This is a genomic window from Micrococcus sp. EYE_212 (assembly GCF_023147585.1).
GTDB lineage: Bacteria > Actinomycetota > Actinomycetes > Actinomycetales > Micrococcaceae > Micrococcus.
The window spans coordinates 1-49,252 of the sequence record NZ_JAHXOZ010000017.1 but is presented as its reverse complement, the minus strand read 5'-3'; the positions used below and the strand labels follow the sequence as shown (position 1 = coordinate 49,252).

Below are 49,252 nucleotides of genomic sequence, written 5' to 3'. Positions count from 1 at the left end.
CGCGACCCTCGGGTGGGTGTCCTGGCACAACACGCAACGCCTCCACGGCTACCTCGGCGACGTCCCACCCGCCGAGTTCGAGGACACGTTCTATGCTGTCGAAGCCGGCCGCGAACAGCTGGTCGGAATCAAATAGCGCGAGTCTCCATCAGACCCAGGGCGCTTCAGGGGACGCTTCGGACAGGGCTTCGCTCAGCAGGCCGGCAGGGTCGAGAATATGAGGAGCGGTCATCGTGATGACTCCATTCGAGGGTGCTGTGAGAGGTTCACTCGAAGGATCACACGGTGGCCGCGTCCACGTCTGAGACGACGTGCCCGACCACCGGGCGCTACACCACTATGCGGGACTCAACTCACGACTCACGAGCTTGGGTGTTCAGCTGGATCTGGGTCATCGAGCCACGGCCGCATCTTCGAACGCGAACAGGTCGCGCATCTGAACACCGAGGAAGTCAGCGACCAGCTCGAGCTCCGAGAAGGAAAAATCCCGGTGGCCATTCATGCGGGCGGACATTGCGGCGCGTCCGAGGCCGAGAGCCTCGCCCAGGTCGGACAGTGTCTTGTCGGCAAGGGCGAGGCGTGACCTGATCTGCAGGGTGAGTTGCTTCTGTTTCGTCATGGAACCAGTGTCGTCACAGTGGAACACCCCGTCAAGGCAGATGTTTCCGCGGCGGAACGATCTGTGCTCGTTTCGTGGACGTTCATGCCCCCCGCGGATACGCTGGGGACATGACGAACACAAGGGATACGAGTGCTGACGACCTCCGAGGAACCGTTGGGGGTGAGGTTCGCGCGTGGCTTGGCCGACGCAACCTGAGTCAGAGCGATCTGGCGCGACACCTGGGGATCGCGCGAGGGGCCGTGAACCTTCGGATCACTGGAAAGCGCGACTTCACGCTGGTGGAGTTGGCTGATACCGCGGCATGGCTAGGCATCACGCTCGCCGAGCTTCTCGGCCCGGAGATTCTCGAGACACGACGAAGCCCCCACACCGAACTGGTCGGTGCAGGGGCTTCTGATGGGCTCCTCCGGCTGGACTCGAACCAGCAACCCTTCGATTAACAGTCGAATGCTCTGCCAATTGAGCTACGGAGGAATGCGTCTCGGGCGATCCAGCCGCCCGAGCAACGGAGGAAACACTACCAGACCCGATGGGTCTGCACCACCCGAGCGCCGCCTCCGCCTCCTCGTCTGAGGCCGCCGGGCGCGACGCCGCCTTCGATGTGATCGACGCCGAGAGCAACGGGGTCGTCGAGATCGACTGAACGGCGCGCCACTGATCGGTACGCCACCGATCCGCGCCGTCGCCGCCACGGCGACCACGGGACCCCGTCACGCCTCGACGTGGCGGGGTCCCGCGCTGCCCGTGGCCCCTCAGTCGTCGGCGCGCAGGGCCCGTCGCCGGGCCTCGAGTTCCATGAGCTCGCTGTTGAGGCGCATGAACTCGGCCGGATCGCCCTGCGGGCCCAGACGCTGCAGCTGACCCAGCAGCTCCTCCTTGCGGTGCACGATCTGGAGGGCGAAGAGGCGGTTCATGATGTCCCGGCAGTAGCGGTCCACGTCCGCCTCGGTGCGGGCGGGCAGGTCCCGGACCGCCAGCTCGGAGACGACGCCGCCCACCTCCTCGGGGACCGCGTCCCGCACGGCGTCCACCCAGCGCGCGGGCGTGGCGCCGGAGGAGCCCGCCGCCATGACGCCCCGGTGCACGGCCGCGAACTGCGGCACGGTGAAGCGCGCCTCGTACAGCGCCGTCCACTGCTCGGCGGAGAGCAGTGTGGGGTGCTGCAGCACCACCTCGAGCGACTCGCGCTCGCGCCGGGCCACCGGATCGCGCGGGTCCACGCGCACGAGCAGCGGCTCCACGGGGACCTGCGGGGCCTCGCCCGACGCCGGGTCCGCCGACGTGGGGGTGGCCGAGGTGGGGTTCGCCGACATCGAGGCGGCGGGCGTCGCCTGCTCTCCCCGTTCGCCGCGCTCGGAGCGTGGGGTGGAGCGCGCCGCGGCGGCGACGGCCCGGTGCACCGCGTTCGGATCGAGCCCGAGCCAGCCCGCGAGCTCGCGCTCATACCCGGGGCGCAGCACGGAGTCCTTGATGCCGGCCACGATGGGCGCGGCATGGCGCAGGGCGCCGGCGCGGCCCTCCACGGTGTCCAGATCGTAGTCCTTCAGACCGGCGCGGATGGCGAACTCGAAGAGCGGGCGGCGGGAGGCGATGAGCGCGCGCACGGCCTCGTCGCCCTTCTGCTGACGCAGGTCGCAGGGGTCCATGCCGTTCGGCTCCACCGCCACGAAGGTCTTGGCGAGGAAGCGGTGGTCCTCGTCGAACGCCTTGAGCGCGGCCTTCTGTCCGGCCTCGTCCCCGTCGAAGGTGAAGATCACCTCGCCGCCCGTGCCATCGTCCGAGATCAGCCGGCGCGCCACCTTGATGTGGTCCGCGCCGAACGCGGTGCCGCACGTGGCCACGGCCGTCCCGACGCCCGCCAGGTGCGCGGCCATGACGTCCGTGTAGCCCTCCACGAGCACGAGCTGGCGCTCCTTCGCGATGGCCCGCTTCGCCAGGTCGATGCCGTAGAGCACCTGCGACTTCTTGTAGAGCTGCGTCTCCGGGGTGTTGAGGTACTTGGGGCCCTGGTCGTCCTCGTAGAGCTTGCGCGCGCCGAAGCCGATGGTCGCGCCCGTCATGTCCCGGATGGGCCACAGCAGGCGGCCACGGAAGCGGTCATAGAGGCCGCGCTGGCCCTCCGAGAACAGGCCAGTGGCCCGCAGCTCGTCGTCGCGGAAGCCGCGCTGGCGCAGGTGGTCCAGGAGCGTGGACCAGCCCTGGGGCGCGTAGCCGTTGGCGAAGCGCTCGGCGTGCTCCTGGGTGAAGCCGCGGCCGGTGAGGAAGTCCCGCGCGGTCTGGGCCTCCTTCGAGCCGAGGGCGCGCCGGTAGAACTCGTCCGCGATCTTGTTGGCCTCGAGCAGGCGCTGGCGTCTGCCCACCTCGGCGCGGTCAGGACCGGCGCCGTCCTCGTAGTGCAGCTCGACGCCCACCCGCGCGGCCAGGCGCTCGACCGTCTCGGTGAACGTGGTGTGCTCCTGCGCCATGAGGAACGCGATGACGTCCCCGTGCTCGCCGCACCCGAAGCAGTGGTAGGTCCCGACGCCGGGGCGCACGTGGAAGGACGGGGTCCGCTCGTCGTGGAACGGGCACAGGCCCTTGTAGGAGCCGACGCCTGCCGAGCGCAGCGTGACGAACTCCTCCACGACGGCCTTCAGATCGGCGCGCTCGCGGACGAGGTCGATGTCCTTGCGCACGATCAGTCCGGCCATGCGGACCATTCTAGGGAGGCGGCGACGCGCTCAGCCCCGGGCGGACGCGCGGGTGGGGACGGGAGACGAGGCCGCGCTGGCGGTGCAGGAGCCGCGTCGGCCTCAGGCGTCCGCCAGGCCGGCGCGCTGGGCGGCGGCGTCCAGGGAGGCGACGTCGGCCGGCACCACCATCGTGGTGTCCTGCGGCTGGAGCACGGCGGTGACGGGTCCGTCCGTGCCCGGGCCCAGGACGCCCGTCACGGTGGTGGCGTACCAGACGCCCTCGTCGTCGCCCGGGGTGAGGAACCAGAGGTAGTCCTCGTCCGGGGCCGCGAGGGCGTCCCCCGCCATCGTGCGCCCCACCCGCACGTGGACGTCCACGCGCACCTGGCCCGCGGCCGAGCCCTTGAGGACCTGCCCCACGTCCACCATCAGTGTCGTGGCACCCTCGAAGCCATCGGCGCGTTCGCGGACCGCGGCGACGGTCCCGCACACCACCAGCTCCGACCGTTCCGCCAGGTCCACGAGGGAGCCGGCGGGTTCGACCTCCTCGGCGATGACCAACTCCGCGGGCCGCCAGAACTCGAGCGCCGTCGCGGAGACCCCCGGGACGCTCTCCGCGGTCTCGCGCACGTCGGGCTCGCGCACCTCCGCGCCGCGCTCGGTGGGCAGCGCCGCCTCGGACGGGATGGGCTCCGCGGCACACCCGGCCCCGGCCAGCATGGCGACGGCCGCCAGCGCCGCGAAGCCGCTGCGGCGCTGCCGACGGAGAGGCGAGGAGTGCGAGAGGGCCATGCCCCACCCTAGGCAGACGCCACGCATGAGGTCGATCACGGCGAGGGCACGGTTCAGACACGATCGACGCGGGTGGGGCTCCTACAGTGGTCCCCATGCCCACCCCGCCTCGGCCCCCCGCGTCCGCGCCGCTGCACGTCGCCACCCGGGTCCTGGACGCGGGCGCCCTCACGGGGCTCGGGCACACCGCCGCGAGCGCGGCCGGCGCCGTCGCCGAGCACGCCGTCGTGCGCGGCGCCCCCTCGTTCTGGCTCGACTCCGCCCTGCCGGACGCGGGCGAGGCGCGCTGGAGCATCGTGGGCGACGCCGTCGACGTCCTGGGCGAGGACGCCGCCGACGGCTCCCCCGAGGCCGTCCCCTCGCCGGGGCCGCGCGTGCTCCGCCGGCCGGACCCCCGCGACGCCGAGGCAGCCTGGGCTGAGCTGGCCGCGGCGTCGGCCCCGCGCCCCGTGGTGGGCGGCGAGGGCCTCCCCCTGCGCGGCGGGCACGTCGGGTTCCTCGGCTACGAGCTCGGCCTGGCCGACCTGGGCGTCGCGCCCCCACCGCGCGCTCCGGCGGACCCGGCGCCGCTGCCCGCGCTGTTCTGGCTGCGTCCCAGCCGGTACGCGGTCGTGGACCATCACGACGGCTCGCTCACCTGCTGCGTCGTCTCCCTGGACGCGGCCGCGGCGGAGCGGGGCGTCGAGGCGTGGGCGGCCCGCGTGCGCGACGCCCTCACCGTCCCCCGGGCGCACGCGGCACCGGCCGGGGACGGCGGGCGCGCGCCGTCGTCGTCGGGGGTGGCGGGGGCAGCCGGAGGGGCCCAGGTGGCAGGGACCTGGCGCGCGGACCGTGCCGCCTACACCGCGCTCATGGAGCGGTGCCACCGTGCCCTGCGCGAGGGCGAGTCCTACGAGCTGTGCCTGACCACCCGCTTCGACGTGGACCCGGCCGTGCGCGTGGACCCGCTCGTCCTGTTCCGGGACCTCGCGGCGCACCACCCCACCCCGTACGCGGCGCTGATCGAGCACGGCGCCGGCCCGGACCGCTGGGCCGTGGTCTCCGCCTCCCCCGAGCGCTTCCTCTCCGGCCGGGACGGGAGGTACAGCACCAAGCCGATCAAGGGCACCGCGGCCCGGCACGCGGATCCGGCCGAGGACGCCGACGCGGCCCGCGCGCTCGCCGCCGACCCCAAGACGCGCGCCGAGAACCTCATGATCGTGGACCTGCTGCGCAACGACCTCACGCGTGTGTGCGTGCCCGGCTCCGTGCAGGTGCCCTCGCTCATGGCGGTCGAGTCGTACGCGTCCGTGCACCAGCTGGTCTCCACCGTCACGGGCCGTGCCCTCCCGGGGCTGACCGCCGTGGACGTGGCCCGCTCCCTCTTCCCCGGCGGGTCCATGACGGGCGCGCCGAAGCGGCGCACGGTCGAGCTGCTGGCGCAGTGGGAGGGGGCGCCGCGCGGGGTCTATTCGGGGGCGCTCGGGCTGCTCAGCGCGGACGGGGCGTGCGAGCTGAGCATCGTGATCCGCACGGCGGTCCTCGCCCCGGGAGCCGACGACGACGCGACCGGAGGCTCAGGCCGCTGGTCGATCGGCGCGGGCGGGGCGATCGTCGCCGACTCGGACGCCGACGCGGAGTACGACGAGGTGCTGCTCAAGGCGGGGGCGCTGCGCCGGGCGTTCGCACGGGTGACCGGCAGCGGGGACGCGCGCCCCTCGTAGGCTGGGCTCATGAGCGACCAGACCTCCGCCCCGCTCGACTCCCCCGACCTCGACGCCGTCCGCCGCCTGATCCGCGCCGCCGAGCGCCCCGTGGTGCTCACCGGCGCGGGCATGAGCGCCGAGTCCGGCGTGCCGACCTTCCGCGACGCGCAGACCGGCCTGTGGGAGCGCTTCTCCCCCGAGGCGCTCGCCACGGAGGAGGCGTTCCTCGCCGATCCCGCGCTGGTGTGGTCCTGGTACCGCTGGCGCGCCCGCATGGTCCGGGCCGTCGCCCCGAACGCGGGGCACGCGGCCGTCGCGGCCTGGCAGGAGCGGGTGCCTGCGCTCGAGGTCGTCACGCAGAACGTGGACGATCTCCATGAGCGCGCCGGCTCCCGCGTGCTCTCGCACCTGCACGGCTCCCTGTTCGCGTTCCGATGCGCGGAGTGCGGCGCGCCCGCGGACGTGGACCCCGGCGCCGCCGACGACGGCGCGGCGGGCTCCGAGGCCGACCTCGAGGCGATGCTGGGGCACCATCCGCCGCCGTGCACGGTGTGCGGCGATGGGCTCGTCCGGCCGGGGATCGTGTGGTTCGGCGAGATGCTCCCCGCCGACGCATGGGACCGCGCCTATGCCGCGCTCGAGGCGTGCGATCTGGCCGTCGTGATCGGCACCTCGGGCGTCGTGCAGCCGGCGGCGTCCCTGCCGTTCGTCGCGCTGGGGGCCGGCGCCGCCGTCGTGGAGATCAACCCGGACCTCACGGAGCTGTCCCCCGCGGTGACCCACCGCCTGGCCGGCCCGGCAGGGGTGATCCTGCCCGCGCTGCTCAGCTGATCGGGGCCTGCCCGAGCACGCCGGGCCGCAGCACACAGGGCCGCGTCCACAGGTAGCGCTGCCGGTGCAGCTCCCGCGCCGTCGCGGAGAACCGTCCCGCGCCCCGCAGCAGGGGGCCGGGCACGGCGAGCATCCCCCGCAGCGGCACACCGGCCGTCGTCGCCGCCTGGTGGGCCTCGGCGCGCAGGCTGCGCGCCGGCGGCGTCGGGGCGTGCAGCACCGCGTCCCCGGACGGGGCCAGGTCCTCGGCGTGCTCCGCGCAGCGCAGCAGGGCGGCGGCCAGGTCCGGCAGCCGTGTCAGCGAGTGCGGCTGGTCCGGGTCGCCGAACACCACCGCACGCCGGCCGGCGGCGGCGCGATCCAGGACGAGGGCCTGCACGCTGGTGGCGGCCGCGGTGGGCCCGATGAAGTCGGAGGCAACCACGGACAGGGTCCGGGCCGGGTGCTCTCGACGCGCGGCCAGCAGCTCGGCGCGCACCTGACCCAGCGGAGAGCACGGGCTGACCGCTCGGCCCTCATGGAGGTCCTCGGCCTGATGCCCCCAGGCGTAGACGGACTCCGGGAACACGACGGGGATCTCACGCTCGGCGGCCGCGTCCATGACGGCCCGCTCCCGCGGCGGAAGCTCGCGGCGCCACACCTCGGTGGAGTAGGCGGCATGGATCAGGTGGAAGACCACGTCGGCACCGTCCAATGCCTGCCGCAGCAGAGCCGGGTCGCCGACGTCGCCGGTGAGCAGGGTGAGCGCGCCGCGCTGACCGGCCGGAGACAGCCGTGCGGCGTCCTCGTCCGTCCAGGCGCGGCGGCGGACGATGCTGACGGAGTGGCCAGCGGAGAGCAACAGGGGGACGAGGGCGGAGCTGATCTGACCGGCACCGAAGACGGCGGCATGCATGGGGACTCCCGGGACGACGGCGAAGACGCGCACCCCACGAGCCGGGAGTGAGCACCGCTCACCAGTGAGTGAGCGGTGCTCACTCTATCGCCTCTGCACCCCGCGCCGGAGCCTCTGCGAGCGGATGCCATGATGGATCCATGTCCCGCCCCCGCCGCACCCGTGCCGAGATGGATGAGCTAGTGCTCGCTGTCGGGCGGCGGCAGCTGGCCGAGCACGGCGCCGCCGGACTGTCCCTGCGCGAGGTCGCCCGCGAACTCGGGGTGGTGCCCTCCGGCGTCTACCGGTACGTGGCCAGCCGCGACGAGCTGCTCACCCGGCTGCTGGAGGACGCCTTCTCTTCCCTGGCCGATGCGGTGGAACAGGACATCGCGGGAATCACCGAGCCGCGGACCCGGATGCGGACGCTCGCCCACGCCATGCGCACCTGGGCGCTGGCCCACCCGGCGCAGTGGGCGCTGATCTACGGCTCACCGGTTCCCGGCTACCACGCCCCGGCCGAACGCACCTCAGGCCCCGGGCTGCGGTTGACCCGGCACGGTCTGCAGGCCGCCGCCGACGGCGCCTTCCGAACCCCCGGCACCGAGGACGACGACGCCGCCCGGCTCAGCCCGCCGTTCGTGGCGCAGGCCGTCGAGGAGCTTCAGGTGGAGGCCACGGCGCCTCAGGTCACCGCGGCCACCCGTGCCTGGACGGCTCTGCTCGGTGCGGTCAGCGCCGAGGTCTTCGGCCACTTCGGGCCACTGTCCCCCGACGACGGCGCCGCGCTGCTGGAGGCGGCCCTTGAGATCCACCTGGACTGATCGTCACCGGGCCGCAGCCCGTCGGCTGCGCGTTCCAGCCCAGGCGCTCAGACCCAGACGCGGGTGAACGGCTCGCCGCGCACCAGGGTGTGGTGCCACTCGACGGCGGTCGAATCGGTGAGCGAGGCGATCTGGTCGATCAGCACGCGGCGCCGGGCTGCGTCGTCGGGGGCCTGCGCCCAGTCGAACGCGAACATCGGCTCGAGGTACCGGTCCCCCGTGGCGTCCAGCAGCGCCACGAGCTCCGCGAGCACCTCGCGCTGCCGCGCGTAGAGCGGCTGGCGCTGCTCCGCGGTCATCACGTAGGCCGCCGCGATGCCCTTCATCACGGCGATCTCGGTCTCCGTCTCCTCGGGCACCACGACGTCGGCGCCGTGGCGGGTCAGCGGCTCGTTGCCGAACACCTGGCGCGTGGCGTCGAAGGCGGCGCTGCAGAACCGGCCGATCAGCTGACTCGTCATGTCCTTCATCGCCGCGAGCGCCCGCCGGGAGCCGTCCATCTTGGAGACCCACACGTCGGTGGCCTCGAGGCGGGCCAGGGCCGCGTCGACCTCGGCCGGGTCCGTGTGCGGCAGGTACCACTGGCGGGTGGTCTCCACGACGCGCTCCCGGTGCTCCGGGATGGCCAGCCACTTGAGCTGGAACGCGGCGTTGACCACGCCGTCCTCGACGTCGTGCACGGAGTAGGAGATGTCGTCCGCGAGGTCCATGACCTGGGCCTCCATGGACTTCCGGGGGCCGGGCACACCGGCGCGGAACCAGCGGAACACGGGCAGGTCGTCCGCGTAGACGCCGAACTTGCGCGAACGCGTGCCGTCGGGGCGCAGCGGGGCGTCCTCACGGGTCCAGGGGTACTTGCACGCGGCGTCGAGGGCGGCGCGCGTGAGGTTCAGGCCCGCGGAGGAGCCGTCCGCGAAGAGCTTCTTCTGCTCGAGGCGGGCCAGCAGCCGCAGGGTCTGGGCGTTGCCCTCGAAGCCGCCAACGTCCTCGCTGACCGCGTCGAGCGCCTTCTCCCCGTTGTGCCCGAAGGGCGGATGGCCGAGGTCGTGGGACAGGCAGGCGGTGTCCACGAGGTCGGGGTCGCAGCCCAGCGACCGGCCGAGTTCACGCCCCACCTGGGCCACCTCGAGCGAGTGCGTCAGGCGGGTGCGGGCGAAGTCGTCCGCGTCCGGGGCGACCACCTGGGTCTTGGCCCCCAGCCGACGCAGGCCCGCGGAGTGCAGCACGCGGGCACGGTCCCGCTCGAAGTCCGAACGGTAGGAGGACTTGGGCGGCTCGGGCAGCCACCGCTCCCGGTCCCACGGCGTGTAGCCGGGGGTCTGCACAGCGCGGCCGGCGTACGGGGGCCGGCCCTCGGAGCCGAACAGCACCGGCTGGTGGGCGGCCCCGGTCCAGGGCGACGACGGCGAGGCGGGCCCGTACGCGGCGGCGCGCGCCGGCGTCGTGGGCTCAGCCACCGGAGACGTCCAGCTCGGCAGCCGAGATCATGGCCTTCTGCTCCGCGTTGAGCTCGCGGGAGTCCAGCCAGCCGTCCGGCAGGTGGGGCCGCTTGGGGGCGCCGGAGCGGCCGCGCGGGCCCTCGGCGTCCAGGCCCGGGTACGGCTGCTCCCGGTCCACGCGCGCGAGGATCTCGCGCATGGCCTCCAGGGTGGGCACCGTGGAGAGCGCCGTGCGGATCTCGGAGCCCACGGGGTAGCCCTTGAAGTACCAGGCCACATGCTTGCGGATGTCCCGCAGCGCCTTGAGCTCGTCCCCCTCGAAGGTGTCCACGAGCAGCTCCGCGTGGCGGTACAGCGTGTCCGCCACCTGCCCGAGCGTGGGCTGGAAGCGCTCCTGACGTCCCTCGAACGCGGCCTGCAGGTCCCCGAACAGCCACGGGCGGCCCTGGCAGCCGCGCCCGATCACGACGCCGTCCACGCCGGTCTGCTCGACCATCGCGATCGCGTCCTCGGCGGACCAGATGTCCCCGTTGCCGAGCACCGGGATGTCCGGCAGCGCCTCACGCAGGCGCGCGATGTCCTCCCACACGGCGGTGCCGGAGTAGAACTGGCGCGTCGTGCGGCCGTGGAGCGCCACAGCGGCGACGCCGAGGTCCCGCGCGGTGCGGCCGGCGTCGAGGAAGGTGAGGTGGTCCTCGTCGATGCCGCGGCGCATCTTGACGGTGACCGGGATGTCCTTCTTGGAGGCCTCCGTCACGGCGGCCTTCACGATCGAGGCGAAGAGCTCCGACTTCCAGGGCAGCGCGGAGCCGCCGCCGCGGCGGGTGACCTTGGGGACGGGGCAGCCGAAGTTCATGTCGATGTGGTCGGCGCGGTCCTCCTCCACGAGCATGCGGACGGCGGCGCCCGTGGTGACGGGGTCCACCGAGTAGAGCTGCACCGAGCGGGGCACCTCGTCCGGATCGTGCTTGATGATGCGCATGGACTCGGGCTTGCGCTCCACGAGGGCGCGGGCCGTCACCATCTCGTTCACGTAGAGGCCGCCGCCGTACTCGCGGCACAGGCGGCGGAAGGCCGTGTTGGTGATGCCGGCCATCGGCGCGAGCACCACGGGCACGTCCACGGTGATGGGGCCGAGCTTCAGCGCGGGAAGGCTCAAGCGGTCCGTGGTGGGGGCCGCGTGGCGGCCCTCGTGCAGCTGCTCGTCGTCCGCGATGCGGCGGCCGGCGCCGGCGGCCTTCGCGTAGTGGACGGCGTTCGGGTCGGCGGCGCGGGTGTCCGAGGCGGGCCGCGCGGCGGTGTCAGGGGTGGCAGTCATATCCCGCCCATTCTCCCAGACCGCGCGAGGGACGCGTCAGGCCGGTGGAGGGACGGCGTCCAGCACCCGGATCTGGGCGGCGAGCGCCCGGGCGAACTCCCCGTACCGCTCCCCCGGGACGGGGCTCGTCCGCACGCCGAGGAACTCGTCCGGCCAGCCCTTGGCGTACCGGCGCGGCAGGCCGAAGCGGTCTGCGAGCGCGAGTTTCACGGCCGCCGCGCCCTTGCTGCCGCCGCCCGGGTGCGCGGAGACGCGGACGGGGTCCGCCGCCGTCGCCTCCATGGCCTCGCCCAGGGCCCGCACCCGCGTGATCCACGCCGGCTCGACGTCGGCGCCCAGCCCGGCGGGGTCGAGATCGCCGGGGAGCATGGAGACGCCGACGGTGGCGTGGAAGAGCGGGGAGCGGCACCGGACGGGGAGGACGTCCACGACGAGGCGGCGGCCGTCGTCGGCGAGGGACCCGTGCAGGCGCAGGTGGGGGTGACTGGGCTCCCCCGGGTCGGCCTCGACGTCCCAGCCGGGGCCGAGGAGGCGGGTCAGGTCCGCGACGAGCTCGGGGAGCCCGGCGCGGACGGCGGCGTACACCTCGTCGGCGGAGGGGGTGCCCTCGGGCGTCTCAGCCACGGCCGTCGAGCAGCGCGAGCATCTCATCGAGCCCGAAGGTCCGGGCGACCTCGCGCGCGGAGGGTGAGCCGCCGTCGGGGTCCGCGCCCGCGGCGAGGAGGGCCCGTACGGCGTCCTCGTCCTTGCGGAAGGTGGCGCAGCCGAGGGCGTCCTGGCCGCGGTCGTTGACGGCGGCGACGTCGAGGCCGGCCTCGATCAGCATGCGCACCGTGTCCGTCTGCCTGTAGTACGCGGCGAGGGTGAGGAAGGTGTCCCCGCTGCCGTTGCGCAGGTTCCGCTTCAGGCCCTGGTCCAGGTACGCCTTGAGGGTGGCCGTGTCCCCGTTCCGTGCCAGGTCGAAGAGCTGCGCGGCCAGCTCCATGGACTCCTCGCTCCACTGCTGTGTCATGGGTCCATTCTCCCGCACGCGGGCGGGTGGATCCGGGAGGGCCGGCGAGGACCGGCGCCGGGCCGCGGCACCGCCTGACGGCCGGGCCGCCGGACCGGCGGACCGACCCATATTCAATCGACCGACCCCTATGGGGGCTGTTTCGTGAATAAGGGTCGGTCGGGTGGGCGGGAACCGGTCGAGCGGGATGGGACCGGACGGCCCCGGCGGCGGACCCACGCCGCACCGAAACGCACTCCGGGAACAACCGCCGGTCTTTCAAGGTTTAAACACCCATGACCAAGAAGCACCTCGGATTCCTCAACTTCGGGCACTGGATCCACCGCCCCGCCGTGGACCGCGTCCCCGTCGAGCCCGACGCCGGGCAGGCCCTGCGCGACGTCGTGCAGATGGCCGTGGACGCCGAGGCCGCCGGCCTGGACGGCGCATGGATCCGCAGCCACCACTGGCAGCAGATGTTCTCCTCGCCCTTCCCGATCCTCGCCGCGATGGCCGCCCGCACCGAGCGCATCCACCTCGGCACCGGCGTGATCGACCTGCGGTACGAGAATCCCCTGTCCATGGCCGAGGCCGCCGCGACCACGGACCTGCTTGCCGGCGAGCGCCTCGAGCTCGGCATCTCGCGCGGCTCACCCGAGGCCGCCGCGGACGGCCAGCACCGGTTCGGCTACGACCTCGCCCCCGGCGAGACCTGGTCCGACGTCGCCTGGGAGCGCGGCCGCCGGTTCATGGAGGGCATCTCGGGCGCGGGCATCGCGACGCCGGACCTCTCCTCCGGCTGGGCCCACACCTCCCGGCCCCTGCGCATCGAGCCGCACTCCCCCACGCTGGCGCAGCGCGTCTGGTGGGGTGCCGGCACGACCGCGACCGCCGTCCGCGCAGGCGAGGCCGGGTACGACATGCTCTCCTCCACCCTGCTCCTCGAGGACGACGGCCGCCCCTTCCACGTCCAGCAGGCCGACCAGATCGCCCGCTACCTCGAGGCCCATGCAGCGGCCGGCCACCACGACGGCGTCAGCCCCCTCGGGCGCACCGGCGCGCCCCGGACGGCGGTCACCCGCTCCGCGTTCGTGATCCAGGACGACCGCGACGAGATGTACTTCGGCCACGAGCGAGCCTCCCGGGAGTCCTCGGGGCGCCTCGACGGCCGCCGCGCCGTCTCCGGCCCGACCTACGCGGGCACGCCCGAGGAGGTCGCCGAGCAGCTGTCCGCGGACCGGGCCGTCCAGGCCGCCGACTGGGTGCTGTTCGCCAACCCGAACCAGCTCGGCCCGGAGTACAACGCCCACCTCTTCGAGGGCTGGGCGGAGGTCTGGAGGCTCCTGGGCTGGGACCGCTGAGGCCCGCGCGGGGAGGGTCACCCGCGGGACGGAAGCATGTCCCCTCGGCCGGACCGACCCTTATTCACCGAAACACCCTCATAGGGCTCGGTCGGCTGAATATGGGTCGGGCGGTCGGGCGGTCGCTCGGTCGGACGACCGGCCGACGGCCAGTCCTGCGCGCACGTTGTGCTCAGGCGCTGACGGCCCGACCGCCTCCGGAGGCCCCGCGTCCGCGGACCACGAGCACCGCGAGCGCGACGCCGAGCGCCGTGAACCCGACCGCCAGCAGGCCGACGCCGCCCACGTCCCCGATCCGCGTCTCCCCGTACTCCGGGTCGAACATGGTCACGAGCGCGGCCGCGGTGATGAGCCCCATGAGGGCGGCGCCCACCAGGTGGACGACCTTCAGGGCGCCGCGGTCGTGGGCGGCCGCCGTGAGCGAGGAGATGGTGAAGTACGCGCCCACGAAGATCGAGAGCATCTCGATCGAGTCCCAGAAGATCCCCGGCACCACCAGCGCGAGGGCGAGCCAGGCCACCGCTCCCGCCGCGGAGGCGACCTCGGCGGTGCGCAGCGGGGCCAGGGCGGAGGGCAGGTGCCCGCGCTCGGCCATGGCGGAGACGCCCCGCGCCGTCGGGATGAGGGTGGAGCCGAGCGCCATCACGCAGGAGACCACGACGCCGGCCACCACCACGGGGTGCACCAGGGCCTCCGCGGCGTCGGGGTGCGGGGAGGCGCCGAGCAGCGAGAAGACCAGGAAGATCGCCACGAGCAGGACGAGGGAGACCGCCGCCGCCCGGCGCGGCACGCCCGGGTGCGACTCCTCTGAGAGCGCGTAGACGGCGTCGAAGCCCCAGAACGCGAACACGGCCAGCAGCACGGCGTGGAGCCAGTCGGTCGCCGTGCCGGTCATCGGGGTCAGCGTGGGCCCCACCCTCAGGAACACGGACACCAGCACGACGGCGGCGGCCACCTGCACGAGGACGCCGGCGGTCTGGACGGCGGAGGTGATCCGGACGTTGGTCGAGCTGACGGCGGTGGCCACGGCGATGAGGACCGCGCCGGCCAGGGCCTTGGCCCACGCGGGCAGGCCGGGCAGCCAGGCGTCGAGGGCGACGTAGGCGAGGCCCGACGTCGCGACGACGCCGGTGACCGCGAGGCAGTACCCGCCGATCCACCCCATCACCGGGTGCGAGCGGACCGCCCACGCGTAGATGGAGCCCTTGTCCGGCTGCCGGTCGTCGTTCTCGGACATGCCGGCCCACACGAGCACGATGGGCACGAGGGCGAGCAGGTAGGCCAGGGGCGCGCCCGAGCCGACGAGGCCCACGATGAGGGGCACCGTGACGACGGCGGAGTAGACCGGCGCCACCGAGGACGTGGACACGGAGACGGACTGGTGCGTGCTGAGCATGGGCGGCGGGGATCCTCGGGGAGGTCGGGCGCGGGCGGGTGGGAGGCGTTCGGGTTCGGGTGCGGTTGGGCCCTGCGGGAGGGCGCGGTCAGCCGCGGATGATGTTGGGCACGAAGCGGCAGTACGGGTCGGTGATCGGGCCGTCGGACTCGCGGATGCCGACGCCGAAGCACTCGTCCCCCACCATCCACGTGCCGAGCACGGGCCGGTTGGGCCGGCCGTCCGGCCCGGGGAAGTCGGGCAGGCGGTGGTACTGCTGGAAGACGTGGCCCTCCTCTCCCCAGCGGCCCGGGTCGGAGGAGGTCGTGACGTCCGAGGAGACGATGCGGATGCCCGCGCCCTCGCGGCCGTGCAGCGGCTTGCGCACGTACTCGGTGAGGCCGCGGACCTCGTTGAGGTAGGTGGGCAGGAGAAGGTCGTCCCCGGGGAAGAGGTGCCACAGGGCGGCGGAGAGCGCCTTGGTGGAGAGCAGCATCTTCCAGGCCGGCTCGATCCACCGCACGTGCTCGTCCAGGGCCAGGCGCGGGCCGAACCGCTCGTGGGCCATGTCCTCCCACGGGTAGAGCTTGAAGATGCCGGTGAGGTAGCGCAGGTCCGCGCCCGTGAAGCGCAGCTGCTCGGTGTCGAAGCCGATCTGGCTCATCAGGAGCGACTCGCAGGTCAGCCCCGCCTGCTCGGCGGCGTCGCGGAGGCAGGCCACCGTCATGGCGTCCTCGCCCGTCTCGTCCAGCTCCGTGTGGGCGAAGTGCACGCGCGGGCTCTCCCCCGCCGCGAGCTCGGGGGCGTAGATCTCCCGCCAGCGGTCCACGAGGGCCTCGAAGATCCCGTTCCACTGGTCCACGTCCTCGCCGAAGACGTCCTGCTTCCAGAACCACTGGGCGACGGCGGCCTCGATCAGCCCGGTGGGCGTGTCCGCGTTGTACTCCAGCATCTTGGGCGGGGCGTCCGGGCCGGAGTAGACGAGGTCGAAGCGGCCGTAGAGGTGGGGGTCCCCCCGCTCGAGGGACTCCACCGCGAGGACGACCGCCTCGCGGGGCAGGCCGAGCGCACGCCAGGGCGATCCGGCGATCGTCTGCTCGGACGCCAGGAAGCGCGCGGCCTCCATGGACATCGCGTGCAGGCGCTCGGAGGCCTGCTCCAGGAGCATGACCTCGTCCATGGTGAGGACGTAGGCGGCGGACTCGTTCCAGTACTGCAGGACGGAGCCGTCCGGCATGAGCGTCGGGGAGAAGACGAGCCCCTGGGAGGCGACCTTCTCCTCCCAGTCCGGACGCGGCTCGGTGCTGATGCGCTGCACGGTGCTCTCCTCCTCGTCGCGGCGCGGCTCAGGAGCCGGCGCCGCCTCCCTTGGTGCCGAAGCCGCCCTTGGACACGGTGCCGGCCTTGGCGAACGAGCCGCCAGAGGCCGGGACCTTCGTCACCGAGCGCCCCGCCGGGGCCTGGGTGGTCCCGGCGCGCAGCGGGCTCCCGACGGCGGGCACGGTGCGTCCGCCGGAGAGCGGGATGAAGAACCAGCCGTAGCCGCCACCGTAGTGCGAGGTCTGCTGCTCCTCCCCCTCGGCCGCCTGCTCCTGGCCCTGGGCCGCCTGCCCCTCGGCGATCGAGGGGTCCTCGCACCACTGGTCCTCGATGCGCTCGCCCGTCTGGGTGTCCTGGCAGACCTGGGCGTAGTCCTGCTCCAGCTCCGCCGGGGCCGCGACGGTCTCCCCGAACTCGTTCGTCCACCCGTTCTCCTCCGAGGGCGCGGACTCGATGGAGGACTGCGAGGACTGCGAGGTCACCGCGACGCCGGTCATGGCCGCCGCGAGCGCGAGCGTCCCGCCGATCACGATGGCCTTGGACGCGCGGCGGCGCTTCGGATCGCGCCGGGCTGTCGCCCCCGCGGGCGGCAGCCGCGTCGCCGGCTCGTAGGGCGAGTCGCCCGTCGCCGGACGCCACGGCGTGCCGCCGGCCTCCGGTTCCCGGCCCTGGTCCTCAGTCGTCATCGAACTCCCCCTCCAGCGCCCGCTCCGCGAGGCGCTCCTCCCCGGCCTTCTCCCAGACCTCCCTGGCCGCCGCTCCGTTGAGGAGCACGAGGCCGATGCCCAGCAGGATGTCAGGCCAGCCCGATCCGGTCCAGCGCGTCACGCCGGCGAGCACCAGGATGGCCGCGCCGGCCACGAGGTCGTTGCGGGCTGCCAGGTAGGCGGCCGCCGTGAGCGAGCCGGCGTCGCTCCGGAAGCGGGCGAGGATCACGGTGCACACCAGGTTCACGGCGATCGCGCCGAGAGCGGTCCAGAACAGCGGTCCGGCGGCGGGCGGCTCGGGGTCGCCGGCCTTCAGCACCGCCATGACGAGCGCCGCGACGGCGGGCAGCAGGATGATCCCGGCGAGCACGCGTCCGACGGTCGCCTGACGCGCGGCCGACCAGCCGAGCGCGACGGCGATCAGCAGGTTGACGGCGAAGTCCTCGAAGAAGTCGACGCCGTCGGCGGCCAGGGACACCGAGCCGATGGCGAACGCCACGAGCAGCTCCGCGACCATGTAGGCCAGGTTGAGCCCGGCCACCCAGAGCACGGCCCGCCGGAGCGCGCTCCGGCGGGCCGCGTCCGGCGCAGCGGTCTCAGTCGGCGTCATCGGCCAGCACGAGGGTGTCCAGGACGGGCTTCGCGGCGCCGCCGGCGATCAGCCCGTCGATGATCCGCTCCAGGGGGCGCATGGCCTGGTCCACCTCGAGCTGCACCGGGTGCTGCGCCACGAGCAGCGCGAGCAGGTCGGCGACCGCCTGCAGGGCGTCCGCCTCGGACAGCTCCGGGTCCCAGCCGAGGAGCACGTCCGCGGGGGCGTCCTGGCGCTGGGCGGTGTAGGAGACGGCGAACGCGCGGATCCTCCCGCCCTCGGCGCGCGGGGCGTCCCGCAGCACGACGGCGCCGGCAGCCCCGGTCGCGGGGCCGAGCAGGAGCGTCTGGGCGGAGCCGACGGTCATGTGCGCCGGGTCCCAGTCGTGCGTGGCCTGGTAGAACGCCACGACCGCCTGGGTCAGCTCCACCGATCCGGTGGCCGTCTCCTCCAGCACGACGCCGTCCGGGTGCTCCTCGTCCCGCAGCGCGGGCAGGTCCACGGCCCCGGGGGCGACGGCGACGCGCCGCGAGCGCTGCACGGGCGCGAACCCCTGCGCGGTCAGGAACGCCTCGGTGGCGGCGGCCAGCTCGGCCGTCGCGGCGCGGGTGCCCTCGGCGGTGGCCTCCTCCGCGACGCCGACCAGCGCCTCGCGCGCGAACCGCGCCTTGAGCGCGGTCGTGGGGACGAGCCCCTCCGCGTGGGCCTGCTCGGCGAGCCCGCGCAGCGCGGCCAGCAGCGCGCGGGCGATGCCGCGGCGCCGCTCGGACGGGGCGGTCTCCACGTACAGCCACAGTCGCCGCGGGTGCAGCGAGGACGCGTAGACCACGCCCGCCGCCACCGGGACGCCGTCGGCCTCGGCCACGAGGGAGCGGCGCCACGGCACGTCTGCGTCGTCCGCGAGCATCGCGCGGTCCTGGTGCTGCTGCGCGTTGGCGGGGTCGCCCCACACCTCGAGGAGGGCGAGGTCGACCCCCGAGCGCCACGGGCGCAGGGTGATGTCCGCGGGCAGGGCCGCGCCGCCGTCGTCGGTCACGCCGTGTCCGTCCCGGCCATGCCCCTCCAGATCCCGCCCGCTCACTTGGTGAGGCGCTCGGCGAGGTAGGCCTTCACCTGGGAGAGGGCCACGCGCTCCTGCGCCATGGTGTCCCGCTCGCGGACGGTGACGGCCTGGTCCTCGAGCGTGTCGAAGTCCACGGTGATGCAGAACGGGGTGCCGATCTCGTCCTGGCGGCGGTAGCGGCGGCCGATGGCACCGGAGTCGTCCGTCTCGATGTTCCACTCGCGGCGCAGCTCGGCGGCGAGGGCCTGCGTGGCCGGCTGCAGCTCCTCCTTCTTGGACAGCGGGAGGACGGCGGCCTTGACCGGGGCCAGACGCGGGTCGAGGCGGAGCACGGTGCGCACGTCCGTGCCGCCCTTCGCGTTCGGCGCCTCCTCCTCGGCGTAGGCGTCCACGAGGAAGGCCATCATGGAGCGGGTCAGCCCGAAGGAGGGCTCGATCACGTACGGCGTGTAGTGCTCGCCGTTGGCCTGGTCGAAGTACTGCAGCTTGGTGCCGGAGGCCGTCGTGTGGCTCGAGAGGTCGTAGTCGGTGCGGTTGGCCACGCCCATGAGCTCGCCCCAGCCGTCCCCGCCGCCGAAGCCGAACTTGTACTCCAGGTCGATGGTGCCGTCCGAGTAGTGGGCGCGCTCCTCCGCCGGGACGTCGAAGCGGCGCAGGTTCTCCGGGTCGATCCCGAGGTCGATGAACCAGTTCCAGCAGGCCTCGACCCACGTGTCGAAGTGCCGCTGGGCGTCAGCCGGCGGCACGAAGTACTCGATCTCCATCTGCTCGAACTCGCGCGTGCGGAAGATGAAGTTGCCGGGCGTGATCTCGTTGCGGAACGCCTTGCCGATCTGGCCGATGCCGAACGGCGGCTTCTTCCGCGAGGCGCCGAGCACGTTGAGGAAGTTCACGAAGATGCCCTGCGCGGTCTCGGGGCGCATGTAGTGCAGCCCCTCCTCGTTGTCCACGGGGCCGAGGAAGGTCTTCATGAGGCCGGAGAACATCTGCGGCTCGGTGAACATGCCCTTGGTGCCGCAGTCCGGGCAGACGATGTCCTGCATGCCTTCCGGGGCACGGCCCTTCTTGGCCTCGAACGCCTCGACCAGGTGGTCCTGGCGGTGGCGCCTGTGGCACTGCTGGCACTCCACGAGCGGGTCCGTGAAGGTGTCCACGTGGCCCGAGGCCTGCCAGACCTGCCGCGGCAGGATGATGGAGGAGTCCAGGCCCACCATGTCCTCGCGCGAGCGCACGAAGGTCTTCCACCACTCCGCCTTGATGTTCTCCTTCAGCTCCACGCCCAGGGGCCCGTAGTCCCACGCGGAGCGCGAGCCGCCGTAGATCTCACCGGCCTGGAACACGAAGCCGCGGCGCTTGGCCAGGCTGATGACGTTCTCGAGCGGGGACTTGGCAGCCATGGGGGCATCACTTCCGTGCACATCGGGGGCGGGAGGGGTTCACGACGACGGCGGCCCGCCGGGTCCTCGCGCTCACCCTGCGCGCGGCGCGGGCGGTCTCGGACGGCCGGGCCGGTCGATGCGGACCAGCCTACCGGCCACAATGGACGTCATGACCGATGCCCACAGCCATGACGAGTCCCGCGCCACGGGGACCGACGCCACCGCCGTCGACGTCCCCGAGGACGCTCAGCCCCTGCCGATCCGTGACACGATGATCCGCCTCGGCCAGGCCCTCAAGCTCGCCTCCCTCGTGGAGGACGGCGCGATGGCCCGGGACGTCGTCGCGGACGGGATGGTCACCGTGAACGGCGCGGTCGAGACCCGCCGCGGCGCGCAGCTGCACGACGGCGACGTCGTCGAGTTCAACGGCGAGGCCGTGGTGATCGAGGCGGAGTCCGCCGAGTCCTGAGCCTCAGCGGCCCTTCAGCACCGTGTGCTGCAGGTATTCGCGCACGTGGCCGAGCTCCTGCTGGTTGATCGCGTGGGGCAGGCCCGCGTAGACGATCTTCATGAGGTCGGTGTGCGCGGTGAGCCACGCGTGGGCGGACTCGATGCGGGCCTCGGAGATGACCGGGTCGTCCTGGCCACGGCCCCAGAAGACCTTCGGCGTGAGCCGGGCGACCTCGTCGTCGCGGATGAAGAGGCCCTCGAGGCCGGGCTCGGCGAGGTCCGGGTCGATCACGAAGCCGGAGAGCGCGACCGTGCACGCGTAGGCCTCCGGGTCCAGGCGCAGCAGAGCGGTGGCCAGCGCCATGCCCTGCGAGAAGCCGAGCAGGGAGACGGTGCGGAAGTCGCCGCGCACGGTCTGCACCCACGCGTGCAGGTCCTCTGTCGCGCGGCGGACGGCCGGAGCGTCGTCGGAGCCGATCTCCCCCGTCACCGGGTCCTGGGAGAGCGGGAACCACGCGTGCATGCCGGGCTGGAGGGTCAGCGGGGCGCGGACGGCGGCCACCGTGAACGGCTCCGGCAGCTGGGGCACGAGGCCGAAGAGGTCGTGCTCGCTCGCGCCGTAGCCGTGGAGCAGGATCAGCAGGTGCTCGGTGCGCTCGCCCTCGGGGCGGGACCAGCGGACGACGGGCTCGGGGCTCGGGGCGGAGGGGGTGTGGGAGGGCTCGGTCACCGGCTCAGCCTAGCGATTGACCGTGGGTCGGCCCCTGGAGCAGACTGCTACCCGTGAGTAACACCATCGTGCCGCCCGTCCACGATCAGCCCACCGGTCACCCCTGGCGCCGCTACGTGGCCCTCGGCGACTCCTTCACGGAGGGCATCGGGGATCCGGACCCGGACCAGCCCGGCTACCACCGCGGCTGGGCCGACCGCGTGGCCGAGGAGCTGGCCCGCCACGCCGAGGGGCCGGAGCCGTTCGCCTACGCGAACCTCGCCGTGCGCGGCAAGCTGATCGACCAGATCGCCGCCGACCAGGTGGACCCGGCCATCGAGCTGGCCCCGGATCTCATCAGCATCTGCGCGGGCGGCAACGACATCCTGCGCGGCGCCGACCCGGACGACGTCGCCCGCCGCCTGGACGCCGCCGTCGGGAAGCTCGCGGGAACGGGCGCCACCGTGCTCCTGTTCAACGTGACCGACGTCCGTGACACCCCCGTGCTGGGACGCATCCGGGGGAAGGTGGCGATCTACAACGAGAACGTGCGCACCGTGGCGCTGCGCCACGACGCGCTCGTGCCGGACATGTGGTCGCTCAAGCAGCTCTCGAGGCCCGAGATGTGGGCGGAGGACCGGCTGCACTTCTCCCCCACCGGGCACCACACCATCGCGGCGATGGTGCTGGACACCCTCGGCGTCGAGCACGATCTGGAGCCCCTCCAGCCCAAGCCGGCCGCGCCCCGGACGTGGCGTCAGGCCCGCGTGTCCAACGCCAAGTGGGCGCGGGCCCACCTCGCGCCGTGGGTGATCCGACGCATCCGCGGCGTCTCCTCCGGCGACGGGGTCAGCGCCAAGCGCCCCGTGCCCGAGCCGCTGTTCGGCGTGGAGATGCCGCACGGCTCGGACCACACGGAGTCGCTGCCGGTCACGCCGCCCGCCGAGCCGGCCTCCTGAGCGGTCAGAGGGCGAGGGTCTCCTTCAGGGCGTCGGCGACCTGCCCGTACTCGGTGAGGAACCCGTCATGGCCGATCGGCGAGACGATCGTGTGGACGGGCACCTCGCCGGGCAGCAGCTCCGCGAGCAGCGCCGACTCCTCGGGCCGGTACAGCCGGTCGGAGTCGACGGCGGCCACGAAGGCCCGCCCGCGGAAGCGCCCCAGCGCCTCGGACAGGCTCCCCCGCCCGCGGGCGACGTCGTGGCTCATGAGCGCCTCGGTGAGCACGAGGTAGGAGTTCGCGTCGAACCGCGCGGACAGCTTCGCGGCCTGGTGGTCCAGGTAGGACTCCACCGCGTAGCGTCCCTGCCGCCTCCCGACGGCGGCCCCGAACGGGTCCTCCGCGCCTTGCGGCTCGCGGCCGAAGCGGTACTCGAGCTCCTCGGCCGTGCGGTAGGTGGTGTGGGCGATGCGCCGGGCGATCCCGAGGCCCGTCTCGGGTCCGGGTCCGCCGTAGTAGTCGCCCTCGCGGTGCGCCGGGTCGAGCCGGATGGCCGCGGCCTGCGCCTGGCCCCAGGCGATCTGGTCCGCCGAGGACTGCGCCGTCGAGGCGAGCACCCCGACGCCGGCCACGCGCTCCGGGTGGGAGACCGCCCATTCCAGGGCGCGGGCCCCGCCCATCGACCCGCCGATCACGGCCTGCCACACGTCGATCCCGAGGTGGTCGGCGAGGCGGCGCTCTGCCTCCACCGCGTCGCGCAGCGTGAGGAACGGGAAGCGCGAGCCCCACGGCACGCCGTCGGGGTCGGGCGAGGACGGGCCCGTGGAACCGTGACAGCCGCCCACCATCGCGGGGGCGACGACGAACCAGCGGTCCGTGTCCACGGCGCGGCCCGGGCCGACGAGCGCCTCCCACCAGCCCGGCGTCGGGTCCTCCTCGTGTGCGGCCACGTGCGAGTCGCCCGTGAGGGCGTGCAGCACGAGGACCGCGTTGGAGCCGTCGGTGTCCAGGGTCCCCCACGTCTCGTACGTGAGGGTGACGTCCGGGAGGAAGCCGCCGGTCTCGGTGGTCAGGGGCCCGACCGAGACGGTGTGGCGGGCGCCCTCGGGGAGGCCGACGGTCAGGGACGGGCGGCTCGCGACCGCGGTCATCGGGTGCCCTCCCCCGCACCGGCCGCCGCCGCGAAGCCGCGCTCCAGGTCGGCGAGGATGTCCTCGGCGTCCTCCACGCCCAGCGAGAGGCGCACCAGCCCGGGCGTCACACCGGCGGCGCGCTGCTCGTCGTCGGTGAGCTGGGCGTGCGTGGTGGAGGCCGGGTGCACCACGAGCGAGCGGACGTCGCCGATGTTGGCCACGTGGTGCAGCAGCTCAAGCCCGTCCACGAACGCCGCGCCCGCCTCGGCGCCGCCCGCGATCTCGAAGGAGACGAACGCGCCTGCGCCGCGCGGCAGGTACCGCTGCGCCCGCTCGTGCCACGGGCTGGAGGGCAGGCCGGCGTAGACCACGGAGTCCACGTCGTCGCGCGCCTCGAGCCACTCGGCCACGGCCGTCGCGTTGGCCACGGCGCGCTGCATGCGCAGGGAGAGGGTCTCGAGGCCGAGATTGACGAGGAAGGCGTTGAACGGGGAGATCGAGGAGCCGTAGTCGCGCAGCAGCTGCACGCGCGCCTTGAGGATGAACGCGAGGTTGGCGCCCAGGGCGGAGCCGACGCCCAGGTCCCGCGCGTAGACGAGGCCGTGGTAGGACTCGTCCGGCTCGTTGAACCCGGGGAAGCGCTCGGGGTGCTGCGCGAAGTCGAACGTGCCGCCGTCGACGATCACGCCGGCCATGGCGGCGGCGTGCCCGCCGAGGTACTTCGTGGCCGAGTGGGTGACGATGTCCGCGCCGTGCTCGATCGGGCGCAGCAGGTACGGGGTGGCCAGCGTGTTGTCCACGATCAGCGGCACGCCCGCCTCGTGCGCGACGTCGGCCACCGCCCGAACGTCCAGCACGTCGCCCCGGGGGTTGCCGAGGGTCTCCCCGAAGAAGGCCTTGGTGTTCGGCTTCACGGCGGCGCGCCAGGACTCGATGTCGTCCGGATCGGTCACGAACGTCGTCTCGACGCCGACCTTGGCGAGGGTGTGCTTGAACAGGTTCTGCGTGCCGCCGTAGAGGCTCGCCGAGGCGACGACGTGGTCCCCGGCTCCGGCGACGTTGAGGATCGAGAAGGTCGTGGCCGCCTGGCCGGAGGCCAGCAGCAGCGCGCCCACGCCGCCCTCGAGCGCGGCGATCTTCTCCTCCACCGGGGACTGGGTCGGGTTGCCGATGCGGGTGTAGAGCGGGTCCAGGTCCTTGAGGGCGAACCGGTCCGCCGCCACCTCGGCGGAGGGGAAGTCGAACGAGGTCGTCTGGTAGATGGGCAGGGCCGTCGCGCCGAAGGCGTGCTGGCCGGGGGCGGCGCCGGCGTGGACCTGCGCGGTGGAGAAGCCCCACGCGGCGGCCGGGGTCAGGGGCGTGGTCTCGGCGGGGATGTTCTGGTCGGTCATGGCGGACTCTCCTGAGCTCCTCAGGGGCCGGACCCGCGTCCCTCCCGGCGGTCGGTGCTCCGGGTCGACCCGGCGCCTCGCGCCGGGGGTGCCCCGGCGTCGTCGAGAGGGGCCGAGGGGACGGCCCGCGCTTGCCGGCAGCCCGTGTGGGAGCCGGCCTGGTCGTCACCCGGGGCACCCCACCGCGGAAGGAGGGTTGCCGGTCAGCATGCCGGGGCAAAGACGCTGACTCTCGTGACCGTGCCGCCAGTGTGCCACGGGTGCGGGGTCGATTTCATCGGGCGTGTCACACATGGATACGCTGTGAATCACAGGGGCGGCTCGGTGGTCAAGGGGCCGACGGCGCCGCCCTCCCATCGCGTTCGACGCCCGGCCCGCCCGGGGGTTCGGAGAGGAACAACGCCGTGAACACCTGCCGGATGGACCACGTCTCCTACGCCGCCGGGCCCGAGGGCCTCGAGGCCACCGTGGAGCGCCTCGTCGAGACCCTCGGCATCGACCGCATCAAGGGCGGCGTGCACCCGCGCTTCGGCACCCACAACGCCCTGTTCCCCATGCGGAACGGGCAGTGGCTCGAGGTCGTGGAGGCCATGGACCACCCGGCCTCCCTCAGCGCCCCCTTCGGTCAGCTCGTCCGCGCCCGCTCCGAGCAGGGCGGCGGCTGGATGAGCTGGGCAGTCTCCACCCCGGACATCGGCCGCTTCGAGCGCCGCCTGGAGCGCGAGGCCGTGCCCGGCATCCGCCGCTTCCCCGACGGCCGCGAGCTGTCCTGGCGCCAGATCGGCATCAAGGGCACCCTCGCGGACCCGCAGCTGCCGTACATCCTGCGCTGGGCCGACGGCCAGGAGGACATGCACCCCTCGCAGGCGGCCGAGCCGCAGGCCACCATCGAGCACCTGAACATCGCCGGCTCCCCCGAGCGCCTCGCCGAGTGGCTCGGCGGCGAGGACGAGGACGGCCAGGTCCAGGACGTGAACATCGAGTACGTCGCGCCCTCCGGCACCCCGGGCATCGTCTCGGTGACCTTCACGACTCCCGCGGGCCCGGTCACCCTCTGACCCCTCCTCCCCGCCCGGACGGACCACGACGACGCCGGCCCCGCCTCCCCGAGGCGGGGCCGGCCTCGTCCGGGGCTCAGACCCCGAGCAGCCCTGCCTCGTGCAGCAGCGGATACGCCACGAACCCGGCCGCGTCCAGCAGGAAGTGGGCGAGGACGAGAGGCATGACCCGGCGCGTGCGCAGCAGCACCAGGGTGAACACCACCCCCATGAGCGCGTTGCCGATGCCCGGCCCCACGCCCTGGTAGAGGTGGTAGCTGCCCCGCAGCACGGCCAGGGCGAGCACCACGGTCCAGATGCGGGCCGGCAGGACGAGGCCCGGGCCCTCCGCGGCGGGCGCGGGGGCTCCGGCGCGCCGGGCGGTGTGCAGCCGCTGGAGCCAGCCGAGGCGGTCGACGAGCCAGACCCCCACGATCACCTCCTCCACGAGCGCGTGCCGCGCGGCCGAGAGCAGCAGCACGGGGACCTGGTACCAGGTGTCGTCGAGGGCGGCGGCGACGATCGCCGTCGTGACCCCGGCAGCGCGGCCGGCCGCGTACACCGCGAGCGTGCCCAGGCCGATCCCCACGAACAGCGCCAGGCCCCAGGCGAGGTCGCGGCCCGGGCGGCGCAGGTCCAGGCCGAACGCGCGGAACGGGTTCCGCCCGCGCAGCCACGTCAGGTGCAGCACCAGCAGCACGGGGACGAGGGCGAAGCCGATGTCCAGCAGCTGGTAGGTCAGGTCGAAGCCCCACCGCGGGCTGAGCGCGGGGTTCAGCACCGTGGTCTGCTCCCCCAGCGGGGCACGGGTGGCCTTGTCGATCAGCTGCACCACCGCGTAGACCGCGGAGCGGCCGAGGGAGAGCCCGAGCACGATCGCGATCTCCCAGCGGACCGTCCGGGCGGACGGGGCGGGCAGCGCGGGCCGGGCGGCGGGGGCGGCGTCGGAACGGAGGTCGGGGCGGCCGATCATGCGGGCCAGTATCCCCCGCGCGCCCGGACGCTAGCGTGGGGACATGACCTCCTCCCCCGTCGCGTCCGAGCTCGAGCTGGCGGCCGAGGCCCTGACCCGGCTGCTCCCGGACGTGCCCGCCGCGCTCGCGGACCGGCTGCGCGCCGCCGCGTGGTCGGCCGGGCACGTGGTGGAGTCCGGCCAGTTCCACCGCGTGCTGGTGCTCGACGGCCTGGCCGTGCTGCGCATGGCCCGGGTCAGCGAGGCCGGCGCCCCGGTCGGCGCGGCCTGGGCGCCCGAGGACTCCCCCGCCGCCCACCTGCCGCGCCGCGTGGGGCTGGTGACGGCCCTCGCGGACGCGGGCCTGCCCTTCGCGGTGCCGCGTCCGCTGTCGGCGGTGCTCCGCCGGGACGACGACGCCGGCCGCCCCCTCGCCGCGGCCGTCCTCCAGGCGTTCGTGCCGGGGCAGCCGCACCCGCCCCACGAGGGCGACCCGACCGTCCTGCGGGGAATCGTGGACGCCCTCGACACCGTGGACGTGACCGACCCGGCCGTCGCGGCGGGACTCGGCCCGGCGTTCGCGTTCCGGGGTCCGTGGACCGCGGAGCGCGTGGCGCGCGTGGGGCGGCTGGGCGCGTCCCTGCCGACAGAGCACGCCGGAGCGCTACCGGCGGACTGGGCCGGCCTCGTCGCGAGGATCGCGGGGGCGGTGACGGCGTGGGCCGCCGCGCCCCCGGACGGGCCCGCGCTGGTGCACGGGGACCTGGCCGGGCACAACATGCACTGGGTGCCCGCCCCGGACGGGGACGACGTGCGGTGGGAGCTCTCCGGGATCCTGGACTGGGACCTCGCCCACGCCGGCGACGGAGCCCGCAACGTGGCCTACCTGGGGATCTGGCACGGCGAGGAGCGGATCGAGGACATCGCCCGCACGCCCGCGGAGGCCCGCCGGGCCCGCGTGTGGCTGGGCGCCGCCGGCCTGGACTCCCTCGACGACGCCGCAGCCCGCCAGGAGCTCACCGGCCGCGCCCCCCGCTGGGGGCGGCTGCTGCGCAAGGTGGTGCCGCGCATCGAGCGGGCGTCCTGCGCCCTCGCGGGGCGCTGATAGGCCGCCCGTCAGTCTGCACGTCCCGCTCAGGACCCTCTCTCCGACGACCATGCCGTCATTGCGCCTCCGGGGGCAGGCGACTGAGACGGCCCGACCACCAGGGTGTCCTGCAGCCTCCGGGGACACGGCGATCCGACGAAGTCCGGAGCGACGGGCGCCGCCGGGCTCAGTTGATGTTGATCGCGATCCATCCGCCGGTGGACGGGAAGTTGGAGACCACCAGACCGGTGTACCCGTTGGCCGTGGTGAAGGTGCCGTAGCTGCCGGCGGTGCGGCCGAGGGCCGCGGCGGTGCCCCCGGAGTAGTAGTTGGAGAGGTAGTAGGCGTTACCCACAGCGCAGTAGCTCGTGTTGACCGCCCAGCTGCCGGTGAGGGCGGTGCCCGCCCAGCTGGTGGGACGGGTTCCTGAGGCGGTCCGATCCTGTGTCGTGGACTGAGAGCGGTTGCCGAGCCAGGTGAACGTGAACACGTCGTAGGTCTGCGTGATGCCGTCGGGGCTCCTCAGAGTGTCCGTGCGGCGGGTCGGCGCGCTCCAGTTGGCATCGGTGCGGTTGGTGAAGGTGAACGGCTGCGCAACGTTCGCGACCATCCCACTGGGGTACGCGACTACGAGCTGCACGGGGTTGGCCAGTGTGGCCGTGGTCCGCGGCGAGAGGCCGGATCCGTCGGTGCGTGGCATCTCCACGATGGAGAACCCCAGGGGCGAGGTCCCGAAGCGCTCCTGGTTGGACAGCGAGAGGCTGGAGAGCCGAAACCCGGAGCGACCGTACGTGGTGTTCGTGCAGCGGTCGCCGTTGTTGACCAGGGAGGTGAAGATCGACCCACGGAATCGATAGGCCAGCGTCTGCGAGGGGCTGACGGCGAAGGCGGGGGCGGCAGCGGCGGCGGCGATGGCCGGGGCGGTCCACGCCAGCCCCTGCGCGACGCGACGACGAGTCAACTGGGTCATGAGGGTGCTCCTGGGGTGAGAGTCGAGTGACGGCAGAGGTGAGAGTCGAGGTGACGGCAGAGGTGAGAGTCGAGGTGACGGCAGAGGCGTGTGTCGCACCCTCGGGTCCACTTTGTTCCGGATCTCAGTTTTGCCACCTCAAACTTTACCTCAAGTAATCACCGCACATGACGTTCCGATGGCGGGGAGGGGGAGCACTGCGGCCCCTCGCAGCGTTCGCACAGCAGAACGGGGCGGACCGTCGGATTCGACGCCCCGCCCCGTTGCCTGTTCCCGTCATGCCGGTACGGTCACGGCCCCACTGCGGAGCCGCTACCACCCTCTTCGCGCGAGAGGCAGACACGATGTACACCGGGTACCAGCACCCGTTGAGGCAGGTCCACTGGGAGGCCGACTCGATCCGCTCGTCCTCACACTGCTGGTGGGTCGTGGACTCCACCAGTGCGATCCAGCGGTACAGGCGGTACGAGTAGGTGTAACGGACTCGCACGGGCTCGCCGCCGTACATGCCGGTGCCCACGTACTCGCGGCGGTAGTAGTCGTAGGTGACCCGGGTGATCACGAGCTGGCGGTACGTGGTGGAGCCGGTGGCCGCCGAGGCGGCGGGGGCGATCAGCGCGGCGCCGACGGCGCCGAGGCCGGCGCCCAGCAGAGTGCGTCGACATGTCATGGGAGGGACCCCTTCTCTCGGATGGAAGCTACACTTCGGAGGCGCGCCGCCCACCCTGTGCCGTCAGGGGGCCGGGAGAGGACGACCTGTCAGAAGTGTGGCCATCATCTACTACACGGTCGCCGGACACCAGGGGTCTCACATCCTCCTGGGCGGTCAAGTGGCGACCGCCCGTCGCGCGCCGCGCGTGAGCCCATCGGTCGGCTGCTCAGCCCACCCCGAGGCGCTCCAGCACGATCTCGCGCACGCGGCCGGCGTCGGCCTGGCCGCGGGTCGCCTTCATGACGGGCCCGATCAGGGCACCGACGGCCTGCATCTTGCCGCCCCTGATCTTCTCGACGACGTCCGGGTTGTCCGCGATCGCCGCGTCGACGGCCTCGGTGAGCGCGCCGTCGTCGGACACCACGGCCAGGCCCTTCGCCGAGACGACCTCCTTCGGGGCGCCCTCGCCGTCGGCCACCAGACCGAGCACCTGCTTGGCGATCTTGTCGTTGATCGTCTTGGCGGCGATCAGCTCCTCGACCTCCACCACGTGCGCCGGGGTGATCCCCAGCTCGGCGACGGTGACCTCGCGGACGTTCGCCAGGCGAGCGATCTCGCCCATCCACCACTTGCGGGCGGCCGCCGCGGAGGCGCCGGCCTCCACGGTCGCGACGATCTCGTCCAGGACGCCGGCGTTGACGACGTCGCGGAACTCCTCGTCCGAGAAGCCCCACTCGGCCTTGAGTCGCTTGTTGCGCACGGCCGGCAGCTCGGGCAGCTCGGCGCGCACGCGCTCGATCCACGCCTCGTCCACGACGACGGGCACGAGGTCCGGCTCGGGGAAGTAGCGGTAGTCGTCGGCGTCGGACTTGGGACGGCCCGACGTCGTCGTGCGCGTGTCCTCGTGCCAGTGGCGGGTCTCCTGCGTGATGGTCCCGCCCGCGGCGAGCACGGCGGCCTGACGCTGGATCTCGTGGGTGACGGCGTGCTGCACGGCGCGCGTGGAGCTCACGTTCTTGGTCTCGGTGCGCGTGCCGAAGACCTCGGCGCCCTTCTCCATGAGGGAGACGTTCGCGTCGCAGCGCACGTTGCCGTGCTCCATGCGGGCGTCCGAGATGCCGATGGCCTTCACGATGTCCCGGATGGCGGCCACGTAGGCGCGCGCGATCTCCGGGGCCCGCTCCCCCGCGCCCACGATGGGCCGGGTCACGATCTCGATGAGCGGCACGCCCGCGCGGTTGTAGTCCACCAGGGAGCTCGAGGCGCCCTGGATGCGGCCGGACCCGCCCTGGTGGGTGAGCTTGCCGGCGTCGTCCTCGAGGTGGGCGCGCTCGATCTCCACGCGGAACACGGTGCCGTCCTCGAGCTCCACGTCCAGGTGGCCGTCGAACACGATCGGCTCGTCGTACTGGGACGTCTGGAAGTTCTTCGGGGTGTCCGGGTAGAAGTAGTTCTTCCGCGCGAACCGGCACGTCGGGGCGATCTGCGCGTTCAGGGCCAGGCCCAGGCGGATCGCGAACTCCACGGCCTGCCGGTTCAGCACGGGCAGCGTGCCCGGCAGGCCGAGGTCGAGCGGGGTGACGTTGGTGTTCGGCTGGTCGCCGAACGCGTTGGCGGCCGAGGAGAAGATCTTCGTGGCGGTGTTCAGCTCCACGTGCACCTCGAACCCGAGCACCGGGTCGAAGCGCTCCATCGCCTCGGCGACGTCCATGGTCTGCTCTGCGTGGCTCACGCGGCTCCTCCGTCCGTGGTGGTGGCGCGCTCGGCGCCGGTGCGGCGCTGCGCGCCCTTCTCGAGCTCGGGGGCCTGCGCCCACACGGGCGAGCCGCCGCGGCGGGTCACCAGCGCCTCGACGGCGGCGCCCACCTCGTACAGGCGGGCGTCCTCGCGCGCCGGGGCCGTGAACTGCAGGCCGTACGGCAGGCCGTCCACGAGGCCGCCGGGCACCGAGATGCCCGGGACCCCGGCCAGGTTGGCCGGGATGGTCGCGTAGTCGTTGAGGTACATGGTGACCGGATCCTTCGTCTGCTCCCCCAACGCGAACGCGGTGCCCGGCGCGGTGGGGCTCAGCAGCACGTCCACCTGCTCGAAGGCGGCCGCGAAGTCCTGCTGCACGAGCGTGCGGACCTTCTGCGCGGAGCCGTAGTAGGCGTCGTAGTAGCCCGCGGAGAGGGCGTAGGTGCCCAGGATGATGCGGCGCTTGACCTCGGGGCCGAAGCCGGCGGCGCGGGTGGCGCCCATGACCTGCTCGATCGTGCCGCCGCCGGCCGGGACCACGCGGTTGCCGTAGCGGACGCCGTCGAAGCGGGCCAGGTTGGAGGAGACCTCCGAGGGCATGATGAGGTAGTACGCGCCCAGGGCCGCGTGGAAGTGCGGGCAGGAGACCTCGACGATCTCCGCGCCCGCCTCGCGCAGGGCGGCGACGTCGGCGTCGAAGGCCGCCTTCACACCGGGGTGGTAGCCGTCCTCGCGCAGGTCGGCGATCACGCCGATGCGCAGGCCGGAGAGGTTCCCGCGGGCAGCGGCCGCGCCGAGGTCGGCGGGCTCCTCGGGCAGCGAGGTGGAGTCGCGCTCGTCATGGCCGGCGATCACCTGCTGCAGCGCGGCGGCGTCCGCCACGGTGCGCGCGGCGGGGCCCACCTGGTCCAGCGAGGAGGCCATCGCGATCACGCCGAAGCGGGACACGGCGCCGTACGTGGGCTTGACGCCCACGGTGCCGGTGAACGCGGCGGGCTCGCGGATGGAGCCGCCCGTGTCCGAGCCCAGGGCGAACGGGGCGAGGAACGCGGCCACCGCGGCGGCCGAGCCGCCACCGGAGCCGCCGGGCACCCGGTCCAGGTCCCACGGGTTGCGGGTCACGCCGAACGCGGAGTACTCGGTGGAGCCGCCCATCGCGAACTCGTCCATGTTGGTCTTGCCCAGGATCGGCAGGCGGGCGGCGCGGATCCGCTCGATGACCGTGGCGTCGTACGGGCTCATCCAGCCGTCGAGCATCCTGGAGGCCGCCGTCGTGGGCTGCCCGACGGTGACGATGTTGTCCTTGATCGCCACCGGCACGCCGGCCAGCGGGTGCAGGGCCTCGGCCTCGGCGCCCCCGGCGGCGCGGATCGCGTCCACCTCGGCGGCGACGGCGAGCGCCTCCTCCGCGTTGACGTGCAGGTACGCCCGCACGCCGCGGTCCTGTGCGGCGTCGGCGCGCGGGTCGCCGTCGAACTCCGCGATGCGGTCCAGGTGCGCCTGGACGAGCTCCACGGAGGTGGTCGTGCCGGCGCGCAGGCGCTCGGCCATCTGCAGGGCGGTGAGGCGGACCAGCTGGTCGGCGCCCGCCTCGGCGTTCACATCGAAGGTCTCGGTCATGCTCGTGATCACTCTCCGTCCAGGATCGCGGGGACCTTGAACTGGCCGTCCTCGGCGTCCGGCGCCTGGTCCAGGGCCTGCTCCTGCGTGAGCATGCCCGTGGGCACGTCCTCGCGGAACACGTTGTGCAGGGCGATGGGGTGGGAGGTGGGCTCCACGTCCGCGGTGGCCACCGCGCGCACGTCCTCGACGGCCGCGAGGATCTCCTCGAGCTCGCCCGGCATCTGGGCCAGCTCCTCCTCGCTCATCTGGATGTGGGCCAGGCGGGCGAGGTGCTCCACCTGCTCCCGGGTGATCTCCGGCATGGATCTCCTTCACGACGGTGGTGTCGGACGGCGTGGCCGGGCCGGGCACGCGGACGCGCGACGGGGCCGGACGGGCCGCTTTCGGTTCGGACCGAGTCTAGCGGCGCGCGCGGACGGGACACGGCGGCAGCCGGGCCGGGCTGCGGGGGCGGGTCAGCCCAGCGGCATCCGGTACACGATGAAGGGACCGGCCTCGTCCGCCGGGTCCAGGTCCGGGACCACGTCCCGCAGGTGCCAGTCCCGCTCGGGCAGCCGCACGAAGCCCATGCGCTCGTAGAGCCGGTGGGCGTCGGTCATCGTCGGCATGGTGGTCAGGGCGATGGCCTCGATCCCGGGCAGGGCCCGGGCCCGCTCCACGATCGCGGCCATCAGGGCGCGGGCGACGCCGCGGCGGTGGTGGTCCGGGTGCACGGCCAGCATGCGGAACTCGTACTCCCCCTCCACGGCGGTCTCCGCCATCGGCGAGCCCAGCGGGGTGAGCACCACGGAGCCGACCACCTGCCCGTCGAGCTCGGCGACGAGGACCTCCGCCTTCTCCGCCCGGGAGGCCACGTCCGTGAGGGTCCGCACGTACGCGGAGTCGGGGTCGATGTGCCCGCCGTCCACGTAGGAGGCCAGCGTGAGCGCGGCGACGGCGTCGTGGTCCTCGGGGCGCAGCGCCCGGACGTGGATCCCGCTCATCGGGCGCTCCCCTCCTGCGCGGGCGTGGCCGCTCGCAGCATGTCCTTCAGGCGGGCGCGCGAGGCGTCGTCGGCCACGATGAAGTCCTTCTTCCGCGCCCACACCGTGGGGACGGCCTCGTGCTCGCGACCTTCGCGCCGTGCGTGGAGGCGGCGCAGCGCGGCCGCAGCCTCGGCGTCCGTCCAGATGTTCACCCAGGAGGCCGCCGCGCGCTCCGCGGGCGTGAGCGCCTTGATCAGCGTCATGCAGTACTGGCAGCCGGGCCGCCAGAACACCACGACGCCGCCCGCCGCCACGTGCGCCTCCGCGCCGGCGAGCGGGCGGGAGCGCACCCGGGTGGCCCGGAGAGAGCGCAGCGCGAAGGACAGCAGCACCAGCGAGGACGCGATCACCGCGAGGTTCCGGTTCACCGTGCCCCACACCGCGAAGAAGATCCCCGACGCCGCGAACAGCACCGGGTAGAACCAGGGATCGCCCACCAGCCGTCTCACGCGGTCACCTCCTGTGCCGCCGTCAGGGCGGCCTCGTCCACGTCCCCGGCCACCATCCAGCCGGGATCAGCCGTGCCGTCGCCGCTCGCGGGCCGGCGCACGCGGGCCCCGGCCTCCTCGGCGATCAGCGCGCCGGCGGCCCAGTCCCACTCCTGCGTGCCGAACTCGGCGTACGCGTCCAGGGTGCCGTCCGCCACCATGCACAGGTCCAGGGCGGCCGAGCCGATGCGGCGCACGTCCCCGAAGCCGGGCAGCAGCGCCTCGAGGGCGCGCACCTGGACCTGCCGACGCGCCGGGCCGTAGCCGAAGCCGGTGGCCAACAGCCTGCCGGAGCGGCCGGGCACGGGGCCGGCCAGGCGCACGGGGGCCTCGTCCCGGCCCGGCAGCTCGACACCCGCCGTCGTCGCGTCCGCGGTGCTGAAGGCACCCTCGCCCGCGCTCGCGAACCACGTGCGCCCCAGCGCGGGGGCGACGACGGCGCCCGCCAGCCAGCGCGGCGTCCCCTCCGGCACGCCGAGGCGCTCGGCGACGGCGGCGTCCGCCGGGCCCATCACGGCCACGGAGGTGCAGAACTGCGGGATCCCTCGCACGAAGTTGGTGGTGCCGTCCAGCGGGTCGATGCTCCAGCGCAGCCCGCTCGGACGCGAGGGGACGGTGGCGCCGTACTCCTCGCCCGTGAGCTCGTCGTCCGGCCGGTAGCCGGTGATGACGGCGCGGACGGCTTGTTCGGCGCGGCGGTCGTAGTCCGTGACCCAGTCCGAGCCGGAGGACTTGGTCTCGGCGCCGAGCGAGGCCGCGGTCAGCGGGGTGGCCGGGTGGTGACGGACCCACCGCTGGGCGAGCACGTCCGCCCCGGCCCGTGCGGCGGCCTTGGCGATGACGAGCAGGCCCGCCGTGGTGGGGGTCGGACGCGCTGCGGCGCGGGGCTGCGGGGCGGGGCTCATCCGGCGTCCTCCCCCGTTCCGGCCTCCCCCTCGGCCGTCTCCTCCCCCGCGAACGCCGCCGGCCCCTCGGCCAGCAGCGTGACGAACCCGGCCTCGTCCAGCACGGGCACGCCGAGCTGCTCGGCCTTCTCCAGCTTGGTTCCCGCGTTCTCCCCGGCCACGAGGAAGTGGGTCTTCTTGGAGACGGAGCCGGACGCCTTGCCGCCGCGCACCAGGATGGCCTCCTTCGCGGAGTCGCGGGAGAAGCCCTCGAGCGATCCGGTGACCACCACGGTCACGCCCTCCAGCGTGCGGGGCATGAACTCGTCCTGCTCGTCCTCCATGGAGACGCCCGCGGCGGCCCAGCGGTCCACCACCTCACGGTGCCAGTCCTCCGCGAACCACTCGATGAGGGCGTCCGCGATGATCGGGCCCACGCCGTCGATCTCCGCGAGCCGGTCCCGCTGCCCCGCCTCCGCGGCCGCGCGCAGCGCCGCCATGGACCCGAACGCGGTGGCCAGGGAGCGGGCCGCCGTCGGGCCGACGTGCCGGATGGACAGCGCCACGAGGGTGCGCCACAGCGGTTGGGACTTGGCCTTCTCCAGCTCGTCGAAGAGGCGCAGCGTGTTGGCGGTGGGCCCGGACGGCTTCTTCGCCGTGCCCGCGGTGAAGAAGTACGGCTTGAGCTCGAACCTCCCGGAGGGCACGAACGTGCCGTCCACCTTGGTGCGCGTCTCCCGCCACACCCGGACGTCGCCCAGCGAGCGCTGGAGGTCCGTCAGGCCGTCCTCGCCGCGGGGGCCCGTGATCTCCTCGGGCGTGCCGGAGGCGAGGTCGAAGACCTGCGCCTCCGCGGTGATGACGCCGGCGCCCTCGGGGAGCACCCGACCGCCGTTCTCGGCCGGATCCGGGCCGGGCCCGTTCACGAGCCAGCGGGCGGCCTCCTCGCCGAGCGCCTCGACGTCGAACGCCCCGCGCGAGCCGAGGTGCTCCACGCGGCCGGCCAGCTGGGCGGGGCACGAGCGAGCGTTGGGGCAGCGCAGGTCCACGTCCCCCTCCTTGGCAGGCGCCAGGGGGGTCCCGCAGGACGGGCATGCCGCGGGCATCACGAACTCGCGCAGCTCGATGCCCCGCTCGGCTGCGGTCTCGCGCAGCGGCAGCACGGGGCCCACGACCTCGGGGATCACGTCCCCCGCCTTGCGCAGGATGACGGTGTCCCCGATCAGCACGCCCTTGGCCTTGACCACGTCCTGGTTGTGCAGCGTGGCCAGGGAGACGGTGGACCCGGCCACCGACACGGGCTCCATGTGGGCGAAGGGGGTGACGCGGCCGGTGCGGCCCACGCTGACGAGGATGTCGAGCAGGAGGGTGTGCACCTCCTCCGGCGGGTACTTGAACGCGGCCGCCCAGCGGGGCACGCGGGAGGTGTGGCCGAGCAGGCGCTGGTCCGCGAAGGCGTCGGCCTTGACCACGATGCCGTCGATCTCGTGGATCAGCTCATGCCGGCGGCGCCCGTACTCCTCGATCACCGCGACGACGTCGGCCAGCGCGGCCTCGTCCGCGCCCTCCACGAGGCGCGTGTACGGGCTCACGGGCAGGCCCCAGGCCGCCAGCGCGTCGTAGGCCTCGTGCTGGGAGGCGACGCCGAGGTCCGGCCCCGCGCCGACGCCGTGCAGGATCATGGACAGCGGGCGCCGGGCCGTGACGGCGGGATCCTTCTGGCGCAGGGAGCCGGCGGCCGCGTTGCGCGGGTTCGCGAAGGGCGGCAGACCCTCCTCTGCGCGCTGCGCGTTGAGCTCCGCGAAGGCGGCGGAGGACATGAAGACCTCACCGCGCACCTCGAACTCGGCCGGCCATCCCTTGCCCGTGAGCGTCTGGGGGACGTCGGCGATGGTGCGCACGTTCTGCGTGACGTCCTCGCCCACGCGCCCGTCGCCGCGGGTGGCGGCCTGCACGAGCCGGCCCTCCCGGTAGCGCAGGTTCACGGCCAGCCCGTCGATCTTCACCTCGACCGTCCACGCCGGAGCCGCCTCCGGGCGGCCCGCCGTCAGGGTGCCCGCGGTGCGCAGGAACCAGGTGCGCAGCTCGTCCTCGGAGAACAGGTCCTCGAGCGAGTACATGCGCGCCCCGTGCGTGACCGGGGAGAACGCGGCGGAGGCCTCGCCGCCGACCTCCTGGGTGGGCGAGTCGTTGGCGACGATCTCCGGGTGCAGCGTCTCGATGTCCTCGAGGCGGCGGTACAGCGCGTCGTACTCCGCGTCCGAGAGCTCCGGGGCGTCCTGCTGGTAGTACGCGGTGCGCGCGGCGCGGACCTGCTCGACGAGCGTCTCGTACTCCTCGCGGAGGCGCTCGGAGGGGATCTGTCCGGGGGCGTCGGGGCCGACGGAGGGCTCGGGGGTGCTCACGGGGACCACCCTAGTTCCCGTCCCGGACACCTCAGGGGATCCGGACCAGCACCACGGTGATGTTGTCCCGTCCACCGCGCCACAGGGCGGCGTGGACGAGCTGCTCGGCGGCCTCCTCGAGGTCCGCGGCGTCGTCCAGCAGCGCCCGGATCTCCTCGTCCGTCAGCTCGCCCGTGAGGCCGTCGCTGCACAGCACGAACGTGTCGCCGGAGGCGGCGTCCACCTCCGCCACGTCCACGGTGAGCGGTTCGAGCGAGCCCAGGGCGCGGGTGATCACGTTGCGCCGGGGGTGCACACGCGCCTCGTCCGCGGTGAGCCGGCCGGCGTCCACGAGCAGCTGCACGGCGGAGTGGTCCACCGTGACCTGCTGGAGCACCGGCGCGTCGGCGGGCCGCCGGTAGACGCGGGAGTCCCCCACGTTGGCGATCGCCCAGCGGCTGCGCTCGACGTCCAGGCAGGCCAGCAGGGTCAGCGTGGTGCCGGAGCGGGCGTGGCCGGCCTCGATCACGGCCGCGTCGGCCTCGTGCACGAGGGCGGCGAGCTGCTCCAGGGTGTGCGGGCTCCCGGGGGCGAGGACCTCGGCGGCGCGCCGCTCCAACAGCTCGACGGCGGCGGCCGACGCCACCTCGCCGGCCTCGTGGCCTCCCATCCCGTCCGCCACCGCGGCGAGCACGAGCGGCTCCCCCACGGTGACCCACGTGTCCTCGTTGAGCTCGCGGACCGCTCCCACGTGGGTGCGGGCGGCGGCCTCGGGGCGGGCGGCGGCCTCGGGGCGGGCGGGATCGGACGGGTGCGGCTCCTGCACAGGGCGGCTCATGGGTCCTCGGGTTCCGTCGGTGGCGGGGACGGCCGACGCGGGGCCGGCCGGGGATCAGTCGACGAGCAGGGTCTGCGTGGCACCGCTCATGAGCAGGGAGGGGCGGACCTCTCCGAACCCGCGAACGATCCTCGGCGGCTGAGGGACGAGGACGAACCGTTCGTCCTGCGAGAGGGCGGCGGCGGTCAGGGCGTCCACGAGCACCGTACCCGGATCCGCGAGCGACGTCAGGCGCGCGGCGAGGTTCACCGTGGGTCCGTAGATGTCACCGAGGCGGGAGAGCACGCGGCCCCACGCGAGGGAGACGCGCGCCGAGGGCAGCACGGGGTCGTCGGCCAGCGCCTCGGAGAGGCTCAGCGCGATCGTGGCACCGGCCTCCGGCGACTCGGCGTTGAAGAGCACCTCGTCGCCGATCGTCTTCACGAGCCAGCCGCCGCCCGAGGAGATGATCTCCGCGCACCGGGACTCGAAGCGCTGCACCATGCGGGCCAGCGTCCGCTCGTCCATCGTGCGGGAGAGCGTGGTGTAGGAGACCATGTCGGCGAAGCCCACGGCGCGCGCGAGCGGAAGCGGGGCGTCGTGCTCCGAGCCGTCGCGGCCCTGCTCGCTCGCGGCCAGGCCGGCCTCCACGCGGACGGTGAGGCGCTGCACGGCGCGGTTGAGCTGCCGCCGGTAGACGACCTCCATGGCCTCCTCGAGCGGGGAGACGATCTCCGGCAGCAGGTCCACGGCCGCGCGGCGCGCCGAAGGGTCGGACATCCCCCCGGAGGCGATCTTGTCCTCCACGAGGGCCTCGATCTGCCACACCACCATGCGGTCCATCAGCTGGCCGATCGAGCGGGCGAGCGAGATGGCGGTGTCCTCGTTCAGCGCGCCGGAGCGCATGAGGTGCAGCACGGCGCCGAACGCGCGCGCGTCCTCGTCGGTGAACGCCTTGTCCCCGTCCTTCCCGCTGGGGTATCCCAGGGCCCGCCAGATGCGCCGAGCGGTGGCGAGGGGGACCCCCAGGCGGTCGGCCATCTCCCGCTGGGTGTAGCTGCGCGGGCCCACCACGAGCCCCGCGTCCAGGGTGCGCATGGCGCCGGTCCAGCCGGCGGTGGGCACCGGGTCCCGAGGGTCGGCGGTGGCGGTCGACGACGGCCCGGGCGCGCCCGTGGTCGCAGGGTTCTCCGTCGTCACGGGTGCGTCCGGCGTCAGGGGTGCGTCCGGCGTCACGGGTACGTCCGGCCTCGCCTCGGGGGCGCGGGCGGGCGGGATGACGGGCAGCGGTGCCGTGTCCGGCAGGTGGGAGCGGGTCAACGGATGCCTCCTGACGGGTGCGGGGCGGGCCACGACTGCGCGCGGGCCCGACGCGTGGCCTCGGCCAGCGCCTCCTCGAAGCGGCCGGCCTCCGGGACGTCCGTGAGCCGCCAGTAGACCTGGCGGCCGGCGTCCTGGAACCGGACGTGCAGATCCCCCGCGCCCGAGCCTCGGCCGCGGCGCACCACGTCCGCGATGGACACGAGGGGCATGACGGCCTCGGGGCCCCGGCCGAGGCCGGGTCGCTGGACGAGGCGGCGCGTGGTGATCACCGTGCGCCGGGTGAGCCAGCGCAGGAAGGGCCGCACCGTGCCGAGCAGCACGGCGAGCGCGGCCAGGGACCAGGCGAGCAGGTGCAGCCACGAGCGGGAGCGGACCACGAGGCCCGGCAGGCCCGGGCGGTCGAGGACGCCCATGACGAGGCCCAGGAGCAGGGCGGTGCCCACGAGCAGGGCGGCGGCGCGCAGCAGGACGCGCGGATGCGCGCGGGTGCGCACCACCACGCGTTCACCGGGCTCCAGGCGCACTCTCCACTCCCTGCGGCTTCAGTGCCCGCGCCGGGGCACGGGCTCAGCGTCCGCGCAGCACGTCGCCGCGCAGATGGACGACGTCGCCCGCGCTGATCTCTGCGGGCAGTGTCTCACGCGACCCTGCGAGCGGCCTGACCAGGAGCGTCCCCCCGCGTCCGAGGCCCACGGCCGTCCCCTCGAGGGTGTCCCCGCCGGGCAGCTCGGCCCGGATCTCACGGCCCACCGTGCTGAGCCGGCGCAGCACGGGGGCGACGGCCGGGTGATCCCCGTCCACGGGCTCGGCCTCGCCGGCCACGGCGGCGGCGAAGCGGTCCACGGCGGCCACCACGGCGTCGCGCAGCTCCTCGGCGAGCACGCGCGGCTCGGGCACCTGGCCGGCGTCGGCCCACTCCGCGAGGTCGGTGGCGGTGGGCACGGGGGCGGCGCCGCGGTGGTCCAGGTTCACGCCCATCCCCACGACGACGCCGGGGCCCTTGCCGTCCGCGGCGAGGGACACCGAGCCGAGCACGCCGCACAGCTTGCGCCCGTCCGGGGCGAGCACGTCGTTGGGCCACTTCACGTGGGCGGCCACGCCGCGGGTTCCGAGGCGCTCGGCGATCGTCGCGGCGGCCACGAGCGAGAGCCAGCTGAGGTGCACGGGCGCGAGCGGGACGCCGGCGGGCTCGGGGCGCAGATGGACCGAGAGGGCGAGCGCGGTGCCGGGCGGGGTGCTCCACACGCGGGTGTGGCGGCCGCGGCCGGCGGTCTGGTCCGCGGTGGCGACGGCGGCGCCGTGCCGGTGGCCCTCCCGGTCGAGGCGGGCCAGGAGGTCGTCCTGCGTGGAGCCGACGGACTCGAGCCACGTCAGCGGCGGGGCGGGGGCGGCGGAGGCGGCTGGGGAGGGAGCTGCGGGGACGTGTTCCTGCATGATCCCTACATATACACGCCCACCGGGCCGCCGCCGTGCGGGCGGGGCGCACGAGCCGATCCGGCGGGCCTTGGAGGAATCCTCCTGTCGGGGCCCCGGGCCCTCCCCCGTAGACTGGCCGCTCGACAGGGCCCCGCCCGGGCCGCCCATCAGCCCAGGAGCTCGCGTGTCCGATCCCGATCTGACCACCACCGCCGGCCGTCTCGCGGACCTGCATCGCCGCCTCGAGGCGACGGACGCGCCCGGCGGCGCGGCCGCCGTCGAGCGTCAGCACGGCCGGGGCAAGCACACCGCCCGCGAGCGGATCGAGATGCTCCTGGACGAGGGCTCGTTCGTGGAGCTCGACGCGCTGGCCGTGCACCGCACCACCGCGTTCGGCATGGACGCCAAGCACCCGGCCGGCGACGGCGTCGTGAGCGGCTTCGGCACCGTGGACGGCCGCCAGGTGGCCGTGTACGCGCAGGACTTCACGGTGTTCGGCGGCTCGCTCTCCGAGCGCAACGGCCAGAAGATCGTGAAGGTCCAGGAGTTCGCGGCGCGCAACGGCTGCCCCGTGATCGGCATCCTCGACGGCGGCGGTGCGCGCATCCAGGAGGGCGTCGCCTCGCTCGCCCAGTTCGCGGACATCTTCCGGAACAACGTGCTGGCCTCCGGCATGGTCCCGCAGATCTCCCTGATCATGGGGCCGTCCGCGGGCGGCGCGGCATACTCGCCGGCGCTGACCGACGTCGTGGTGATGGTGGACCAGACCTCCCACATGTTCATCACCGGCCCGGACGTGATCAAGACCGTCACGGGCGAGGACGTGGACATGGAGACGCTCGGCGGCGCGCGCTCGCACAACGCGGTCTCCGGCACGGCGCACTACATGGCGACGTCGGAGGAGGACGCGATCGCGTACGTGCAGGAGCTGCTCGAGTTCCTGCCCTCCAACAACCTGGCCGAGGCGCCGCTGGACCAGCCCGTGGACCTCGAGCCGACGGACGAGGACCACGGCCTGGACGCGCTGATCCCCGACTCGGCCAACCAGCCGTACGACATGCTCCAGGTGATCGGGGCGATCGTGGACGACGGCCACGTGCTGCAGCTGCAGGAGCTCTACGCGCCCAACGTGATCACGGCGCTGGCGAGGCTCGACGGGATGAGCGTGGGCGTGGTGGCCAACCAGCCGATGCAGTTCGCCGGCACGCTGGACATCGCGGCCTCGGAGAAGGCGGCGCGGTTCGTGCGGTTCTGCGACGCGTTCAACCTGCCCGTGGTCACCCTCGTGGACGTGCCCGGGTTCCTGCCCGGCACCGACCAGGAGTTCCAGGGCATCATCCGCCGCGGCGCGAAGCTGATCTACGCCTACGCCGAGGCCACCGTGCCCAAGCTGACGGTGATCACGCGCAAGGCGTTCGGCGGCGCGTACATCGTCATGGGCTCCAAGAAGCTCGGCGCGGACCTCAACCTGGCCTGGCCCAGCGCGCAGATCGGCGTGATGGGGCCGCAGGGCGCCGTCAACATCCTGTACCGCCGCGAGCTCGCCGAGGTCGAGAAGGCCGGCGGGGACGTGGAGGAGCGGCGCGCGCAGATCGTGGCCGACTACGAGGCCGAGCTGCTGAACCCGTACCAGGCCGCGGAGCTGGGCTACGTGGACGCCGTCGTCGCCCCGCACCAGACGCGCGCCCAGCTGGTGCGTGCCCTGCGCGCCACGCACCACAAGCGCGAGGCGCGGCCCGCCAAGAAGCACGGGAACATGCCGCTGTGAGCGCGCGCGACGAGGAGGTCCGGGGCACGGGCCAGGCCGGTGGAGAGCAGGCCGGCGACGCCGCCGACGCCGTGCGCCTCTCCGGCGCCGAGCTGGACCCGGAGGAGATGGCGGCCCTGACCGCGGTGCTCGCGCACCTGCGGGCGGAGGAGGCGCAGGCCGTGCAGGCTCGGCCGCGACCGCCGCGGCTGGACCGCACGCTGCGCCGCCGCGACGACCTCGGGCTGTGGGCCCGTCCCGGCAAGGACCAGTGGCGCCGCTCGGCGGGCCCCTCCTGACCCGACCGGCGTCGTGAACGGGACGGGGACGTGAGCTCCCGTTTCGCGCACGAAAACGCACGGCCTAGAGTTCCGGGTATGACCCAGAACACCTCCCTGAGCGAGGGCGCCGCCCGCACGCCCTCCGCGATCGACGCCCTGGCCGAGCAGTACGTCACCGACTACCTCGCCCTGCACCCGGACACCGCCACGGAGCTCGGCTTCGCGGGCCACGAGTCCGAGTACTCGGACTTCTCCCCCGCAGGCGCCCGTGCCGACGACGAGCTCAACGCCCGCCTCCTCGCGGACCTCGAAGCGCTCGAGCCGGCCGACGAGGCCGACCGCGTCACCAAGGCCGCCATGCAGGAGCGCATCGGCCTCGAGCGGGAGATCCACGCGACCGGCCGCACCGAGCTGAATAACATCGCGTCCCCCGCGCAGGGCATCCGGGCCGTGTTCGACCTCATGCCCACGGACACCGCCGAGCACTGGGAGCACATCGCCGGCCGCCTCGAGAACCTGCCGGCCGCGCTCGCGGGGTACACGGCATCGCTGATCGCCTCGAAGGACTCGGGCCACGTGGCCGCGCAGCGCCAGATCGACATCGTCATCGAGCAGGCCCGCGCGCACGGCACCGGGGACGGGTTCTTCCCGGGCCTGACCGCCCGCGCGCAGGAGGCCGACGTCGTCGACGCCGCGCTCGCCGAGCGGATCCGCTCCGGCGCCGAGGCCGGTGCGCAGGCCTACCGCGACTTCGCGGACGCCCTCGAGTCCGAGCTGCGCCCGCACGCGCCGGAGGCCGACGCCGTCGGGATCGAGCACTACCGCCTCGCCTCGCGCGTGTTCCTCGGCGCGGAGATCGATCTCGAGGAGACATACCGCTGGGGCCAGCAGGAGCTCGCGCGCCTGATCGCCGCGCAGGAGGCGGACGCCGAGAGGATCAAGCCCGGCGCCACGATTGAGGAGGCCCGCGCCGTCCTCGACGCCGATCCCGAGCGCGCCCTCAAGGGCACCGGCGCGCTCCGGGCCTGGATGCAGCGCCTCTCCGACGAGGCCGTCGCGGCCATGAAGGAGCACTTCGAGATCCCGGCTCCCATGGACCGCCTCGAGTGCATGATCGCCCCCACGCAGGAGGGCGGCATCTACTACACCGGCCCCTCGGACGACTTCTCCCGCCCGGGCCGCATGTGGTGGTCCGTGCCCGCCGGCGAGGACGAGTTCACCACGTGGGCCGAGACCACCACGGTCTACCACGAGGGCGTGCCCGGCCATCACCTGCAGGTCGCCACCGCCATGATGAACCGCGCGAACCTCAACCTGTGGCGCCGCAGCTTCTGCTGGACCTCCGGCCACGGCGAGGGCTGGGCGCTCTACGCGGAGAGGCTCATGGAGGAGCTCGGCTTCCTCGACGATCCGGGCGACCACCTCGGCATGCTGGACATGCAGCGCATGCGCGCCGCCCGCGTGGTGTTCGACATCGGCTACCACTGCGGCTTCGAGATGCCCGAGTCCGAGGGCGGCGGCGCCTGGGACCCGGAGCGCGGCTACGCGTTCCTGGCCAAGCACCTGAACATCTCCGATGGCCAGCGCCGCTTCGAGTTCACGCGCTACCTCGGCTGGCCGGGCCAGGCGCCCGCCTACAAGGTGGGTCAGCGCATCTGGGAGCAGATCCGCGCCGAGCACGAGGAGCGCGAGGGCGCCGACTTCGACCTCCGCGCGTTCCACACGCGGGCGCTGAAGCTCGGCTCGATGGGCCTGGACACCCTCCGGGACGCGCTGGCGTGAGCCTGCCCTCCCCCGAACGAGGTGACGCGGGAGGCCGGGTCGAGCTCGTGCTCGGCTCGGCCTCGCCCGGGCGCGCGGAGATCCTCACGCGCGCCCGGGTGGGGTTCCGCGTCGTGGTATCGAACGTGGACGAGGACGCCGTGGGCGCCGAGCACCCCGACGCCTCCCCCGCCGAGCTCGCGGGGCTGCTCGCCGAGGCGAAGGGCCGGGACGTCGCCGCGCGCGTGGCGGCCGACGGCGTCGCGGTGCCCACCCTCGTGCTCGGGTGCGACTCCGTGTTCGAGTTCGAGGGCCGCGCCTACGGCAAGCCCTACGAACCCGACGTCGCACTCGAGCGCTGGCGGGGCCAGGCCGGCCGAGCCGGGACGCTGCACTCCGGTCACTGGCTCGGGCTGGTGATGCCCTCAGCCTCCGCGTCCGGCTCTCCCGCCGTCGCGGGGGTCGTCTCCGCCGGCGTCCGCTTCGCCGCGGCGGACGAGGCCACCCTCGCCGCCTACGTGGCCACGGGCGAGCCGCTCTTCTGCGCGGGCGCGTTCACCATCGACGGGGCGGGGGCCGCGCTGATCGCGGGCGTCGACGGCGACCCGAACGCCGTCATCGGCCTCTCGGTCTCGTGGCTGCGCGGTGCGTGCGAACACCTCGGCGTCCCCTTCACGGAATTGTGGGGTTCCTCCAACACCAGGCGCTGATCCGGCGGATCCGAGCCGGGTTGCTGTGAGGGTTCCCCCACCCACAGTAGGGTGCTGATGAACAGCGGCAGCCCGTGCCGCTGCCTCCGCAGTCTTCCCCGAGGAGTCCCCGAAGCCCATGAGCACCGCCGACGCGCCCCAGGCCCCCCTCGCCACCGACGCCGGGACCCCGCGGCCGTTCTCCCGCGTGCTGATCGCCAACCGCGGGGAGATCGCCGTCCGCGTCATCCGTGCATGCCAGGACGAGGGCCTCACCTCGGTGGCCGTCTACGCCGAGCCGGACCGCGACGCCCTCCACGTCAAGCTCGCCGACGAGGCCGTGGCCATCGGCGGGGAGACCGCGGCCGACTCCTACCTGCTCGTGGAGAAGATCCTGGACGCCGCTGAGCGCTCCGGCGCCGACGCCGTGCACCCCGGCTACGGCTTCCTCTCGGAGAACGCCGGCTTCGCGCGCGCCGTCGAGGCGGCCGGCCTCGTGTGGATCGGCCCGCCGCCGGCGGCCATCGACGCCCTCGGGGACAAGGTCTCCGCGCGCCGGCTGGCCACGAGGGTCGGCGCCCCGCTCGCCCCCGGCACCACCTCTCCCGCCACGGGCACGGCCGAGGTGCTCGCGTTCGCGGACGAGCACGGCCTGCCCGTGGCCATCAAGGCCGCGTACGGCGGCGGCGGCCGCGGCATCAAGGTGGCCCGCCAGCGCGAGGAGATCCCCGAGCTCTACGAGTCCGCGGTGCGCGAGGCGGTCTCGGCGTTCGGCCGCGGCGAGTGCTTCGTGGAGCGCTTCCTGGATAAGCCGCGCCACGTGGAGACGCAGTGCCTCGCGGACGTGCACGGCGACGTCGTGGTGGTCTCCACGCGTGACTGCTCGCTGCAGCGCCGCAACCAGAAGCTCGTGGAGGAGGCGCCCGCGCCTTTCCTCACAGACGAGCAGAACCGCCGCCTCGTCGAGTCCTCCAAGGCGCTGCTCAAGGAGGCCGGCTACGTGGGCGCGGGCACGTGCGAGTTCCTCGTGGGCCAGGACGGCACCCTGTCCTTCCTCGAGGTGAACACGCGCCTGCAGGTGGAGCACCCCGTGTCCGAGGAGGTCACGGGCATCGACCTCGTGCGGGAGCAGTTCCGCCTCGCCCGCGGTGAGGCCCTCGGCTACACCGATCCCGAGGTGCGCGGCCACTCGATCGAGTTCCGCCTCAACGGTGAGGACCCGGGCCGCGGCTTCCTGCCCGCCCCCGGCCGCCTCACCACGTTCCGCCTGCCCTCGGGCCCCGGAGTGCGCGTGGACACCGGCGTGCTGGAGGGCGAGACCGTCTCCGGGGCGTTCGACTCGATGGTCGCCAAGCTGATCGTCACGGGCGCCACCCGCCGCCAGGCCCTCCAGCGGGCCGCCCGTGCGCTCGGCGAGGCGGAGATCGCGGGGATGCCCTCGGTGCTGCCGTTCCACCGGGCCGTGGTGAAGGACCCGGCGTTCGCGCCCGAGCTCGCCGGCTCCGAGGAACCGGTCTCGGTCCACACCCGCTGGATCGAGACCGAGTTCGCCGCGCTCCTGGAGCCCTACGGCCAGACGCCCGCCGACCCCGCCGCACCGGAGGCCCGCCACACCGTCACGGTGGAGGTCAACGGCAAGCGCGTGGACGTCACGCTGCCCACGTTCGCGGCCGCGATGCACTCCGTGCAGGGCGCCGCGCAGCGCGCCGGCGCGGGCCGACGTCGGCCCCGCGGAGCCCGCGCCGGTGCGGCCACGGCGCCCAGCACCAACGCGCTGACCGCGCCCATGCAGGGCACGGTGGTGAAGGTGGCCGCGGAGAACGGGCAGACCGTGGCCGAGGGCGATCTCATCGTGGTCATGGAGGCCATGAAGATGGAGCAGCCCCTCACGGCGCACCGCGCGGGCGTGGTCTCCGGGTTGAGCGTGAAGGCCGGCGAGACGGTCAAGGCCGGCGACGTGCTCACCACCATCGACGCCGAAGGCTGAGTCCGCGTCCGGGCGCGGCCACGCTCCCCGCGGGTAAGGGCTCTCCTGTGGCAGACCAGGGTGGTCGTCCGGCAATTGCCATGGGCTAGACCGGATAGACCATGTCATTTCGGGGACCCACCACCTGGTCGCCGGGCACAGCGACGCGTCGGTCCATCCCTCCGCGCCGGACCCCTGGCCGAGCCGCCGGACCGGACACCTGGCCGAGGCGCCGTCGCGTCCGCAGGCGTCGGCGCACGATTCCCAGTGGCCGAGCCGTCCGCATGGTGGACAGGTGCAGCCAGCGTGAGGGTACGTCAGCGCGCCACTCCTACACTGGCGGACATTCCATCTCACATCGTGGGCCATCCGACCCTCGGTGACCGTCCGTCCCTCGGAGCTCTCATGTCCCACTCCACTCCGCCCTCGGGCCCCGCCGCGTCTGCCGGCACACCCGCCGGCCCCGCCGGCGCCGGCGCACCGGCCGCCGTCGCCCCCGCGGTAGCCGCCCCCGACGAGACGCCCGTGCCCCGCTCGCGCGTGGTCGTGGCCTCGCTCATCGGCACCTCGATCGAGTTCTACGACTTCTACGTCTACGCCACGGCCGCCGTCTCGGTGTTCCCGCTGATCTTCTTCGCGAAGGGCGATGACGGCGCCGCGCTCCTGGCCTCCATGGCCACCTTCGGCGCGGCGTTCGTGGCCCGCCCGATCGGCTCGGTGCTGTTTGGCCACTTCGGCGACCGCATGGGCCGCAAGGTCACGCTCATCGGCTCCCTGCTGACCATGGGCATCGCCACGTTCCTCATCGGCCTGCTGCCCACGTACTACCAGGTGGGCCTGTGGGCGCCGGCCATGCTCACCATCCTGCGCTTCACCCAGGGCCTCGGCCTGGGCGGCGAGTGGTCCGGCGCGGCCCTGCTGGCCACCGAGTACGCGAAGGAGGGCAAGCGCGCGCAGGCGGCCATGTGGCCGCAGCTCGGCGCCCCGATCGGCTTCTTCCTGGCCAACGGCCTGTACCTGCTGCTCGTGCTCGGCTTCGACCACGACTCCACCAACCCGGACATGGACGGCGCCTTCCTCACGTGGGTGTGGCGCATGCCGTTCCTGCTCTCGATCGCCATGGTGGCCGTGGGCATGTACGTGCGCGTCCGCCTCGAGGAGACGCCGGTCTTCCAGCGCGCCCTGGACAACGACCAGCGCGTCAAGGCCCCCGTCGGCGAGGTCTTCCGCCGCAACTGGTGGGAGCTGATCCTCGGCACCTTCGTCATGTACGCCACGTACGTGCTCTTCTACCTCATGACCACGTGGATCCTCTCCTACGCGATCGGCAAGCGGGAGAACGGCATGCTCGGGATCCCGTACTCCGAGTTCCTCGTGCTGCAGCTGATCGGCATCGCGTTCTTCGCGGCGTTCATCCCGGTGTCCGGCTGGCTGGCGGACCGCTTCGGCCGCAAGCCCACCCTCCTGACCGTCTCCGGCCTCATGATCCTGTTCGGCCTGAGCTTCGGCCTCTGGCTGGCCCCGGCCACGATGGGCACCGGCGCCGAGGTGAACGTCCCGCTCATGGTCGCGTTCCTCGCGGTCGGCATGACGCTCATGGGCCTGACCTTCGGCCCCATGTCCGCCGTCCTGCCCGAGCTGTTCCCCACGAACACGCGCTACACGGGCTCGGGCATCGCGTACAACGTGTCCTCGATCCTCGGCGCGGCCCTCACGCCGTTCGTGGCGGCCTGGCTGGTGCAGAAGTTCGACGTCTCGTACGTCGGCTACTACCTCGCCGCGGCCTCGCTGATCACGATGGTCGCCCTGGCCCTCTCCCCCGAGACGCGGCACGCGGACCTGGACACCGTCTCCTCCGCTCGGGAGCGCCGCGCGGCCCGGTGAGCCAGGACCCCTCCCGGAGACGACGGCGGCCGGTCACCTTCCAGCGTGAAGGTGACCGGCC

45 protein-coding genes, 1 tRNA gene, 1 pseudogene and 1 riboswitch are annotated in these 49,252 nt (G+C 73.6%); of the genes and pseudogenes, 15 read left to right on the top strand and 32 right to left on the bottom strand.

The window, feature by feature from the left end:
- Nucleotides 1-136, top strand: a pseudogene (locus KZX60_RS10485) (IS3 family transposase); the annotation flags it as partial.
- Between the two features lie 255 nt (nucleotides 137-391).
- Here KZX60_RS10485 and KZX60_RS10480 read toward each other — a convergent pair.
- The 4 genes from KZX60_RS10480 to KZX60_RS10465 all read right to left on the bottom strand — a co-directional run bounded on the left by KZX60_RS10480 (nucleotide 392) and on the right by KZX60_RS10465 (nucleotide 4,086).
- The gene (locus KZX60_RS10480) at nucleotides 392-619 is read right to left on the bottom strand and encodes a helix-turn-helix transcriptional regulator (protein ID WP_248118217.1); all 228 of its coding nucleotides are present in this window, start codon (nucleotides 617-619) and stop codon (nucleotides 392-394) included.
- A 404-nt stretch (nucleotides 620-1,023) separates the two neighbouring features.
- A tRNA-Asn gene (locus KZX60_RS10475) sits at nucleotides 1,024-1,096 on the bottom strand.
- A 278-nt stretch (nucleotides 1,097-1,374) separates the two neighbouring features.
- A complete protein-coding gene (dnaG, locus tag KZX60_RS10470; RefSeq protein ID WP_248118215.1) occupies nucleotides 1,375-3,312 on the bottom strand; it encodes a DNA primase in 1,938 nt (645 codons plus the stop codon).
- Between the two features lie 102 nt (nucleotides 3,313-3,414).
- Nucleotides 3,415-4,086, bottom strand: coding sequence for a hypothetical protein (locus tag KZX60_RS10465; RefSeq protein WP_248118213.1), 672 nt, complete (start codon nucleotides 4,084-4,086; stop codon nucleotides 3,415-3,417).
- Nucleotides 4,087-4,181: 95 nt separating this feature from the next.
- Here KZX60_RS10465 and KZX60_RS10460 point away from each other — a divergent pair, with 95 nt between their 5' ends.
- Both KZX60_RS10460 and KZX60_RS10455 read left to right on the top strand, forming a co-directional pair.
- Nucleotides 4,182-5,789 (top strand): anthranilate synthase component I family protein, encoded by a 1,608-nt coding sequence (locus KZX60_RS10460; protein WP_248118210.1) that lies wholly within the window; start codon nucleotides 4,182-4,184, stop codon nucleotides 5,787-5,789.
- Nucleotides 5,790-5,798: 9 nt separating this feature from the next.
- Nucleotides 5,799-6,602, top strand: a complete 804-nt coding sequence (locus KZX60_RS10455; protein WP_248118208.1) for an NAD-dependent deacylase — start codon at nucleotides 5,799-5,801, stop codon at nucleotides 6,600-6,602.
- On the opposite strand, the gene KZX60_RS10450 is transcribed toward KZX60_RS10455, so the two are convergent.
- A complete protein-coding gene (locus KZX60_RS10450) occupies nucleotides 6,595-7,497 on the bottom strand; it encodes an NAD-dependent epimerase/dehydratase family protein (RefSeq protein WP_248118207.1) in 903 nt (300 codons plus the stop codon). The genes KZX60_RS10455 and KZX60_RS10450 overlap by 8 nt on opposite strands.
- Before the next feature lie 140 nt (nucleotides 7,498-7,637).
- Between KZX60_RS10450 and KZX60_RS10445 the strand changes: the two genes are divergently transcribed.
- Nucleotides 7,638-8,300 carry a TetR/AcrR family transcriptional regulator gene (locus KZX60_RS10445; RefSeq protein WP_248118205.1) on the top strand — a complete coding sequence of 221 codons (663 nt, stop codon included), beginning with the start codon at nucleotides 7,638-7,640 and terminating at the stop codon, nucleotides 8,298-8,300.
- Between the two features lie 47 nt (nucleotides 8,301-8,347).
- Here the strand turns inward: KZX60_RS10445 and KZX60_RS10440 are convergent, their stop codons facing one another.
- The 4 genes from KZX60_RS10440 to KZX60_RS10425 form a co-directional block, all read right to left on the bottom strand.
- The gene (locus KZX60_RS10440) at nucleotides 8,348-9,625 is read right to left on the bottom strand and encodes a deoxyguanosinetriphosphate triphosphohydrolase (RefSeq protein WP_248118220.1); all 1,278 of its coding nucleotides are present in this window, start codon (nucleotides 9,623-9,625) and stop codon (nucleotides 8,348-8,350) included.
- A 124-nt stretch (nucleotides 9,626-9,749) separates the two neighbouring features.
- Nucleotides 9,750-11,057 (bottom strand): tRNA dihydrouridine synthase DusB, encoded by a 1,308-nt coding sequence (gene dusB, locus KZX60_RS10435; RefSeq protein ID WP_248118203.1) that lies wholly within the window; start codon nucleotides 11,055-11,057, stop codon nucleotides 9,750-9,752.
- 36 nt (nucleotides 11,058-11,093) lie between these two features.
- Entirely contained in the window at nucleotides 11,094-11,681 is a 588-nt protein-coding gene (locus KZX60_RS10430) for a hypothetical protein (RefSeq protein ID WP_248118201.1), read from the bottom strand.
- Complete coding sequence (locus KZX60_RS10425; protein ID WP_248118199.1) at nucleotides 11,674-12,069, bottom strand: ankyrin repeat domain-containing protein; 396 nt, start codon at nucleotides 12,067-12,069, stop codon at nucleotides 11,674-11,676. The genes KZX60_RS10430 and KZX60_RS10425 overlap by 8 nt, the downstream gene beginning before the upstream one ends.
- Nucleotides 12,070-12,344: 275 nt before the next feature.
- Between KZX60_RS10425 and KZX60_RS10420 the strand changes: the two genes are divergently transcribed.
- Nucleotides 12,345-13,409 (top strand): LLM class flavin-dependent oxidoreductase, encoded by a 1,065-nt coding sequence (locus tag KZX60_RS10420; protein WP_248118197.1) that lies wholly within the window; start codon nucleotides 12,345-12,347, stop codon nucleotides 13,407-13,409.
- 172 nt (nucleotides 13,410-13,581) lie between these two features.
- Here KZX60_RS10420 and KZX60_RS10415 read toward each other — a convergent pair whose 3' ends face one another.
- From KZX60_RS10415 to KZX60_RS10390, 6 genes are all read right to left on the bottom strand, one after another.
- Nucleotides 13,582-14,805: a hypothetical protein gene (locus KZX60_RS10415; protein WP_248118194.1), complete on the bottom strand. Its 1,224-nt coding sequence runs from the start codon at nucleotides 14,803-14,805 to the stop codon at nucleotides 13,582-13,584.
- A gap of 88 nt (nucleotides 14,806-14,893) precedes the next feature.
- Nucleotides 14,894-16,102 carry a glutathionylspermidine synthase family protein gene (locus KZX60_RS10410; protein ID WP_248118192.1) on the bottom strand — a complete coding sequence of 403 codons (1,209 nt, stop codon included), beginning with the start codon at nucleotides 16,100-16,102 and terminating at the stop codon, nucleotides 14,894-14,896.
- 28 nt (nucleotides 16,103-16,130) lie between these two features.
- Nucleotides 16,131-16,790 carry a hypothetical protein gene (locus KZX60_RS10405; RefSeq protein WP_248118190.1) on the bottom strand — a complete coding sequence of 220 codons (660 nt, stop codon included), beginning with the start codon at nucleotides 16,788-16,790 and terminating at the stop codon, nucleotides 16,131-16,133.
- Entirely contained in the window at nucleotides 16,780-17,421 is a 642-nt protein-coding gene (locus KZX60_RS10400) for a cation transporter (RefSeq protein WP_248118188.1), read from the bottom strand. The genes KZX60_RS10405 and KZX60_RS10400 overlap by 11 nt, the downstream gene beginning before the upstream one ends.
- Complete coding sequence (locus KZX60_RS10395) at nucleotides 17,408-18,439, bottom strand: GNAT family N-acetyltransferase (protein ID WP_248118185.1); 1,032 nt, start codon at nucleotides 18,437-18,439, stop codon at nucleotides 17,408-17,410. Before KZX60_RS10395 ends, KZX60_RS10400 begins: the two co-directional genes overlap by 14 nt.
- A 41-nt stretch (nucleotides 18,440-18,480) precedes the next feature.
- Nucleotides 18,481-19,863, bottom strand: a complete 1,383-nt coding sequence (locus KZX60_RS10390; protein WP_248118183.1) for a glycine--tRNA ligase — start codon at nucleotides 19,861-19,863, stop codon at nucleotides 18,481-18,483.
- 151 nt (nucleotides 19,864-20,014) lie between these two features.
- Between KZX60_RS10390 and KZX60_RS10385 the strand changes: the two genes are divergently transcribed.
- Complete coding sequence (locus KZX60_RS10385; protein ID WP_282442800.1) at nucleotides 20,015-20,314, top strand: RNA-binding S4 domain-containing protein; 300 nt, start codon at nucleotides 20,015-20,017, stop codon at nucleotides 20,312-20,314.
- Nucleotides 20,315-20,317: 3 nt separating this feature from the next.
- On the opposite strand, the gene KZX60_RS10380 is transcribed toward KZX60_RS10385, so the two are convergent.
- Nucleotides 20,318-21,025 carry a phospholipase gene (locus KZX60_RS10380; RefSeq protein WP_248118181.1) on the bottom strand — a complete coding sequence of 236 codons (708 nt, stop codon included), beginning with the start codon at nucleotides 21,023-21,025 and terminating at the stop codon, nucleotides 20,318-20,320.
- A 53-nt stretch (nucleotides 21,026-21,078) separates the two neighbouring features.
- On the opposite strand from KZX60_RS10380, the gene KZX60_RS10375 reads away from it, so the two are divergent.
- Nucleotides 21,079-21,963, top strand: a complete 885-nt coding sequence (locus KZX60_RS10375; RefSeq protein ID WP_248118179.1) for an SGNH/GDSL hydrolase family protein — start codon at nucleotides 21,079-21,081, stop codon at nucleotides 21,961-21,963.
- Between the two features lie 4 nt (nucleotides 21,964-21,967).
- On the opposite strand, the gene KZX60_RS10370 is transcribed toward KZX60_RS10375, so the two are convergent.
- Nucleotides 21,968-23,095: a homoserine O-acetyltransferase gene (locus KZX60_RS10370; RefSeq protein ID WP_248118177.1), complete on the bottom strand. Its 1,128-nt coding sequence runs from the start codon at nucleotides 23,093-23,095 to the stop codon at nucleotides 21,968-21,970.
- Nucleotides 23,092-24,468 carry a bifunctional o-acetylhomoserine/o-acetylserine sulfhydrylase gene (locus tag KZX60_RS10365; RefSeq protein ID WP_248118174.1) on the bottom strand — a complete coding sequence of 459 codons (1,377 nt, stop codon included), beginning with the start codon at nucleotides 24,466-24,468 and terminating at the stop codon, nucleotides 23,092-23,094. Before KZX60_RS10365 ends, KZX60_RS10370 begins: the two co-directional genes overlap by 4 nt.
- A gap of 122 nt (nucleotides 24,469-24,590) precedes the next feature.
- A riboswitch (SAM riboswitch) is annotated at nucleotides 24,591-24,708 on the bottom strand.
- Between the two features lie 164 nt (nucleotides 24,709-24,872).
- On the opposite strand from KZX60_RS10365, the gene KZX60_RS10360 reads away from it, so the two are divergent.
- Nucleotides 24,873-25,526, top strand: a complete 654-nt coding sequence (locus KZX60_RS10360) for a VOC family protein (RefSeq protein ID WP_248118172.1) — start codon at nucleotides 24,873-24,875, stop codon at nucleotides 25,524-25,526.
- Between the two features lie 76 nt (nucleotides 25,527-25,602).
- Here the strand turns inward: KZX60_RS10360 and KZX60_RS10355 are convergent, their stop codons facing one another.
- Nucleotides 25,603-26,478: a CPBP family intramembrane glutamic endopeptidase gene (locus tag KZX60_RS10355; RefSeq protein WP_248118170.1), complete on the bottom strand. Its 876-nt coding sequence runs from the start codon at nucleotides 26,476-26,478 to the stop codon at nucleotides 25,603-25,605.
- 43 nt (nucleotides 26,479-26,521) lie between these two features.
- Between KZX60_RS10355 and KZX60_RS10350 the strand changes: the two genes are divergently transcribed.
- The gene (locus KZX60_RS10350; RefSeq protein WP_073115838.1) at nucleotides 26,522-27,562 is read left to right on the top strand and encodes a phosphotransferase; all 1,041 of its coding nucleotides are present in this window, start codon (nucleotides 26,522-26,524) and stop codon (nucleotides 27,560-27,562) included.
- A 169-nt stretch (nucleotides 27,563-27,731) separates the two neighbouring features.
- On the opposite strand, the gene KZX60_RS10345 is transcribed toward KZX60_RS10350, so the two are convergent.
- The 13 genes from KZX60_RS10345 to KZX60_RS10285 all read right to left on the bottom strand — a co-directional run bounded on the left by KZX60_RS10345 (nucleotide 27,732) and on the right by KZX60_RS10285 (nucleotide 40,881).
- Nucleotides 27,732-28,514 carry a hypothetical protein gene (locus tag KZX60_RS10345; protein ID WP_248118168.1) on the bottom strand — a complete coding sequence of 261 codons (783 nt, stop codon included), beginning with the start codon at nucleotides 28,512-28,514 and terminating at the stop codon, nucleotides 27,732-27,734.
- A gap of 145 nt (nucleotides 28,515-28,659) precedes the next feature.
- Entirely contained in the window at nucleotides 28,660-29,184 is a 525-nt protein-coding gene (locus tag KZX60_RS10340; RefSeq protein WP_248118167.1) for a hypothetical protein, read from the bottom strand.
- A 208-nt stretch (nucleotides 29,185-29,392) separates the two neighbouring features.
- On the bottom strand, nucleotides 29,393-30,898 hold the full coding sequence (gene gatB, locus KZX60_RS10335; protein ID WP_248118165.1) for an Asp-tRNA(Asn)/Glu-tRNA(Gln) amidotransferase subunit GatB: 1,506 nt from the start codon (nucleotides 30,896-30,898) through the stop codon (nucleotides 29,393-29,395).
- Nucleotides 30,895-32,523 (bottom strand): Asp-tRNA(Asn)/Glu-tRNA(Gln) amidotransferase subunit GatA, encoded by a 1,629-nt coding sequence (gene gatA, locus KZX60_RS10330; protein WP_248118155.1) that lies wholly within the window; start codon nucleotides 32,521-32,523, stop codon nucleotides 30,895-30,897. The genes gatB and gatA overlap by 4 nt, the downstream gene beginning before the upstream one ends.
- Nucleotides 32,524-32,531: 8 nt before the next feature.
- Nucleotides 32,532-32,828: an Asp-tRNA(Asn)/Glu-tRNA(Gln) amidotransferase subunit GatC gene (gatC, locus tag KZX60_RS10325; RefSeq protein ID WP_248118153.1), complete on the bottom strand. Its 297-nt coding sequence runs from the start codon at nucleotides 32,826-32,828 to the stop codon at nucleotides 32,532-32,534.
- 153 nt (nucleotides 32,829-32,981) lie between these two features.
- Nucleotides 32,982-33,509 carry a GNAT family N-acetyltransferase gene (locus KZX60_RS10320; RefSeq protein ID WP_248118151.1) on the bottom strand — a complete coding sequence of 176 codons (528 nt, stop codon included), beginning with the start codon at nucleotides 33,507-33,509 and terminating at the stop codon, nucleotides 32,982-32,984.
- The gene (locus KZX60_RS10315; protein ID WP_248118149.1) at nucleotides 33,506-34,000 is read right to left on the bottom strand and encodes a glutaredoxin domain-containing protein; all 495 of its coding nucleotides are present in this window, start codon (nucleotides 33,998-34,000) and stop codon (nucleotides 33,506-33,508) included. Before KZX60_RS10315 ends, KZX60_RS10320 begins: the two co-directional genes overlap by 4 nt.
- The gene (locus KZX60_RS10310) at nucleotides 33,997-34,944 is read right to left on the bottom strand and encodes an inositol monophosphatase family protein (protein ID WP_248118147.1); all 948 of its coding nucleotides are present in this window, start codon (nucleotides 34,942-34,944) and stop codon (nucleotides 33,997-33,999) included. The genes KZX60_RS10315 and KZX60_RS10310 overlap by 4 nt, the downstream gene beginning before the upstream one ends.
- Nucleotides 34,941-37,328 carry an NAD-dependent DNA ligase LigA gene (ligA, locus tag KZX60_RS10305; RefSeq protein ID WP_248118145.1) on the bottom strand — a complete coding sequence of 796 codons (2,388 nt, stop codon included), beginning with the start codon at nucleotides 37,326-37,328 and terminating at the stop codon, nucleotides 34,941-34,943. The genes KZX60_RS10310 and ligA overlap by 4 nt, the downstream gene beginning before the upstream one ends.
- A gap of 31 nt (nucleotides 37,329-37,359) precedes the next feature.
- A complete protein-coding gene (locus KZX60_RS10300; RefSeq protein WP_248118143.1) occupies nucleotides 37,360-38,145 on the bottom strand; it encodes a protein phosphatase 2C domain-containing protein in 786 nt (261 codons plus the stop codon).
- 54 nt (nucleotides 38,146-38,199) lie between these two features.
- A complete protein-coding gene (locus KZX60_RS10295; RefSeq protein ID WP_248118140.1) occupies nucleotides 38,200-39,444 on the bottom strand; it encodes an adenylate/guanylate cyclase domain-containing protein in 1,245 nt (414 codons plus the stop codon).
- A complete protein-coding gene (locus KZX60_RS10290) occupies nucleotides 39,441-39,971 on the bottom strand; it encodes a PH domain-containing protein (RefSeq protein WP_248118137.1) in 531 nt (176 codons plus the stop codon). Before KZX60_RS10290 ends, KZX60_RS10295 begins: the two co-directional genes overlap by 4 nt.
- A gap of 43 nt (nucleotides 39,972-40,014) precedes the next feature.
- Entirely contained in the window at nucleotides 40,015-40,881 is an 867-nt protein-coding gene (locus tag KZX60_RS10285) for a biotin--[acetyl-CoA-carboxylase] ligase (protein WP_248118135.1), read from the bottom strand.
- 166 nt (nucleotides 40,882-41,047) lie between these two features.
- Here KZX60_RS10285 and KZX60_RS10280 point away from each other — a divergent pair, with 166 nt between their 5' ends.
- The 6 genes from KZX60_RS10280 (at nucleotide 41,048) to KZX60_RS10255 (ending at nucleotide 49,191) form a co-directional block, all read left to right on the top strand.
- Entirely contained in the window at nucleotides 41,048-42,631 is a 1,584-nt protein-coding gene (locus tag KZX60_RS10280; RefSeq protein WP_248118134.1) for an acyl-CoA carboxylase subunit beta, read from the top strand.
- The gene (locus KZX60_RS10275) at nucleotides 42,628-42,909 is read left to right on the top strand and encodes an acyl-CoA carboxylase epsilon subunit (RefSeq protein WP_248118132.1); all 282 of its coding nucleotides are present in this window, start codon (nucleotides 42,628-42,630) and stop codon (nucleotides 42,907-42,909) included. Before KZX60_RS10280 ends, KZX60_RS10275 begins: the two co-directional genes overlap by 4 nt.
- Nucleotides 42,910-42,987: 78 nt before the next feature.
- Nucleotides 42,988-44,673: a DUF885 domain-containing protein gene (locus tag KZX60_RS10270; protein WP_248118130.1), complete on the top strand. Its 1,686-nt coding sequence runs from the start codon at nucleotides 42,988-42,990 to the stop codon at nucleotides 44,671-44,673.
- On the top strand, nucleotides 44,670-45,362 hold the full coding sequence (locus tag KZX60_RS10265) for a nucleoside triphosphate pyrophosphatase (RefSeq protein ID WP_248118127.1): 693 nt from the start codon (nucleotides 44,670-44,672) through the stop codon (nucleotides 45,360-45,362). Before KZX60_RS10270 ends, KZX60_RS10265 begins: the two co-directional genes overlap by 4 nt.
- Before the next feature lie 118 nt (nucleotides 45,363-45,480).
- Nucleotides 45,481-47,328 carry a biotin carboxylase N-terminal domain-containing protein gene (locus tag KZX60_RS10260; protein ID WP_248118126.1) on the top strand — a complete coding sequence of 616 codons (1,848 nt, stop codon included), beginning with the start codon at nucleotides 45,481-45,483 and terminating at the stop codon, nucleotides 47,326-47,328.
- 384 nt (nucleotides 47,329-47,712) lie between these two features.
- Nucleotides 47,713-49,191 carry an MFS transporter gene (locus KZX60_RS10255; RefSeq protein WP_248118124.1) on the top strand — a complete coding sequence of 493 codons (1,479 nt, stop codon included), beginning with the start codon at nucleotides 47,713-47,715 and terminating at the stop codon, nucleotides 49,189-49,191.
- Nucleotides 49,192-49,252: the final 61 nt, after the last annotated feature.

Bases quoted from the DNA above. Each gene is read 5' to 3' on its own strand.
- KZX60_RS10480 (WP_248118217.1), bottom strand. From the start codon at position 619: ATGACGAAACAGAAGCAACTCACCCTGCAGATCAGGTCACGCCTCGCC.
- dnaG (WP_248118215.1), bottom strand. From the start codon at position 3,312: ATGGCCGGACTGATCGTGCGCAAGGACATCGACCTCGTCCGCGAGCGC.
- KZX60_RS10465 (WP_248118213.1), bottom strand. From the start codon at position 4,086: ATGGCCCTCTCGCACTCCTCGCCTCTCCGTCGGCAGCGCCGCAGCGGC.
- KZX60_RS10460 (WP_248118210.1), top strand. From the start codon at position 4,182: ATGCCCACCCCGCCTCGGCCCCCCGCGTCCGCGCCGCTGCACGTCGCC.
- KZX60_RS10455 (WP_248118208.1), top strand. From the start codon at position 5,799: ATGAGCGACCAGACCTCCGCCCCGCTCGACTCCCCCGACCTCGACGCC.
- KZX60_RS10450 (WP_248118207.1), bottom strand. From the start codon at position 7,497: ATGCATGCCGCCGTCTTCGGTGCCGGTCAGATCAGCTCCGCCCTCGTC.
- KZX60_RS10445 (WP_248118205.1), top strand. From the start codon at position 7,638: ATGTCCCGCCCCCGCCGCACCCGTGCCGAGATGGATGAGCTAGTGCTC.
- dusB (WP_248118203.1), bottom strand. From the start codon at position 11,057: ATGACTGCCACCCCTGACACCGCCGCGCGGCCCGCCTCGGACACCCGC.
- KZX60_RS10425 (WP_248118199.1), bottom strand. From the start codon at position 12,069: ATGACACAGCAGTGGAGCGAGGAGTCCATGGAGCTGGCCGCGCAGCTC.
- KZX60_RS10420 (WP_248118197.1), top strand. From the start codon at position 12,345: ATGACCAAGAAGCACCTCGGATTCCTCAACTTCGGGCACTGGATCCAC.
- KZX60_RS10415 (WP_248118194.1), bottom strand. From the start codon at position 14,805: ATGCTCAGCACGCACCAGTCCGTCTCCGTGTCCACGTCCTCGGTGGCG.
- KZX60_RS10405 (WP_248118190.1), bottom strand. From the start codon at position 16,790: ATGACGACTGAGGACCAGGGCCGGGAACCGGAGGCCGGCGGCACGCCG.
- KZX60_RS10400 (WP_248118188.1), bottom strand. From the start codon at position 17,421: ATGACGCCGACTGAGACCGCTGCGCCGGACGCGGCCCGCCGGAGCGCG.
- KZX60_RS10390 (WP_248118183.1), bottom strand. From the start codon at position 19,863: ATGGCTGCCAAGTCCCCGCTCGAGAACGTCATCAGCCTGGCCAAGCGC.
- KZX60_RS10385 (WP_282442800.1), top strand. From the start codon at position 20,015: ATGACCGATGCCCACAGCCATGACGAGTCCCGCGCCACGGGGACCGAC.
- KZX60_RS10370 (WP_248118177.1), bottom strand. From the start codon at position 23,095: ATGACCGCGGTCGCGAGCCGCCCGTCCCTGACCGTCGGCCTCCCCGAG.
- KZX60_RS10365 (WP_248118174.1), bottom strand. From the start codon at position 24,468: ATGACCGACCAGAACATCCCCGCCGAGACCACGCCCCTGACCCCGGCC.
- KZX60_RS10355 (WP_248118170.1), bottom strand. From the start codon at position 26,478: ATGATCGGCCGCCCCGACCTCCGTTCCGACGCCGCCCCCGCCGCCCGG.
- KZX60_RS10350 (WP_073115838.1), top strand. From the start codon at position 26,522: ATGACCTCCTCCCCCGTCGCGTCCGAGCTCGAGCTGGCGGCCGAGGCC.
- KZX60_RS10345 (WP_248118168.1), bottom strand. From the start codon at position 28,514: ATGACCCAGTTGACTCGTCGTCGCGTCGCGCAGGGGCTGGCGTGGACC.
- KZX60_RS10340 (WP_248118167.1), bottom strand. From the start codon at position 29,184: ATGACATGTCGACGCACTCTGCTGGGCGCCGGCCTCGGCGCCGTCGGC.
- gatA (WP_248118155.1), bottom strand. From the start codon at position 32,523: ATGACCGAGACCTTCGATGTGAACGCCGAGGCGGGCGCCGACCAGCTG.
- gatC (WP_248118153.1), bottom strand. From the start codon at position 32,828: ATGCCGGAGATCACCCGGGAGCAGGTGGAGCACCTCGCCCGCCTGGCC.
- KZX60_RS10320 (WP_248118151.1), bottom strand. From the start codon at position 33,509: ATGAGCGGGATCCACGTCCGGGCGCTGCGCCCCGAGGACCACGACGCC.
- KZX60_RS10310 (WP_248118147.1), bottom strand. From the start codon at position 34,944: ATGAGCCCCGCCCCGCAGCCCCGCGCCGCAGCGCGTCCGACCCCCACC.
- KZX60_RS10300 (WP_248118143.1), bottom strand. From the start codon at position 38,145: ATGAGCCGCCCTGTGCAGGAGCCGCACCCGTCCGATCCCGCCCGCCCC.
- KZX60_RS10285 (WP_248118135.1), bottom strand. From the start codon at position 40,881: ATGCAGGAACACGTCCCCGCAGCTCCCTCCCCAGCCGCCTCCGCCGCC.
- KZX60_RS10270 (WP_248118130.1), top strand. From the start codon at position 42,988: ATGACCCAGAACACCTCCCTGAGCGAGGGCGCCGCCCGCACGCCCTCC.
- KZX60_RS10260 (WP_248118126.1), top strand. From the start codon at position 45,481: ATGAGCACCGCCGACGCGCCCCAGGCCCCCCTCGCCACCGACGCCGGG.
- KZX60_RS10255 (WP_248118124.1), top strand. From the start codon at position 47,713: ATGTCCCACTCCACTCCGCCCTCGGGCCCCGCCGCGTCTGCCGGCACA.